The 56347-nt window shown below is 58.4% G+C and carries 55 protein-coding genes and 2 rRNA genes (1 of these 57 cut by a window edge); 20 read left to right on the top strand and 37 right to left on the bottom strand.

Annotated features, from left to right (window positions below; translation table 11 throughout):
• From hscA to trmJ, 7 genes are all read right to left on the bottom strand, one after another.
• A protein-coding gene (gene hscA, locus AC6CWS_RS00285; RefSeq protein WP_023290643.1) for a Fe-S protein assembly chaperone HscA crosses the window boundary here: on the bottom strand, nucleotides 1-915 show its start. The gene continues 936 nt to the left of window position 1, outside the view; only the first 915 of its 1851 coding nucleotides appear in the window; it begins with the start codon at nucleotides 913-915; its stop codon lies off the left edge, out of view.
• A 15-nt stretch (nucleotides 916-930) separates the two neighbouring features.
• Nucleotides 931-1446, bottom strand: coding sequence for a co-chaperone HscB (gene hscB / locus AC6CWS_RS00280; protein WP_080901523.1), 516 nt, complete (start codon nucleotides 1444-1446; stop codon nucleotides 931-933).
• A gap of 74 nt (nucleotides 1447-1520) precedes the next feature.
• Nucleotides 1521-1844 carry an iron-sulfur cluster assembly protein IscA gene (gene iscA / locus AC6CWS_RS00275; protein ID WP_002913979.1) on the bottom strand — a complete coding sequence of 108 codons (324 nt, stop codon included), beginning with the start codon at nucleotides 1842-1844 and terminating at the stop codon, nucleotides 1521-1523.
• A 17-nt stretch (nucleotides 1845-1861) separates the two neighbouring features.
• Nucleotides 1862-2248: a Fe-S cluster assembly scaffold IscU gene (gene iscU / locus AC6CWS_RS00270; RefSeq protein ID WP_002913991.1), complete on the bottom strand. Its 387-nt coding sequence runs from the start codon at nucleotides 2246-2248 to the stop codon at nucleotides 1862-1864.
• A 26-nt stretch (nucleotides 2249-2274) separates the two neighbouring features.
• A complete protein-coding gene (iscS, locus tag AC6CWS_RS00265) occupies nucleotides 2275-3489 on the bottom strand; it encodes a cysteine desulfurase (protein WP_017900428.1) in 1215 nt (404 codons plus the stop codon).
• Nucleotides 3490-3667: 178 nt separating this feature from the next.
• Complete coding sequence (gene iscR / locus AC6CWS_RS00260; RefSeq protein WP_002913993.1) at nucleotides 3668-4159, bottom strand: Fe-S cluster assembly transcriptional regulator IscR; 492 nt, start codon at nucleotides 4157-4159, stop codon at nucleotides 3668-3670.
• A gap of 256 nt (nucleotides 4160-4415) precedes the next feature.
• Complete coding sequence (trmJ, locus tag AC6CWS_RS00255) at nucleotides 4416-5150, bottom strand: tRNA (cytosine(32)/uridine(32)-2'-O)-methyltransferase TrmJ (RefSeq protein ID WP_023290645.1); 735 nt, start codon at nucleotides 5148-5150, stop codon at nucleotides 4416-4418.
• A gap of 120 nt (nucleotides 5151-5270) precedes the next feature.
• Here trmJ and suhB point away from each other — a divergent pair, with 120 nt between their 5' ends.
• Entirely contained in the window at nucleotides 5271-6074 is an 804-nt protein-coding gene (suhB, locus tag AC6CWS_RS00250) for an inositol-1-monophosphatase (protein WP_002913995.1), read from the top strand.
• Between the two features lie 47 nt (nucleotides 6075-6121).
• Here the strand turns inward: suhB and AC6CWS_RS00245 are convergent, their stop codons facing one another.
• Both AC6CWS_RS00245 and AC6CWS_RS00240 read right to left on the bottom strand, forming a co-directional pair.
• Nucleotides 6122-7102: a nickel/cobalt transporter gene (locus AC6CWS_RS00245; protein WP_060590176.1), complete on the bottom strand. Its 981-nt coding sequence runs from the start codon at nucleotides 7100-7102 to the stop codon at nucleotides 6122-6124.
• Nucleotides 7093-7731, bottom strand: coding sequence for a DUF1007 family protein (locus AC6CWS_RS00240; RefSeq protein WP_023290647.1), 639 nt, complete (start codon nucleotides 7729-7731; stop codon nucleotides 7093-7095). The genes AC6CWS_RS00245 and AC6CWS_RS00240 overlap by 10 nt, the downstream gene beginning before the upstream one ends.
• 124 nt (nucleotides 7732-7855) lie before the next feature.
• Here AC6CWS_RS00240 and csiE point away from each other — a divergent pair, with 124 nt between their 5' ends.
• On the top strand, nucleotides 7856-9133 hold the full coding sequence (csiE, locus tag AC6CWS_RS00235; RefSeq protein WP_023290648.1) for a stationary phase inducible protein CsiE: 1278 nt from the start codon (nucleotides 7856-7858) through the stop codon (nucleotides 9131-9133).
• Here the strand turns inward: csiE and AC6CWS_RS00230 are convergent.
• Nucleotides 9130-10266 (bottom strand): 3-phenylpropionate MFS transporter, encoded by a 1137-nt coding sequence (locus AC6CWS_RS00230; protein ID WP_048336304.1) that lies wholly within the window; start codon nucleotides 10264-10266, stop codon nucleotides 9130-9132. The two genes, csiE and AC6CWS_RS00230, sit on opposite strands and share 4 nt — an antisense overlap.
• Nucleotides 10267-10588: 322 nt before the next feature.
• Nucleotides 10589-11473, bottom strand: coding sequence for a DNA-binding transcriptional regulator HcaR (gene hcaR, locus AC6CWS_RS00225; RefSeq protein ID WP_080901522.1), 885 nt, complete (start codon nucleotides 11471-11473; stop codon nucleotides 10589-10591).
• A gap of 135 nt (nucleotides 11474-11608) precedes the next feature.
• Here hcaR and hcaE point away from each other — a divergent pair, with 135 nt between their 5' ends.
• The 6 genes from hcaE to AC6CWS_RS00195 all read left to right on the top strand — a co-directional run bounded on the left by hcaE (nucleotide 11609) and on the right by AC6CWS_RS00195 (nucleotide 16350).
• On the top strand, nucleotides 11609-12970 hold the full coding sequence (gene hcaE, locus AC6CWS_RS00220; protein WP_048336305.1) for a 3-phenylpropionate/cinnamic acid dioxygenase subunit alpha: 1362 nt from the start codon (nucleotides 11609-11611) through the stop codon (nucleotides 12968-12970).
• A complete protein-coding gene (gene hcaF / locus AC6CWS_RS00215) occupies nucleotides 12967-13485 on the top strand; it encodes a 3-phenylpropionate/cinnamic acid dioxygenase subunit beta (RefSeq protein WP_023290652.1) in 519 nt (172 codons plus the stop codon). The genes hcaE and hcaF overlap by 4 nt, the downstream gene beginning before the upstream one ends.
• Nucleotides 13485-13802, top strand: a complete 318-nt coding sequence (gene hcaC, locus AC6CWS_RS00210; protein WP_044524356.1) for a 3-phenylpropionate/cinnamic acid dioxygenase ferredoxin subunit — start codon at nucleotides 13485-13487, stop codon at nucleotides 13800-13802. Before hcaF ends, hcaC begins: the two co-directional genes overlap by 1 nt.
• Complete coding sequence (gene hcaB / locus AC6CWS_RS00205; protein ID WP_080901520.1) at nucleotides 13802-14614, top strand: 3-phenylpropionate-dihydrodiol/cinnamic acid-dihydrodiol dehydrogenase; 813 nt, start codon at nucleotides 13802-13804, stop codon at nucleotides 14612-14614. The genes hcaC and hcaB overlap by 1 nt, the downstream gene beginning before the upstream one ends.
• Before the next feature lie 9 nt (nucleotides 14615-14623).
• Nucleotides 14624-15826 carry a phenylpropionate dioxygenase ferredoxin reductase subunit gene (hcaD, locus tag AC6CWS_RS00200; RefSeq protein WP_080901519.1) on the top strand — a complete coding sequence of 401 codons (1203 nt, stop codon included), beginning with the start codon at nucleotides 14624-14626 and terminating at the stop codon, nucleotides 15824-15826.
• Between the two features lie 101 nt (nucleotides 15827-15927).
• Nucleotides 15928-16350: a DoxX family protein gene (locus tag AC6CWS_RS00195; protein ID WP_023290656.1), complete on the top strand. Its 423-nt coding sequence runs from the start codon at nucleotides 15928-15930 to the stop codon at nucleotides 16348-16350.
• Nucleotides 16351-16405: 55 nt separating this feature from the next.
• Here the strand turns inward: AC6CWS_RS00195 and glyA are convergent, their stop codons facing one another.
• Nucleotides 16406-17659 (bottom strand): serine hydroxymethyltransferase, encoded by a 1254-nt coding sequence (gene glyA, locus AC6CWS_RS00190; RefSeq protein WP_002914027.1) that lies wholly within the window; start codon nucleotides 17657-17659, stop codon nucleotides 16406-16408.
• A gap of 325 nt (nucleotides 17660-17984) precedes the next feature.
• On the opposite strand from glyA, the gene hmpA reads away from it, so the two are divergent.
• On the top strand, nucleotides 17985-19175 hold the full coding sequence (gene hmpA / locus AC6CWS_RS00185; protein WP_080901517.1) for an NO-inducible flavohemoprotein: 1191 nt from the start codon (nucleotides 17985-17987) through the stop codon (nucleotides 19173-19175).
• 74 nt (nucleotides 19176-19249) lie between these two features.
• On the opposite strand, the gene glnB is transcribed toward hmpA, so the two are convergent.
• The 5 genes from glnB to purL form a co-directional block, all read right to left on the bottom strand.
• A complete protein-coding gene (gene glnB / locus AC6CWS_RS00180; protein WP_002914032.1) occupies nucleotides 19250-19588 on the bottom strand; it encodes a nitrogen regulatory protein P-II in 339 nt (112 codons plus the stop codon).
• Nucleotides 19589-19653: 65 nt separating this feature from the next.
• The gene (gene glrR, locus AC6CWS_RS00175; RefSeq protein ID WP_023290658.1) at nucleotides 19654-20991 is read right to left on the bottom strand and encodes a two-component system response regulator GlrR; all 1338 of its coding nucleotides are present in this window, start codon (nucleotides 20989-20991) and stop codon (nucleotides 19654-19656) included.
• On the bottom strand, nucleotides 20978-21664 hold the full coding sequence (qseG, locus tag AC6CWS_RS00170; RefSeq protein ID WP_023290659.1) for a two-component system QseEF-associated lipoprotein QseG: 687 nt from the start codon (nucleotides 21662-21664) through the stop codon (nucleotides 20978-20980). The genes glrR and qseG overlap by 14 nt, the downstream gene beginning before the upstream one ends.
• A 29-nt stretch (nucleotides 21665-21693) precedes the next feature.
• Nucleotides 21694-23115: a sensor histidine kinase gene (locus tag AC6CWS_RS00165; protein ID WP_101994543.1), complete on the bottom strand. Its 1422-nt coding sequence runs from the start codon at nucleotides 23113-23115 to the stop codon at nucleotides 21694-21696.
• A gap of 591 nt (nucleotides 23116-23706) precedes the next feature.
• Complete coding sequence (purL, locus tag AC6CWS_RS00160) at nucleotides 23707-27594, bottom strand: phosphoribosylformylglycinamidine synthase (protein WP_032453744.1); 3888 nt, start codon at nucleotides 27592-27594, stop codon at nucleotides 23707-23709.
• 175 nt (nucleotides 27595-27769) lie between these two features.
• Here purL and mltF point away from each other — a divergent pair, with 175 nt between their 5' ends.
• A complete protein-coding gene (gene mltF / locus AC6CWS_RS00155; protein ID WP_032453733.1) occupies nucleotides 27770-29386 on the top strand; it encodes a membrane-bound lytic murein transglycosylase MltF in 1617 nt (538 codons plus the stop codon).
• On the opposite strand, the gene tadA is transcribed toward mltF, so the two are convergent.
• A complete protein-coding gene (gene tadA, locus AC6CWS_RS00150; RefSeq protein ID WP_023290663.1) occupies nucleotides 29383-29892 on the bottom strand; it encodes a tRNA adenosine(34) deaminase TadA in 510 nt (169 codons plus the stop codon). The genes mltF and tadA overlap by 4 nt on opposite strands.
• 62 nt (nucleotides 29893-29954) lie before the next feature.
• Entirely contained in the window at nucleotides 29955-30590 is a 636-nt protein-coding gene (yfhb, locus tag AC6CWS_RS00145) for a phosphatidylglycerophosphatase C (RefSeq protein WP_017900418.1), read from the bottom strand.
• A 211-nt stretch (nucleotides 30591-30801) separates the two neighbouring features.
• Here yfhb and AC6CWS_RS00140 point away from each other — a divergent pair, with 211 nt between their 5' ends.
• Together AC6CWS_RS00140 and AC6CWS_RS00135 are read left to right on the top strand one after the other, a co-directional pair.
• A complete protein-coding gene (locus tag AC6CWS_RS00140) occupies nucleotides 30802-31650 on the top strand; it encodes a MurR/RpiR family transcriptional regulator (protein ID WP_023290664.1) in 849 nt (282 codons plus the stop codon).
• 56 nt (nucleotides 31651-31706) lie between these two features.
• A complete protein-coding gene (locus tag AC6CWS_RS00135) occupies nucleotides 31707-31967 on the top strand; it encodes a YfhL family 4Fe-4S dicluster ferredoxin (protein WP_023290665.1) in 261 nt (86 codons plus the stop codon).
• Nucleotides 31968-31979: 12 nt separating this feature from the next.
• On the opposite strand, the gene acpS is transcribed toward AC6CWS_RS00135, so the two are convergent.
• From acpS to rseD, 12 genes are all read right to left on the bottom strand, one after another.
• The gene (gene acpS / locus AC6CWS_RS00130; protein WP_004201835.1) at nucleotides 31980-32360 is read right to left on the bottom strand and encodes a holo-ACP synthase; all 381 of its coding nucleotides are present in this window, start codon (nucleotides 32358-32360) and stop codon (nucleotides 31980-31982) included.
• A complete protein-coding gene (gene pdxJ / locus AC6CWS_RS00125; protein ID WP_004201834.1) occupies nucleotides 32360-33091 on the bottom strand; it encodes a pyridoxine 5'-phosphate synthase in 732 nt (243 codons plus the stop codon). The genes acpS and pdxJ overlap by 1 nt, the downstream gene beginning before the upstream one ends.
• An 11-nt stretch (nucleotides 33092-33102) precedes the next feature.
• A complete protein-coding gene (gene recO / locus AC6CWS_RS00120) occupies nucleotides 33103-33840 on the bottom strand; it encodes a DNA repair protein RecO (RefSeq protein ID WP_002914062.1) in 738 nt (245 codons plus the stop codon).
• Nucleotides 33841-33851: 11 nt separating this feature from the next.
• Nucleotides 33852-34757 (bottom strand): GTPase Era, encoded by a 906-nt coding sequence (era, locus tag AC6CWS_RS00115; RefSeq protein WP_023290667.1) that lies wholly within the window; start codon nucleotides 34755-34757, stop codon nucleotides 33852-33854.
• The gene (rnc, locus tag AC6CWS_RS00110) at nucleotides 34754-35434 is read right to left on the bottom strand and encodes a ribonuclease III (RefSeq protein ID WP_002914065.1); all 681 of its coding nucleotides are present in this window, start codon (nucleotides 35432-35434) and stop codon (nucleotides 34754-34756) included. Before rnc ends, era begins: the two co-directional genes overlap by 4 nt.
• A gap of 249 nt (nucleotides 35435-35683) precedes the next feature.
• On the bottom strand, nucleotides 35684-36658 hold the full coding sequence (lepB, locus tag AC6CWS_RS00105; RefSeq protein ID WP_004201827.1) for a signal peptidase I: 975 nt from the start codon (nucleotides 36656-36658) through the stop codon (nucleotides 35684-35686).
• Nucleotides 36659-36673: 15 nt separating this feature from the next.
• Complete coding sequence (gene lepA, locus AC6CWS_RS00100; RefSeq protein ID WP_023290668.1) at nucleotides 36674-38473, bottom strand: translation elongation factor 4; 1800 nt, start codon at nucleotides 38471-38473, stop codon at nucleotides 36674-36676.
• Nucleotides 38474-38658: 185 nt separating this feature from the next.
• The gene (rseC, locus tag AC6CWS_RS00095) at nucleotides 38659-39138 is read right to left on the bottom strand and encodes a SoxR-reducing system protein RseC (RefSeq protein ID WP_004201822.1); all 480 of its coding nucleotides are present in this window, start codon (nucleotides 39136-39138) and stop codon (nucleotides 38659-38661) included.
• The gene (rseB, locus tag AC6CWS_RS00090; protein WP_004201821.1) at nucleotides 39135-40091 is read right to left on the bottom strand and encodes a sigma-E factor regulatory protein RseB; all 957 of its coding nucleotides are present in this window, start codon (nucleotides 40089-40091) and stop codon (nucleotides 39135-39137) included. The genes rseC and rseB overlap by 4 nt, the downstream gene beginning before the upstream one ends.
• Nucleotides 40091-40741 (bottom strand): anti-sigma-E factor RseA, encoded by a 651-nt coding sequence (rseA, locus tag AC6CWS_RS00085; protein WP_023290669.1) that lies wholly within the window; start codon nucleotides 40739-40741, stop codon nucleotides 40091-40093. The genes rseB and rseA overlap by 1 nt, the downstream gene beginning before the upstream one ends.
• Nucleotides 40742-40773: 32 nt before the next feature.
• Entirely contained in the window at nucleotides 40774-41349 is a 576-nt protein-coding gene (gene rpoE, locus AC6CWS_RS00080) for an RNA polymerase sigma factor RpoE (RefSeq protein WP_002914074.1), read from the bottom strand.
• Entirely contained in the window at nucleotides 41346-41441 is a 96-nt protein-coding gene (gene rseD, locus AC6CWS_RS00075) for a rpoE leader peptide RseD (RefSeq protein WP_223822583.1), read from the bottom strand. The genes rpoE and rseD overlap by 4 nt, the downstream gene beginning before the upstream one ends.
• 328 nt (nucleotides 41442-41769) lie before the next feature.
• On the opposite strand from rseD, the gene nadB reads away from it, so the two are divergent.
• The gene (gene nadB / locus AC6CWS_RS00070) at nucleotides 41770-43389 is read left to right on the top strand and encodes an L-aspartate oxidase (RefSeq protein ID WP_023290670.1); all 1620 of its coding nucleotides are present in this window, start codon (nucleotides 41770-41772) and stop codon (nucleotides 43387-43389) included.
• Here nadB and trmN read toward each other — a convergent pair.
• A complete protein-coding gene (trmN, locus tag AC6CWS_RS00065; protein WP_080901515.1) occupies nucleotides 43374-44111 on the bottom strand; it encodes a tRNA(1)(Val) (adenine(37)-N(6))-methyltransferase TrmN in 738 nt (245 codons plus the stop codon). The genes nadB and trmN overlap by 16 nt on opposite strands.
• A gap of 132 nt (nucleotides 44112-44243) precedes the next feature.
• On the opposite strand from trmN, the gene srmB reads away from it, so the two are divergent.
• Complete coding sequence (gene srmB, locus AC6CWS_RS00060) at nucleotides 44244-45575, top strand: ATP-dependent RNA helicase SrmB (protein WP_032453738.1); 1332 nt, start codon at nucleotides 44244-44246, stop codon at nucleotides 45573-45575.
• Between the two features lie 45 nt (nucleotides 45576-45620).
• On the opposite strand, the gene grcA is transcribed toward srmB, so the two are convergent.
• Entirely contained in the window at nucleotides 45621-46004 is a 384-nt protein-coding gene (grcA, locus tag AC6CWS_RS00055) for an autonomous glycyl radical cofactor GrcA (RefSeq protein WP_080901514.1), read from the bottom strand.
• Nucleotides 46005-46315: 311 nt separating this feature from the next.
• On the opposite strand from grcA, the gene ung reads away from it, so the two are divergent.
• Nucleotides 46316-47005, top strand: coding sequence for a uracil-DNA glycosylase (gene ung / locus AC6CWS_RS00050; RefSeq protein ID WP_023290673.1), 690 nt, complete (start codon nucleotides 46316-46318; stop codon nucleotides 47003-47005).
• A gap of 55 nt (nucleotides 47006-47060) precedes the next feature.
• Here the strand turns inward: ung and AC6CWS_RS00045 are convergent, their stop codons facing one another.
• Nucleotides 47061-48146, bottom strand: coding sequence for a tRNA/rRNA methyltransferase (locus AC6CWS_RS00045; RefSeq protein WP_023290674.1), 1086 nt, complete (start codon nucleotides 48144-48146; stop codon nucleotides 47061-47063).
• Between the two features lie 203 nt (nucleotides 48147-48349).
• Between AC6CWS_RS00045 and trxC the strand changes: the two genes are divergently transcribed.
• The 5 genes from trxC to AC6CWS_RS00020 all read left to right on the top strand — a co-directional run bounded on the left by trxC (nucleotide 48350) and on the right by AC6CWS_RS00020 (nucleotide 54070).
• On the top strand, nucleotides 48350-48775 hold the full coding sequence (gene trxC, locus AC6CWS_RS00040; protein ID WP_002914091.1) for a thioredoxin TrxC: 426 nt from the start codon (nucleotides 48350-48352) through the stop codon (nucleotides 48773-48775).
• Between the two features lie 69 nt (nucleotides 48776-48844).
• Nucleotides 48845-49543 (top strand): tRNA-uridine aminocarboxypropyltransferase, encoded by a 699-nt coding sequence (gene tapT, locus AC6CWS_RS00035; RefSeq protein ID WP_032453740.1) that lies wholly within the window; start codon nucleotides 48845-48847, stop codon nucleotides 49541-49543.
• Nucleotides 49544-49577: 34 nt separating this feature from the next.
• Nucleotides 49578-52229, top strand: a complete 2652-nt coding sequence (locus tag AC6CWS_RS00030) for a bifunctional acetate--CoA ligase family protein/GNAT family N-acetyltransferase (RefSeq protein ID WP_049013875.1) — start codon at nucleotides 49578-49580, stop codon at nucleotides 52227-52229.
• A 120-nt stretch (nucleotides 52230-52349) separates the two neighbouring features.
• Nucleotides 52350-53705, top strand: coding sequence for a CDP-diacylglycerol--serine O-phosphatidyltransferase (pssA, locus tag AC6CWS_RS00025; protein WP_023290677.1), 1356 nt, complete (start codon nucleotides 52350-52352; stop codon nucleotides 53703-53705).
• Nucleotides 53706-53746: 41 nt separating this feature from the next.
• Nucleotides 53747-54070, top strand: coding sequence for a YfiM family lipoprotein (locus AC6CWS_RS00020; protein WP_004201811.1), 324 nt, complete (start codon nucleotides 53747-53749; stop codon nucleotides 54068-54070).
• Nucleotides 54071-54073: 3 nt separating this feature from the next.
• On the opposite strand, the gene AC6CWS_RS00015 is transcribed toward AC6CWS_RS00020, so the two are convergent.
• From AC6CWS_RS00015 to AC6CWS_RS00005, 3 genes are all read right to left on the bottom strand, one after another.
• The gene (locus tag AC6CWS_RS00015; RefSeq protein WP_023290679.1) at nucleotides 54074-55372 is read right to left on the bottom strand and encodes an MFS transporter; all 1299 of its coding nucleotides are present in this window, start codon (nucleotides 55370-55372) and stop codon (nucleotides 54074-54076) included.
• Nucleotides 55373-55814: 442 nt separating this feature from the next.
• Nucleotides 55815-55930 (bottom strand): 5S ribosomal RNA (gene rrf, locus AC6CWS_RS00010).
• A 198-nt stretch (nucleotides 55931-56128) separates the two neighbouring features.
• Nucleotides 56129-56347, bottom strand: a 23S ribosomal RNA gene (locus AC6CWS_RS00005); the annotation flags it as partial.

Raw genomic sequence — 56347 nt, 5'->3', positions numbered from 1 at the left:
GGCGATGAGATCGTTAAACTGGCTGCGAGTGATATCGCCCTGCCAGCCGCCGACCTCAACGTGCGCCACCTCGGCATCGCTAAGGGCGATTTTCGCCGCGATGGCGGCATCCAGCAGCTCACGCTGCAGGCGGTTGTCGCTACGGTCGCTGAAGCCCGCCTGCTCGCGCAGGTAGTCCGCCAGCAGATGATCGAAATCATCGCCGCCGAGGGCCGAGTCGCCGCCGGTGGCCAGCACTTCAAACACCCCGCGGCTTAAGCGCAGAATAGAAATATCAAAGGTGCCGCCGCCGAGATCGTAGACCGCAATCACCCCTTCCTGGCCGGAATCAAGGCCATAGGCGATAGCCGCCGCGGTCGGTTCATTAAGCAGGCGCAGCACGTGCAGACCCGCCAGGCGCGCCGCGTCTTTGGTCCCCTGACGCTGGGCGTCATCAAAGTAAGCGGGGACGGTGATGACCACGCCGTCGAGCTCGCCGGCCAGCGCTTCAGTGGCCCGGGCGGCCAGCGCTTTCAGGATATCGGCGGAGACGCGAATCGGGTTCAGCAGGCCGCCGGCGGTCTGGATCATCGGCAGGCCGTTTTCACTGGCCTGCAGCTGATACGGCAGATGCGGATAGCGATGTTGGATATCGGCGAGGGAGCGCCCCATCATCCGTTTCACGGAGCTGATGGTATTGGCGGGATCCTGGGCGGCGTTCAGCCGGGCGTCATAGCCGACGGTCAGCCCCGATGCGTGGTAATTCACCACCGACGGCAGCAGATAGCGGCCTTGATGATCGGGCAGAGTCTCGGCCTGGCCGCTACGCACGGTAGCCACCAGAGAATTGGTGGTGCCCAGGTCGATACCGGCCGCCAGACGACGCTGGTGCGGCGCGGCGCTCAGGCCGGGCTCACTAATTTGTAATAAGGCCATAATTGCTTCCGAAAATTAAAAATCGAGCAGTTTTTCTTCGAGTTCTTCAGCACTGCTGCGCAGTTTATCGAGGAAACGGAGCTTACGAACCGTGTCCGCCGCCGCCTCCCAGCTCTCATTATGCAATTGGTCAACCATCAGCTGATGGCGGGTATCAAACAGCGCTTTCACTCGTTTGATAAAGCCTTCCAGCCGCGCTTCGTCTTTCGCCTGGCCGATCTCATCCAGCTCTTCGCGCAGTTCCAGCTGTTCCATCAGGAACGCGGTATCGCGAACGGTATGCTGCTCGCTGGCCAGATCGAAGCCATGCAGCGAGAGGATGTATTCTGCGCGGGTCAGGGGATGGCGCAGCGTCTGCCAGGCCTGGTTAATGGTGGCGGAATACTGAACCGCCGCAAGCTGTTCCGCAGCGGGCGCGCTGGCAAATTTATCCGGATGGTACTGGCGCTGCAGATCCTGATACCGGACAGCCAGTTGTTCAAGCGAGAGGGTATAGCTGGCTGGTAACCCGAAGAGGGTGAAATAGTCCATAGTAACCTCAGGGTCATGCATCTAAACGAAAACCCCACGCGCGGCGTGACCGCGGTGGGGTTGGGGAGTACCGATTATACGTTAAAGCTTTCGCCGCAGCCGCACTCATCTTTGACGTTAGGGTTAGTGAACTTGAACCCTTCGTTAAGGCCTTCTTTGACGAAGTCCAGCTGCGTGCCGTCGAGGAATTGCAGACTTTTGCCGTCGATCACGACCTTCACGCCTTTGTCTTCAAACACGGTGTCTTCAGCCGCCGGCTCGTCAACAAACTCCAGTACATAGGCCATACCTGAGCAGCCGGAGGTTCTCACGCCCAGGCGCAGGCCAAACCCTTTTCCGCGGTTTGCCAGGAAGGCATTGACTCGCGCTGCTGCACTGTCGCTAAGAGTAATCGACATAACAAAACCTCAACTAATTATTTTGCTTCACGTTTGCTTTTGTAATCCGCAATCGCGGCTTTAATCGCGTCTTCCGCCAGAATAGAGCAGTGAATTTTCACCGGCGGCAGCTCCAGTTCATCGGCGATATCGGTGTTCTTGATCGCCTGCGCTTCGTCCAGGGATTTGCCCTTCACCCACTCGGTAACCAGAGAGCTGGAAGCGATAGCGGAACCGCAGCCGTAGGTCTTGAAGCGCGCGTCTTCAATGATACCTTCATTGTTGACTTTAATCTGCAACTTCATCACGTCGCCGCAGGCCGGCGCGCCGACCATGCCGCTGCCGACGTTCTCGTCGCTGTTGTCAAAAGAGCCGACGTTGCGCGGGTTCTCGTAATGATCGATAACTTTTTCGCTGTAAGCCATGATGAATTCTCCTTATTGGTGCCGAATTAGTGATGTGACCATTCAATACTGTTCAGATCCACGCCCTGTTTGAACATTTCCCACAGTGGAGAAAGCTCGCGCAGACGGCCAATGGATTTACGAATCAGGTTGATGGCGTAGTCAATCTCTTCTTCGGTAGTGAAACGACCTAAAGAGAAACGAATAGAACTGTGCGCCAGTTCATCAGTCATGCCTAACGCGCGCAGCACGTAGGATGGCTCAAGGCTCGCGGAAGTACAGGCTGAACCGGAGGAAACCGCCAGGTCTTTCAGCGCCATAATCAGCGACTCGCCTTCAACATAGTTGAAGCTGACGTTAAGAATGTTCGGCGCGCCCTGCTCGAGGTCGCCGTTGAGGTACACTTCTTCCATATCCTTCACGCCGTTCCACAGACGGTTGCGCAGCGTGCGCAGACGCGCCATCTCGCTTTCCATCTCTTCTTTGGCGATACGGTAAGCTTCACCCATGCCGACGATCTGGTGAACAGGCAGAGTACCGGAACGCATACCGCGCTCGTGGCCGCCGCCGTGGATTTGCGCTTCGATACGAATACGCGGCTTACGACGCACGTACAGCGCGCCGATGCCTTTCGGACCGTAGATTTTGTGGCCGGAGAAGGACATCAGGTCAACTTTCAGCTGGCTCAGATCGATAGGCAGCTTGCCCACGCTCTGGGTGGCGTCTACGTGGTAAATGATACCGCGGGCGCGACACATCTCGCCGATGGTAGCGATATCCTGCACCACGCCGATTTCGTTATTCACATGCATGATGGAAACCAGGATGGTGTCGTCACGCATCGCCGCTTCCAGCTCTTTCAGATCGATAATCCCATTGCTCTGCGGCGCCAGGTAGGTCACTTCGAAGCCTTCGCGCTCCAGCTGACGGCAGGTATCCAGAACCGCTTTATGCTCGGTTTTGCTGGTGATGATGTGCTTGCCTTTTTTCTGATAAAAGTTGGCTGCACCCTTGATCGCCAGGTTGTCGGATTCAGTCGCACCAGAGGTAAAGACGATTTCGCGCGGGTCGGCACCGACCAGCTCGGCAATCTGATTGCGGGCGATATCAACCGCCTCTTCAGCCTGCCAGCCAAAACGGTGGGAACGGGAGGCCGGGTTACCAAAGGTCCCGTCCATGGTCAGGAACTGCATCATTTTCTCGGCAACACGCGGGTCCACCGGCGTGGTTGCGGAGTAATCGAGGTAAATCGGTAATTTCATTGCTCTTAAACTCCGTACATCACTCAATGCAAGGAATCAGGCAACCGGCTTGATGTACGACCGAGTACACGGAATGTCGGAGCATCCCGGCCTGATTCTGAAAGCTCTTTATAATCGTTGTCCCGCCGTTTCGCGCTGCCTCGCCCTGTCAGCCGCAGCCCGAAACGGGACGGGTCACTCAGGCGCGCAGTTTAACGTCGATCGCGTCCTGGGTGCGCGCATTGCGCTGGGTTTCGTGCTGATGCTGACGACCGGAAACATCGAGGATCTCCTGGTTATTCACCAGTTCCCCGAGGGTGATATTGTTCAGGAAGCCGGTCAGGCGTTCGCTCAGATCGCGCCACAGCGCGTGAGTCAGGCATTTATCGCCGCCCTGACAGCCGCCCTTGCCCTGGCAACGGGTGGCGTCAACGGATTCGTCCACGGCGCTAATGACTTCGCCGACGGCGATACTGCCGGCATCTTTACCTAACAGATAACCGCCGCCTGGGCCACGAACGCTGGAAACCAGGCCATTTTTACGCAGGCGAGAGAACAGCTGTTCCAGATAGGAAAGCGAAATTCCCTGACGCTCTGAAATATCTGCCAACGGCACCGGGCCCGTTTCAGAGTTGAGCGCAACGTCAAGCATCGCGGTCACGGCATAACGCCCTTTAGATGTCAGTCTCATGTCTTACTTAACCTCAAACTCGCCCCTGGCCGGGCTTTTTATTAATATGGGTATTGCATAGCAGGGCCAAGTCTGACATTCCCGAGTAATTTGGTCAACTATTTACTTGACTGTTTTAGTCAGGTATTTGGCTTTCCGTGCCGTTTTCCTTCCGCGTTGCCGGGCGCCCTCACCCCGGCTCTCTCCCACCAGGAGATAGCAAGGGCCGCGTGATTTGCATGCCGGATAAGCGCAGCGCCATCCGGCATCAACGCGGTTACTTGCCTTTATTCTGCTGGTCAATCGAGGCCAGCATGCCGCGCAGGATGTTCAGCTCCTGGCTTTCCGGGCGCGCACGAGTGAACAGACGACGCAGTTTGTTCATCACCTGCCCCGGATGATTCGGGCGAATAAAGCCCGTCGCCAGCAGCGTCTGCTCAAGATGACCGTAGAAACGCTCCAGGTCATCTACCAGCGGGTACGGCGCTTCTTCGTGCTCAACCGCCGGCTGCGCTTGCTCCTGCGCCGCCAGCCAGGCCATCCGCACTTCGTAGGCGATAACCTGCACCGCCATCGCCAGGTTCAGCGAGCTGTACTCCGGGTTGGCGGCGATGGCCACATGGTAGTGACACTTCTGCAGTTCGTCGTTGGTCAGGCCAACGCGCTCGCGGCCAAACACCAACGCCACCGGCGCATGCTGGCCTTCGGCGATGCTTTTCAGGCCGCATTCGCGGGGATCGAGCATCGGCCACGGCAGCGTGCGGGAGCGCGCGCTGGTGCCAACCACCAGGCTACAGCCCGCCAGCGCTTCATCAAGGGTATCGACGATCTGCGCGTTGCCAATGACGTCGCTGGCGCCCGCGGCCAGCGCAATGGCCTGGGAATCAGGTTTCACCAGCGGATTGACCAGCCACAGGTTGGTTAAGCCCATGGTTTTCATCGCGCGGGCAACGGAGCCCATATTGCCGGTGTGGGAGGTTTCTACCAGTACGATTCGAATATTTTGCAGCATTATGGTTCTTCGGCTAAAGATTATTCGGGCATGCTACCATAAAACGGAGACATAAGCAGAATTCGCTGTTATTATATGCGCCGTTTTTTCCCGTTCTTTAACATCCAGTGAGAGAGACCGATGCATCCGATGCTGAACATCGCCGTGCGCGCCGCGCGCAAGGCGGGTAATTTAATTGCCAAACACTACGAAACGCCAGACACCGTAGAAACCAGCCAGAAAGGCAGCAATGATTTTGTGACCAACGTCGATAAAGCCGCCGAAGCGATTATTATCGAAACCATTCGCAAATCTTACCCGCAGCACACCATTATCACCGAAGAAAGCGGTGAACACGCTGGTGAAGAGCAGGATGTTCAATGGGTTATCGATCCACTGGATGGCACCACCAACTTCGTTAAACGTCTGCCGCACTTCTCTGTTTCCATCGCCGTACGCATCAAAGGCCGTACTGAAGTCGCGGTGGTTTACGATCCGATGCGTAACGAACTGTTCACCGCGACCCGCGGCCAGGGCGCGCAACTGAACGGCTACCGTCTGCGCGGCAGCAACGCTCGCGACCTCGACGGCACCATCATCGCGACCGGTTTCCCGTTCAAGGCGAAGCAGCACGCCACCACTTACATGAATATTCTCGGCAACATGTTCACCGAATGCGCCGATTTCCGCCGCACCGGCTCCGCCGCGCTGGATCTGGCCTACGTTGCCGCCGGCCGCGTTGACGGTTACTTTGAAATTGCCCTGAAACCATGGGATTTCGCCGCAGGCGAGCTGATCGCCCGTGAAGCAGGCGCTATCGTTTGCGACTTCACCGGCGGTCATAACTATATGCTGACGGGCAACATCGTTGCCGGTAACCCGCGTGTGGTGAAAGCGATGCTGGCGAATATGCGCGAGCAGCTGAGCGACGCGCTGAAGCGTTAATCTCTTGCAGATGTAAAAAGGAAGCCGCGGCTTCCTTTTTTTATGTTCTAAAACGGCCGCAAACCGCCGCCTGGCGCGATCGCGCTACTCCACATCACGACAGCGGCCACCAGCAGCGCCACGCCGCCGGCCAGCGCCAGCGTCAGCCAGCCCACCTGGCGCCACAGCGGCGGCGCCTGATGCCGACCCAGCTTCACCGCCAGCTGGCGAAAACTGTGCACCAGCAGCGCCAGCGCCGTGATAGTCAATGAGGTCCCTGCCGCCATCGCCAGCGCCGCCGCCATCCCCCAGTTGAACACCCCGATCACCTTGCTGAACAGCAGGACCATGATCGCCCCCGAGCAGGGACGCATGCCCATCGACAGGACAATCACGGACCGAGCCCGCCAGTCGTCGCCGGCCTGCAGCTGCTCCGGGGCCGGGAGATGCTGATGCCCGCAGCCGCAATGTTCGTTATGAACATGATGCGGGGTAAACGCGGTAAACGTTGGCCGGCTCAGCAGCAGACGCAGCTTTTTCAGCGCCCGCCAGCAGAGCAGCAGACCTAACGCGCCCACCAGCAAATAGCTCCCCTTCTCGAGCCAGAAACTACTGAGATGCAGCTGGCGCGCCGGCAGCTGCAGCAGCGCCAGCACCACTACCACCAGCGCGATAGCCACCAGCCCCTGCAATAAAGAGGCGGCCAGCGTCAGGTTAATACTCGATTTCAACTTCGAAGGATGGGTGGCAAGCCAGGTGGTAATGACAATTTTGCCGTGGCCGGGCCCTAAGGCATGGAGCACCCCGTAAACGAAGCTGAACCCAAGCAGCGACAGCCCCGCCGCCGCCGGATTCTCCGCCACCGCCTGCAGCAGGCGGCTGAGCTCCAGATTGAGCGCGCGCTGCCAGACCGCGCTCTGCATCAGCACCTGCGGCCAGGCCTGCCACAGCCAGAAGCCGCCCGTGACGCTCACGGCCAGCAGTAGCGCCAACGGCCACAGCGCTTTCCAGCGCGACGCGCGCGTGCGCGGGGTAAAAATTACTGACATGTCAGGGTCACCTTCTGGGCAAAATAGCTGCCCAGCGCCATATCCTCCGGCGGCGCATCCGCTTTATCCAGCGACTGGGCGTATGAGAGCATTTTGTCATTCGGTTTTGGCGTCATTACCGTTGCCTTACAGTCGGCCTGCAGCCCTGCGGGCAGGGAAAAATCGCTATCTTTGTCATAAAACATGTCGACATAGTAGGTTGGGTCGAAAGTGGAAAAGGTAAATGTCTGTCCGGCAACGGGTTGCGGCGTCGCCAGCGGCAGGGTGAAGGTCAGTACCGCCTGCAGGCCGTCGCGCTCAAGACCGTAGCCGTCGGGGCGATTTTCAAATTTCACCCGCTGGCCGTTGTGCCACAGCTCGCTGAAATAGTGCTGGCCGAGCACGTTGGCCATCACCTCCGCCGCCAGTTTTTTCCATACTTCGCTGCCCGGTTTCGCGTTTCCGGCGTCGTAGAGCAGATCCGATGAGGTAATTTCATCCATCGTCCAGCGCATTTTAAACCCGCTCAGCAGGCCGTCTTTGACCACCGGCTCGCTCTGCAAACTGATGAAGCTATGCGGATGCGCGGCGGCTGTCCATGATAAAACCATGAAAAACGCCGCGCTGGTGCATTGTTTCACTCTGTTCATCTGTTCCTCACGTGAAAAATTCTGTGAACTTCGCCAGCAATCCTGAGCTAAAGCGGGCGCACTTCCCTGCCCCCGCCGCTGTCATTGTCTATTCTTAGCGGAAACCCTAACTGGAACTTACCAGATGATGACCGTCATTGAACCACCATCTGCGCTTTCCAGTCCACAGCGCCGTAGCCAGGTGCTCCTGATGTTTTATCTGCCCGGACAGTCGGTAACGACTGAACGGCTTGGCAGAATCAACCTCGTTGATGAGACCACGGCCCGGCAGGATATTGAGGAGACCGGACGCGAAATTCAGCGTTACCACCGCCTGACCCTTCGGTCACAGGTGGACGGCAGCTATCGGATTGAAGGCGCCGCGCTCGACCAACGTTTATGCCTGCTGCATGCGCTGCGGCGGGGCCTGCGCCTGTGCCCGCAGTTCGTTAACCATCATTTTACCCCGGCGCTGAAAACGCAGCTTAAACAGGAAGGCATCGCCCGTACTCTGTACGATGATACTAACCTGCAGGCGCTGGTGAACCGCTGCGCGCGAGCGCTCAATCGCCAGTTCGACTGCCGGGACGTTCAGTTTCTGCGCCTGTACCTGCAGTACTGTCTGCTTGAGCATCACCGGGGATATTCACCCGACTTCAATGATGAACAGCAACGCTGGGCGCAGACCGCCGCCGAGTTCACGCTGGCGCAGGAGATTGTCCGCCACTGGCAGCGTCGGGTCGGCGCGACGCCGCATGTCGGAGAGCCTTTTTTCCTCTCGCTGCTGTTTATGATGCTCAAAACCCCCGATCCGCTTCGCGATGGTCACCCGCAGGATCGACGCCTGCGGCTGGCTATTTCCGGCCTGATCCACCGCTTCCAGATGCTCGCCGGCAGGTCGTTCAGTGACGAGCAGGGGCTGAGCGATCAGCTTTATATTCACTTGTCGCAGGCGTTGATCCGCAGCGTGTTTGCTATCGGCATCGATAACACGCTCACAGAGGAAGTGAGTCGGCTCTATCCTCGCTTACTGCGTACCACCCAGGCGGCATTGAGCGAATTCGAAGAGGCCTGGCACGTCCGTTTTAATGAGGAAGAGACCGGCTTAATTGCGGTGATCTTTGGCGCCTGGCTGATGCAGAAAAGCGACCTGCATGAGAAGCAGGTCCTGCTGCTGACCGATGATAATCCGGATATGGAGGCGGCCCTGGAGCAGCAGTTGCGCGAACTGACGCTGCTGCCGCTGAACATCAAATACCAGAGCGTAGAGCGCTTTCAGAAAGAGGGGGCGCCCAAAGGGGTGACGCTTATCGTCACCCCCTATGCGACGGCGCTGCCGCTGTTTTCACCGCCGCTGATCCACGCGGAGAACTGCTTCACTGAACGCCAGCAGCAGCATATCTGCGCGATGCTCGAAGACTAGGCCGCCACCGTTTTTGGCCGGATAGCCAGAGCCGGGATGGTCAGCAGCGCCATCACCCAGAACACGCCCTGGTGCAGGTGCTGGTAGAGGAAGCCGGCGAAGACGGTCATGATGGCAATACTGCCGCCCATCGCCACCGCGGAGTAGACGGCCTGCAGGCGGATCACTTCGCTGCCCTGGCGGGCGGCGATATAGCGCATCGCCGCCAGATGACACACCGTAAAGGTGCCGCAGTGAAGGATCTGCGCGAGGATAAGCCCCGGCAGCGCCGTGGTCCAGCCCATCAGCGTCCAGCGGACCAGCCCGCACAGGGCAGAGAGCAGCAGCAGATCCCGCGCGCTGAAGCGGCGGAACACCTTTTTACTCAGCGCGAAGATCACCACTTCCGCCACCACGCCTAGCGACCACAAATAGCCCACCGCCGAGGCCGAATAGCCTGCCTGCTGCCAGTAAATGGCGCTAAAGCCGTAGTAGGCGGCGTGCGCCCCCTGCAGCAGGCAAACGCAGGCGAGAAAGCGCCAGCTCTGGCGCACCAGCGTCAGCCAGGCCGCCAGCCCGGCCCCCTGCTGCTGGCGCGACGCCCCCTCGGGCATCACCGACGGTTTCAGCAGCATGCCGAGCAGCATCGAGGCGACGCCCAGGCTGAGCATCAGCAGGATCGCCCGGTAATCAAACAGGCTCACCAGCTTGCCGGTCAGCGCCGAACCAATCACAAAGGCGATGGAGCCCCATAGCCGCACCCGGCCATAGTCCATGGTGATTTGCTTTTGCCAGGTATTGGCCAGGGCATCCGTCAGCGGCACCAGCGGCGAAAAGAACAGATTGAAGCCCACAATGATCGCCAGCAGCCATGCGACATGGCTGCCGGCCCAGAAGGCCAGCGCGAAGAGCAAGGTTAACAGCGCCAGCACGCGCAGCGCGGCGATCAGCCGGGAGGGGTCGCTCACCCGCGGGGCGATCAGCAGGCTGCCGAGAAAACGGGCTACCAGACCGGCGCCGAGCAAGATGCCGATGGTTTCCGGGGTCAGTCCGTTACCGGCCAGCCAGACGCTCCAGAAGGGCAGAAAAATACCGTAGCTAAAAAAGTAGGTGAAGTAACTGAGCGCCAGCCAGCGCGTGGAGTGCAAGACCATGATTTCCTCCCGAATGGTGGCGACAGTCTGGCGATAAACCCCGGCGGACGCAAGTCAGGCAGAAAGCGGAAAAAGGCGGTTTATTCACCACGGTGCCTCGTTCTCCGGGCGATGCCCCTGGCGGAAAAAATGGCATTCCGGCGGATACCGCGGCTGAAACGCAGTGCCCGAGGCGTTGGAGTTAGCCATGGCGTAGGATGACAGGCCAGACAGGCTGACAGACATAACCCTGAAAGTTTGCGTTAAAATCGTGAAGTTCATCACAGCTCACGACCGACGTTCAGGCGCCGCCGCCCGTCAGCGGTCCGCTACAGACAGGAGATTATCCCGCAGCCGCATGCTCTCTGGCCGTGGCGATAAAATCGGCCAGCGCCGGCTTGATGGTGCCTTTTTTCCATGCCATCAGCAGCGCAATGGTCGGGGCATTGCCGGCGATAGGACGAAAAACCACCCGGCCAGTATTAAAATGATTCATATAACCGGGTATCAAAGTCACCCCGAGCCCCATCCCCACCAGATTCATGGTCACCAGAATATTGGTCGCCACCTGGACAATACGCGGCTGGCTTTTTTGCTGTTCGAACCACGCCTGGACGATCGGCGCCAGCGCCCCAGAGTACGCCGGGTCAGTGCTGACAAAATCAACGCCGTCCAGCTGGCTGGCGCTCACCTTCTCTGCTTTCGCCAGCGGATGATCTACCGGCAGCACCACCACCAGCGGTTCGTGGAGCAACTCAAGATAGTCAATTTCCGGACTGTAGATCGGTTGGCGCATCAGTCCGATATCCAGTTCACCGCTGCGAATTTTATCTTCCTGCTCGGTGGTGATAAGACTGACCAGCTCAACCCGGGTATTCGGTTGTTTGCGGCGAAACAAGGGCAGAACGTCGGGCAGCAAATTGACTTCGGCCGACGGAACAAAACCAATCGCCAGGTGGTTATCGTGCTGGACGATTTTTCGCGCGCGCATTTTGGCACTCTCTGCCTGGTCGAGTATCGCCTTCGCATCCTGCAGAAAACACTCCCCCGCCGCCGTCAGCGTCACCTTGCGTTTGTCGCGCTCAAGCAACGACACGCCGACGCACTGTTCCAGATCGCGAATTTGACTGCTCAGCGAAGGCTGCGAGGTATGCAGTTTTTCTGCCGCGCGGGTGAAGTTTAGTTCCTGCGCCACCGCGACGAAATAGCGCAGGTGCCTCAATTCCATCAACCCCTCCTTGTTATCGATAAAACATCTCAGCTGGTAGAAATTAACTATTTCACACATTGATAACCCACAAGCAACATAAGGATGACACAAAAAAGAGAAGGTCAATACCTCTTACCCCACAGGATGAAAAAAATGACCATCAAAATGAAAACCGATGTCTACCAACTGGTCGACCCGCAAAACGGTCGCGTCACCCCACGGATCTATACCGACCCTGAGATCTATCAGCTTGAGCTGGAGCGGATCTTTGGCCGCTGCTGGCTGTTTCTGGCCCATGAAAGCCAGATCCCGCGGGCAGGGGATTTCTTTAACACGTACATGGGTGAAGATGCCGTGGTGGTGGTCCGCCAAAAGGACGGCAGCATTAAAGCCTTTTTAAATCAATGTCGTCACCGCGCGATGCGCGTGAGCTACGCCGACTGCGGCAATACCCGAGCCTTCACCTGCCCCTATCACGGCTGGTCTTATGGCATCGACGGCGAGCTGATCGACGTCCCGCTCGAGCCGCGCGCCTACCCGCAGGGGCTGTGCAAGTCCCACTGGGGGCTCAATGAAGTCCCGTGTGTGGAAAGTTACAAAGGCCTTATTTTCGCCAACTGGGATCCTACAGCCCCCACGCTGCGTGACTATCTGGGCGATATGGCCTGGTATCTTGACGGCGTCCTCGACCGTCGTGAAGGCGGGACCGAGATCGTTGGCGGCGTACAGAAGTGGACCATCGACTGCAACTGGAAATTCCCCGCCGAGCAGTTCGCCAGCGACCAGTATCACGCGCTGTTCAGCCACGCCTCGGCGGTGCAGGTGCTGGGCGCGAAAGATGATGGCAGTGAAAAGCGCCTGGGCGAAGGACAGACCGCCCGTCCGGTGTGGGAGACTGCCAAAGACGCGCTGCAGTTTGGTCAGGAGGGGCACGGCAGCGGCTTTTTCTTCACCGAACAGCCGGACGCTAACGTCTGGGTCGACGGCGAGGTCTCCCGCTATTACCGCGATACCTTTGCCGAAGCCGAGCAGCGGCTGGGCACCGTCCGCGCCCTGCGCCTCGCAGGTCACAATAACATCTTCCCGACCCTCTCGTGGCTAAACGGTACCGCCACGCTGCGCGTCTGGCACCCGCGAGGACCGGATCGGGTTGAGGTCTGGGCATTCTGTCTCACCGATAAAGCCGCCTCCGATGAGGTCAAAGCGGCGTTCGAAAACAGCGCCACGCGCGCCTTTGGTCCGGCTGGTTTCCTCGAGCAGGATGACTCGGAAAACTGGTGTGAAATTCAAAAACTGCTGAAAGGACACCGGGCGCGTCACACCAGCCTGTGCCTGGAGATGGGATTAGGCGAGGAAAAACGCCGCACAGACGGCATTCCCGGGATAACCAACTATATCTTTTCCGAAACTGCCGCCCGCGGTATGTACCAGCGCTGGGCCGATCTGTTAAGCAGCGAAACGTGGCAGGAAGTGCAGGAAAAAACCGCCGCTTACCAGCAGGAGGTGATGAAATGAGCGCCTTAGTCTCTGCTGAACTGCACTACCGCATCAGCCAGTTCCTCTACGAGGAGGCGCGTCTGCTGGACGACTGGCAGTTTCGCGACTGGCTGACGCAGCTGGACGACGAGATCCGCTACACCATGCGCACGACCGTCAACGCCCAGACCCGTGACCGTCGCAAAGGGGTCCAGCCACCGACCACCTGGATCTTTAATGACAACAAAGACCAGCTTGAGCGCCGGATTGCTCGCCTGGAGACCGGCATGGCATGGGCAGAGGAGCCGCCATCCCGCACCCGCCATCTGATTAACAACCTGCAGATCAGCGAAACCGGACAACCGGATCGCTTCGCCGTGCGCCTTAACTATCTGCTATATCGCGCGCAAAAGGAGCGTGACGAGACCTGCTACGTCGGCACGCGGAGGGACACCGTCCGCCGTCTGCCTGGCGGCGAGTGGCGCCTGACGGCACGAGAGATCGTGCTCGATCAGGCAGTGATCGCGTCCCACAACCTGAGCGTACTCTTCTGATGAATCGAATATTCGCCTGCTCCACCGTGGAGCTGCCGGAGGGGGAAGCCCTCCGCCTGGAGACCTCTCCCGTTATTGCCCTGTTCCATATTGGCGGAGCGTTTTATGCCGTTAACGATCGCTGCAGCCATGGCAACGCGTCGATGTCCGAAGGCTACCTGGAAGACGACGCGACGGTGGAATGTCCACTACACGCCGCCAGTTTCTGCCTGAAAACCGGCAAAGCGCTGTGTCTGCCCGCCACCGAGCCGCTGACCACCTATACGGTGCACGTGGAAGGCGGTGAGGTGTTTATTGATATTCCTGAGGAGGCCTGATGAGCGATTTACGCGATAACATGGTGTTGATTACCGGCGGCGGTTCCGGCCTGGGTCTGGCGCTGGTTGAGCGCTTTATTGACGAGGGGGCGAAGGTCGCGACCCTCGAACTGTCCGGCGCGAAAGTCGCCAGCCTGCGCCAGCGCTTTGGCGATCGGGTGCTGGCGGTGGAAGGTAGCGTAACCCGCTACGGTGATTATCAGCGCGCAGTGGATCAGATCCTCACCACCTATGGCCGTCTGGACTGTTTTATCGGCAACGCCGGCATCTGGGATCATAACGCCTCCCTGATGGACACCCCGGCGGAGGCGCTGGAGAATGGCTTCCATGAGCTGTTCAACGTCAACGTGCTGGGCTATCTGCTCGGCGCCAAGGCCTGCGCCCCGGCATTAATCGCCAGCGAAGGCAGCATTATTCTGACCCTCTCCAACGCGGCCTGGTATCCGGGCGGCGGCGGCCCGCTCTACACCGCCAGCAAACATGCGGCGACCGGCTTAATTCGCCAGCTGGCCTACGAGCTGGCGCCGAAGGTGCGGGTCAACGGCGTTGGCCCCTGCGGGATGGCGACCGATCTGCGCGGCCCGCAGGCGCTGGGGCAAAGCGACACCACGATAATGCACTCCCTGACGGCGGAGAAGATCGCCGCCATCCTGCCACTGCAGTTTTTCCCCGAACCGGTCGATTTCACCGGCCCGTACGTCATGCTGGCTTCCCGACGTAATAATCGGACGCTGAGCGGGGTTATGATCAATGCCGATGGCGGGCTGGGGATCCGCGGGATCCGCCATGTCGCCGCCGGACTAAACCTGTAAGGAGTGATGATGAGCGAACCGATGATTGCCATTATCGGCGGTGGACAGGCCGGGGCGATGGCCGCCGCGGCCCTCCGCCAGCAGGGTTACCAGGGTCCCCTGCACCTGTTTTCTGATGAACCCCATTTACCCTATGAGCGCCCGCCGCTGTCGAAAGCGATGCTGCTGGATGCAGATCCACAGCGACAGCCGGTGCTCCCCGCCAGCTGGTGGCAGGACAACAACGTCCAGCTGCATCTCGGTGTGACGCTGCGCGATATCGATCGTCAGGCGCAGAGCCTGACGCTGGCAGACAATCGCGTCTTTCACTGGCGACAACTGCTGCTGGCGACCGGAGCCGCCGCCAGGCCGCTGCCGCTGCTCGACGCGCTGGGGGAACGTTGCCTGACCCTGCGACACGCCGGCGATGCTGCGCGTCTGCGCGCGGCGCTGCAGCCAGGGAGTGAGGTGGTTATCGTCGGCGCAGGCACCATCGGCCTGGAGTTGGCCGCCAGCGCTATTCAGCGCGGCTGTCGCGTCACGGTGGTGGAGCAGGCATCGACGGTGATGGGTCGCAACGCCCCGCCGCCGGTCCGCGATTACCTGCTGGCCCGCCATCGCCAGGCCGGGGTACGGGTGCTGTTGAACAGCGCCATCGAACAGGCGGAACAGGGAACTCACCTCACCCTCACTTTACAGAGTGGCGAAACCCTGCGCGCCGGGACGGTCGTATATGGCATTGGCATCGTGGCTAACGATGCTCTCGCGCGCCGCGCCGGGCTGGAGACCGACAATGGCATCGTCGTGGATGCCGACGGCAGGACCTCGGACCCGGCTATTTTTGCCGCCGGCGACGTCACGCTGACGCGGCAATCAGATGGTTCGCTGTCGCGTGTCGAGAGCTGGGAAAATGCTAATATCCAGGCGCAGATTGCCGCTGCGGCCATGCTTGGCAAACCACGCCCCGCCAGGGCGCCAGGCTGGTTCTGGACCGATCAGTACGAAGATAACCTGCAGTTTATTGGCGATATGCAGGGCGAAAAGTGGTGGTGTCGGGGAGCGCCCGCCGATCGCAAAGCGATCTGGTTCCAGCTGCGCGACGGCGTGTTAACCGGCGCGGTCACCCTCAATCACGGTCGCGAGATCCGCACGCTACGCAAGCTCATCCAGAGTGGTAAAGCGGTGAATGCCGAAACGCTATGCGATGAAAACGTCCCGTTAAAAATGCGGTAATTTCGTTGTTCAGCGGACCGGGGATGTTGCCAGGACTAACGTGGCGGGAAGCAAAAACGTGTATTACGTTTAAAGGACACTTCTCTCATAACGAGCTGATTATGAACACACTCCGCTATTTTGATTTTGGCGCATCCCGCTCTCTGCTACTGCTTATCGCCCGCATCGCCGTGGTAGTTCTGTTTATTCTTTTTGGCTACCCCAAACTGCTGGGCTTTGACGGTACGGTGCAGTACATGGCCGCCTCCGGCGCGCCGATGCCGACCCTGGCGGCGATTATCGCCGTCATTATGGAAGTGCCTGCCGCCATTTTAATTGTGCTGGGCTTTTTCACCCGCCCGCTGGCGGTCATCTTTATCTTCTACACCCTGGGCACCGCGGTGATTGGCCATCACTACTGGGATATGACTGGCGATGCGGTATTGCCGAACATGATTAACTTCTGGAAAAACGTCAGCATCGCCGGCGCTTTCCTGCTGCTGGCGGTAACCGGCCCCGGAGCGATTTCGCTCGACCGCCGCTAATCTCCAGACGCAAAAAAGGCCGCAAACGCGGCCTTTTTGATGTCAACGCTAACGCTTACGCATAAACCGGGAAGCGGGCGCAGATATCCAGGACTTTGCCTTTCACGCGCTCAATGACCGCGTCGTCATTGATATTGTCCAGCACATCACACATCCAGCCAGCCAGCTCTTTGACTTCCGCTTCTTTAAAGCCACGGCGAGTCACCGCCGGAGAACCGATACGGATACCGGAGGTTACGAACGGGCTCTTCGGATCGTTCGGCACGCTGTTTTTGTTGACGGTGATGTTGGCGCGGCCCAGGGCAGCGTCAGCTTCTTTACCGGTCAGGTTTTTATCCACCAGGTCCAGCAGGAACAGATGGTTCTCAGTACCGCCAGACACCACTTTGTAGCCGCGGTTCAGGAACACTTCCACCATTGCTTTGGCGTTTTTCGCAACCTGCTGCTGGTAAACTTTAAACTCTGGCTCCATCGCTTCTTTCAGCGCCACCGCTTTCGCTGCGATAACGTGCATCAGCGGGCCGCCCTGCGCGCTTGGGAATACCGCAGAGTTCAGTTTCTTGTACAGCTCTTCGCTACCGCCTTTCGCCAGGATCAGGCCGCCGCGCGGACCCGCCAGGGTTTTGTGGGTGGTGGTGGTCACGACGTGAGCATGCGGAACCGGGTTCGGATACACGCCAGCGGCGATCAGGCCTGCCACGTGCGCCATATCGACAAACAGGTATGCGCCGATGCTGTCAGCGATTTCACGCATTTTTGCCCAGTCAACGATACCGGAGTAAGCGGAGAAACCACCGATGATCATCTTCGGTTTATGTTCCTGAGCCTGCTTCGCCATGTCGTCATAGTCAATTTTGCCGGACTCATCAATACCGTAAGGGATGATGTTGTACAGTTTGCCGGAGAAGTTAACCGGAGAGCCGTGAGTCAGGTGGCCGCCCTGCGCCAGGTTCATCCCCAGCACGGTATCGCCCGGCTGCAGCAGCGCGGTGTAAACGGCAAAGTTAGCCTGGGAGCCGGAGTGCGGCTGGACGTTAGCATAGTCAGCGCCGAACAGCTCTTTCGCGCGGTCGATAGCCAGCTGCTCAACCACGTCGACATATTCGCAGCCGCCGTAGTAACGCTTGCCCGGATATCCTTCAGCATATTTGTTGGTCAGCTGAGAGCCCTGCGCTTGCATCACGCGCGGACTGGTGTAGTTTTCGGAGGCGATCAGTTCGATGTGCTCTTCCTGACGTACTTTTTCCTGCTCCATAGCCTGCCACAGTTCGGCATCATAATCGGCAATGTTCATTTCACGCTTTAACATCCGCATCTCCTGACTCAGCTAACAATAAAATTTCGGCCTAAAAAGGCGGTCCGATTGGACAACGGCCCACAGTATAACCGAATCATTCTGTGATAACAGGTCTTGACAAAGGATTTTACGCAAACGTTTGGCTCCGCATGACACAAGGCTTTGAGCAATAACGCCTCTCTCAGTATCAACGGATTTCTTTTCAGGATTGTGATGCAAATTCTTCATGTTGTAACTGCAACGGCGGAAAGTGTTAAAGAACCATTTACAACGCAGGGTTATTTCCTTAAGATGTATTTAAAATACATCATTAAAGTAACACACAAGGAAGCACGCTATGCTCGACGCTCAAACCATCGCTACGGTCAAAGCCACCATCCCCCTGCTGGTAGAGACTGGACCAAAATTAACCGCCCATTTCTACGATCGTATGTTTGCGCATAACCCGGAGCTCAAAGAGATCTTCAATATGAGCAACCAGCGCAACGGCGACCAGCGAGAAGCGTTGTTCAACGCCATTGCCGCCTACGCCAGCAATATCGATAACCTGCCCGCCCTGCTGCCGGCGGTGGAAAAAATCGCCCAGAAACACACCAGTTTCCAGATCAAACCGGAGCAGTACAACATCGTGGGCAGCCATCTGCTGGCGACCCTCGATGAAATGTTCAGCCCGGGTCAGGAAGTCCTTGATGCCTGGGGGAAAGCTTACGGCGTGCTGGCGAACGTCTTTATCGGCCGCGAAGCCGAGATCTATCAGCAAAACGCCAGTAAAACCGGCGGCTGGGAAGGGACCCGCGCGTTCCGCATCGTGAAGAAAACCCCGCGCAGCCAGCTTATCACCAGCTTTGAGCTCGAGCCGGTCGACGGCCAGCCGGTCGCCGATTACCAGCCTGGCCAGTATCTGGCCATCTGGCTGAAGCCGGAAGATTTCGAATATCAGGAAATTCGCCAGTACTCCCTGACCCGCAAAGCGGACGGCAAGGGCTACCGCATCGCGGTTAAACGCGAAGAAGGCGGCCAGGTTTCCAGCTGGCTGCATAACCATGCCAGCGAAGGCGATGTGGTCTATCTGGCGGCGCCGGCCGGGGACTTCTTCCTTAACGTTGAGCCGCAGACGCCGGTCACTCTGCTCTCCGGCGGTGTCGGGCAAACGCCGATGCTGGCGATGCTGGATGCGCTGGCGAAGAGCCGCCATCAGGGTCAGGTGAACTGGTTCCATGCGGCAGAGAACGGCGACGTGCACGCCTTCGCGGACGAAGTTAAAACACTGGGTGAAACTCTGCCGAAGTTTACATCTCACGTCTGGTACCGCAGCCCGAGCGAAGCGGACCGTGAATCCGACGCGTTTGATAGCGAAGGTTTGATGGATTTAACGGCCCTGGCCGGCAAGATCGGCGACCCGCAAATGCAGTTCTATCTCTGCGGCCCGGTGGCGTTTATGCAGTTTGCCGCGAAGCAGCTGGTAGATCTGGGCGTGAGCAGCGACAACATTCATTACGAATGCTTCGGGCCGCATAAAGTGCTGTAAGCCCCGACGACGCGGGGATTTGTAGGCCGGGTAAGCGCAGCGCCACCCGGCAATACTGCAGCGAGCGGCGAGCGTTAAATCGCCGCGTCGTCTTCTTCGCCGGTACGGATACGAATCACGCGCGCGACATCAAAGACAAAGATTTTACCGTCACCGATTTTGCCGGTCTGCGCGGTACGGATGATGGTATCCACACAGGTATCGACGATATCGTCGGTCACCACGATTTCAATTTTCACTTTCGGCAGAAAATCGACCATATACTCCGCGCCGCGGTAGAGTTCGGTGTGCCCTTTCTGGCGGCCAAAGCCTTTCACTTCCGTTACCGTCATCCCGGTGATGCCGACTTCGGCCAGCGCTTCACGCACGTCATCCAGTTTGAAAGGTTTAATAATCGCATCAATCTTTTTCATGGTGTTCCTGTCTTAGTCGCGTAACCGGTTGCTTACCGTATCATAACTTGCGCTATGTTGCGGAGCTACTCTTTAAAGTCGTTGGCGTCGAGCTCATGGCGCGACAGCAGCTTATAGAATTCAGTGCGGTTGCGTCCAGCCATCCGCGCGGCGTGGGTAACGTTGCCCCTGGTAATCTGCAGCAGCTTGCGCAGGTAGTTCAGCTCAAACTGATTGCGCGCCTCCACGAAGGTCGGCAGGGCGGTGTTCTCGCCCTCCAGCGCCTGCTCCACCAGCGCATCGCCGATCACCGGCGACGAGGTCAGGGCCACGCACTGCTCAATCACGTTCACCAGCTGGCGCACATTGCCCGGCCAGTTGGCGGCCATCAGCCGCTTCATCGCATCGCTGGAAAACGCCCGCACGAACGGCTTATGGCGATCGGCGGACTGACGCAGCAGATGATTGGCCAACAGCGGAATATCTTCCGTGCGTTCGGAGAGCGGCGGGATCTTCAGGTTAACCACATTGAGGCGATAGAACAGATCTTCGCGAAACTCGCCGCGAGCCATCGCCTTCGGCAGGTCGCGGTGGGTGGCGGAGATGATCCGCACGTTGATCTCGATATCGCGGTTGCTGCCGAGCGGGCGTACCTTACGCTCCTGCAGGACGCGCAGCAGCTTCACCTGCAGGGCGACCGGCATATCGCCAATCTCATCGAGAAACAGCGTACCGCCTTCGGCGGCCTGGAATAACCCTTCTCGGTTGCTGACCGCGCCGGTAAAGGCGCCCCGCGCATGGCCGAACAGTTCGGACTCGAGCAGCTGTTCCGGCAACGCGCCGCAGTTAATCGCCACGAACGGCTTGTCATGACGCGGGCTGGCGTTGTGGATCGCCTGGGCGACTATCTCCTTCCCGGTCCCGCTCTGGCCGTTAATCAGCACGCTAACGTCGGATTGCGCCACCATCCCGGCCTGCTCGAGCAGGCGCAGCATCAGCGGGCTGCGGGTGACAATGGCCTGACGCCAGGCTTCGTCGGTGGCTGGCGAGCGCTGCTCCAGCGCCTCATCAATGGCTTGATACAAGGCGTCTTTATCAACCGGCTTAGTCAGGAAGCTGAAGACGCCCTGCTGGGTGGCCGCCACCGCGTCGGGGATCGAGCCATGGGCGGTGAGAATGATCACCGGCATGCCGGGCTGCCCCTTCTGGATCTCACTGAACAGCTGCAGACCGTCCATTTCATCCATCCGCAGATCGCTAATCACCAGATCCACCTTCTCACGCCCCAGCACGCGCAGCGCTTCCGGGCCGCTCTCGGCGGTGACCACGCTATAGCCTTCGCTGACCAGGCGCATGCCCAGCAGCTTCAGCAGCCCCGGATCGTCATCCACCAGCAGCAAACGCGCCGGTTTACGGATCGTCATGGATCACCTCCGGCACTTTTTCGCTGCCGAAATTGCCGCCCGGCTTGCGGCTGGAGAGCTGGCGTTCAATATCCGTCAGATTCTCCAGCTTACGGGTGGTCAGCTCCAGCTGTTCGCGCAGCGACTGCTCCTGCTGGCGCAACGTCTCCAGCTCGCTATCGCTGGACTGCTGAAGCTTCGCGTAGCGGGCTCGCTCCTCCACCAGCTGCAGCTGACGGGCCTGCCCGTCGCGCCAGAGCTGATACAGCGGGCGGACCTGAACGGCGATTTGCGGGCTGAAGGTGTCGAGACGCGCCACCAGCTCGCGGCGCTCGTCAGGGGTAATTTTGGCATCGGCAAGCAGAATGCCGCGGCGGAACGCGTCCTGCCAGCTGTCGTCGGTATGGCGTTTCGCCTCCGCTCGCGCCTGCGCCGGCGCGAGACGATCGGCGCAGTCAATGCCCCGCAGCCAGTAGAGGGGGTTTTTATCGCTGGCATCGCTGCTGTGCGCCCAGATATCGGCGCAGTCCACCGCGACAAAATCGGCCACCTGATGCTGCGCCTGCCCGGGGGCGGCGGCACCTTCCGCACTATGCGGCGAGAAGCCGGCGGAACACCCCGCCAGCGTCAGACAAGCAATGCCTGAGAGCAGCCATCCGCTAAGGGAACGGCGCCAGGCCAGGAATTGGGACATAGTTCCCCGATATCGATTCATTAGTTGGATTATTCCGGCGCTAAGGGAAGCGTAATGCGAAAACAGACCTGCCCGGCGGGGGCGTCAACCAGACTGAGCTCCCCTTGCATCTGACGGACGCAGTCGCGGGCGATGCTTAACCCCAGCCCACTGCCTTTCACGGCCCCTTTACGCTGGTGACTCCCCTGGTAAAAGGGCTCAAAAATCATATTCTTTTCCGCGGCCGGGATCGGTTCGCCGCTATTGGCGACATCAATACGCACCTGCTCTCCGTGCCGGTAGCTATGGATACGAATGTTACCGGATTCAGCGCCATAGTGCACCGCATTGGAGTAGAGATTATCCATTACGCTTATCAATAGCGCAGGCTCTGCCAGACAATGCCGCGCCCGCAGCGCCAGCTCGGTATGCATCAGTTTAGCCCGCGCGGGCAAACTGTGCGCCGCCACGACGTTTTCCACCAGCTCCACCAGGTCCACTTCTTCCCGGGCTACCGGGCCGTCGGCCTGTTTGCGGTTGTAGTCCAGCAGCTGTTCAATCAGCTTTTGCAGGTTGCGGCTGCTGCTGTCGAGGATCTCGACGATCTCCTGCTGCTCCGGCGTCAGCGGCCCGGCGACACGGTCGGCCAACAGCTCGGTGCCTTCACGCATACTGGCCAGCGGGGTTTTCAGCTCATGCGACAGATGGCGAAGAAACTGATGCCGCTGCGACTCCAGCCATGCCAGGCGCTCGCTGAGCCAGATAATGCGCTTGCCCACCGAGCGCAGCTCGCGCGGGCCGGTAAACAATGCCGCGTCGTCCGGCGACTTCCCTGCCCCCAGCTGGTTGATCATTCTTTCGATGCCTTTCACCGGGCCGATGATCATGCGGGTAAAAAGCAGCACCAGCGCCAGGCTCAGCAGAAACAGCACCAGCGCCTGCCAGCCGAAAAACTGGCCGCGCTCGGCAATCTCCTGCTGCAGCTGCTGGCCGCGGGAATAGACCACCGCCCGGGTCGCCTGGACCATGTCGCTGTTATTACTGGCGAACACTTCCAGTCTGGCGGCGGCCTGGGCGTCGGGACCGCTGTTGTTACACTGCAGCTGCGCCAGATCGCTGACATCCTGGCGCAGCGCCTGCCAGAGCTTCTCGTCCGGCAGCACGCCGGCGTGCGCGTCCAGCATCTGGCTGTAGCGCTGCCGCTGGTTTTGATAGACGCGCGCCAGCGTCGGATCGTCCAGCACGCAGTACTGGCGATAGCTGCGCTCCATCTCCAGCGCGGCATTGATCATCGCCTCGCTGCGGCGGGCATCGACCAGCGTAGTGCGGTTGATATGCGCCGCCTGGGCGCTGAGGGCATTGAGGCTCTGCCAGGCCTGCCAGGCCAGCACCAGCAACGGCAGCAGGATCAGCACAAAGGAGAGCGTCACCAGCTGACGCAGCGAACGGGGAAAAAGAGAGAGTCGCTTCAAGGGTGTGGTCTCAATCATTAGCTCTGGTCGATGCTAACTGAGGAGCGCGGCGGAGAAAAGCGATACCCGTCGCCACGGCGCAGCAGAAACAACAAAGCCAGGCGCAAGGCCTGGCTTTGTTGAGAAATGAGGCGGTGCCTTACTCGACGTTTCGCCCGATGTCTGATAAAGCCAGGCTGTTATCAGGAGTTGGACGGCAGGCACCTGTTTGTGCGTCATTCGAAGTTTATGTAGCGCGTCCCGAAGGGGCTGACATAAGAAGGTGAATGAGCCACTGGTTAATATTATGCATGAACTATGCCATCTTTCAAAACATTTTATTAACACGTTGATATATATGACTTTCACCATAAAACCCAACCATTCCAGCGCTGTATACTTTTCATCCATGATGTCGCCGATTAACGACACTAAATATGCCCCAGGTTACTTATCATTTAAATCAATAACTTAAGTGTCGCCTTTTGGCGACACCGCAATATGCCAGTTGTCGGTGATTCCCGACATCCTGGCGTGCCGGCCGTCACAGATAAAAAAAGCCCCCTGCCTGAGCAGGGGGCCGATACGTTCGCGAGACACGCTTCGGGAAGATTAACCCAGCTGTTTACGCGCGTTGCGGAAGATACGCATCCACGGGCTGTCTTCGCCCCAGTTTTCCGGGTGCCAGGAGTTGCTTACGGTGCGGAAGACGCGTTCCGGGTGCGGCATCATGATGGTCGCGCGCCCGCTTTCGCTGGTCACCGCGGTGATACCGTTCGGGGAACCGTTCGGGTTCGCCGGATAGGTTTCGGTCACTTTGCCGAAGTTGTCCACGAAGCGCAGCGCTACCAGACCTTTGCTCTCCAGCTGGGCCAGATGCGCGCTGTCGCGCACTTCCACCTGCCCTTCGCCGTGGGAGACCGCAATCGGCATCTGTGAGCCAACCATGCCTTCCAGCAGCAGAGACGGGCTTTGCGTCACTTCCACCAGGCTGAAGCGCGCTTCAAAGCGGTCAGACTGGTTGCGCACAAAGCGCGGCCACAGGTCGCTGCCCGGGATCAGCTCGCGCAGGTTGGACATCATCTGACAGCCGTTGCACACGCCGAGCGCCAGGGTCTGCGGACGATGGAAGAAGGTCGCGAACTCATCGCGCACGCGCTCGTTGAACAGAATCGACTTCGCCCAGCCTTCGCCTGCCCCCAGCACGTCGCCGTAGGAGAAGCCGCCGCAGGCCACCAGGGCATGGAAATCGCCCAGACCGGTGCGGCCCGCCAGCAGGTCGCTCATATGCACGTCGATGGCGTCAAAGCCGGCGCGATGGAAGGCTGCCGCCATTTCAACGTGAGAGTTCACCCCCTGCTCGCGCAGGACGGCCACTTTCGGACGCGCGCCGGTGGCAATGTAAGGCGCGGCGACGTCGTCATTAATATCAAACGAGAGCTTCACATTAAGGCCCGGATCGGCGTCGTTGGCTTTCGCCTCGTGCTCCTGATCGGCGCAGGCCGGGTTGTCGCGCAGACGCTGCATCTGCCAGGTGGTTTCCGCCCACCACATGCGCAGGGTGGTGCGGCTTTCGCTAAACACCGTCTGACCGCTGGCGGTCAGCACGAAGCGATCGCCCTCGACCGCTTTACCGAGGTAATGCACGCAGTCCGCCAGGCCGTTAACCGCCAGAATGGCTTCCACTGCCTCACGGTCTGCGGCGCGGACCTGAATCACCGCCCCCAGCTCTTCGTTGAACAGCGCCGCCAGACGGTCGTCGCCCAGCGCGGCGATATCCGCTTCCAGTCCACAGTGGCCGGTAAAGGCCATTTCCGCCAGGGTGACCAACAGGCCGCCGTCGGAGCGGTCGTGGTAGGCCAGCAGTTTACGCTGCGCCACCAGGGCCTGCATCGCCTCCCAGAAGCCTTTCAGCTGCGCGACATCGCGCACGTCAGCCGGCTTGTCGCCGAGCTGGCGATAGACCTGCGCCAGCGCCGTCGCGCCCAGCGCGTTGTGCCCTTTACCGAGGTCGATCAGCAGCAGGGCGTTATCTTCCGTCGAGAGCTGCGGCGTGACGGTATGACGAACATCTTCGACACGAGCGAAGGCGGAGATCACCAGCGACAGCGGAGAGGTCATCTCACGCTGCTCGCTGCCTTCCTGCCAGCGGGTTTTCATCGACATTGAGTCTTTGCCGACCGGAATGGTCAGGCCCAGCGCCGGGCACAGCTCTTCGCCCACCGCTTTCACCGCCTCATACAGACCCGCGTCTTCGCCCGGGTGGCCGGCGGCGGCCATCCAGTTAGCCGACAGCTTCACGCGGTTCAGCTCGCCAATCTGCGTGGCGGCGATATTGGTCAGCGCTTCGCCAACCGCCAGACGGCCGGAGGCGGCGAAGTCCAGCAGAGCAACCGGGGCGCGCTCGCCCATCGCCATCGCTTCGCCGTAGTAGCTGTCGAGGCTGGCGGTGGTGACCGCGCAGTTGGCCACCGGGATCTGCCACGGGCCGACCATCTGGTCGCGGGCGACCATGCCGGTCACGGTGCGGTCGCCGATGGTCACGAGGAAGGTTTTCTCGGCCACCGTCGGCAGGTGCAGCACGCGATTAACCGCATCGGCGATGGTAATCGGTTGGCGATCCAGCGCGCTGCCCTGGGCTTTCAGGGTCTGCACGTCGCGGGTCATTTTCGGCGTTTTGCCAAGCAGGACGTCCAGCGGCAGATCGATCGGCTGATCGTTAAAGTGGCTGTCGCTCAGGCTCAGGTGCTGCTCGGCGGTGGCTTCGCCGATAACCGCATAAGGCGCGCGCTCGCGGCGGCACAGCTCGTCGAACAGCGGCAGTTGCTCCGGGGCGACCGCCAGGACATAACGTTCCTGCGATTCGTTACACCAGATCTCCAGCGGGCTCATGCCTGGCTCATCGCTCAGGATATCGCGCAGCTGGAATTTACCGCCGCGGCCGCCGTCGCTGACCAGCTCCGGCATGGCGTTGGAGAGACCGCCGGCGCCGACGTCGTGGATAAACAGGATCGGGTTGGCGTCGCCCAGCTGCCAGCAGCGGTCGATCACTTCCTGACAGCGACGCTCCATTTCCGGGTTGTCACGCTGGACGGAGGCGAAATCGAGGTCGGCATCGGACTGGCCGGAGGCCATGGAAGACGCCGCGCCGCCGCCGAGGCCGATGTTCATCGCCGGACCGCCCAGCACGATCAGCTTCGCGCCGACGGTAATCTCGCCCTTCTGCACGTGCTCGCCGCGGATGTTGCCGATACCGCCGGCCAGCATGATTGGTTTGTGGTAGCCGCGCAGCTCTTCACCGTTATGGCTGGTAACTTTCTCTTCATAGGTGCGGAAGTAGCCGTTCAGCGCCGGGCGACCAAATTCGTTGTTAAACGCCGCGCCGCCCAGCGGGCCTTCGGTCATGATGTCCAGGGCGGTGACGATGCGATCCGGCTTGCCGAAATCTTCTTCCCACGGCTGTTCGAAGCCCGGGATGCGCAGGTTGGAAACCGAGAAGCCCACCAGGCCCGCTTTCGGCTTCGCGCCGCGGCCGGTGGCGCCTTCATCGCGGATTTCGCCGCCGGAGCCGGTTGCCGCGCCCGGCCATGGGGAGATGGCCGTCGGGTGGTTATGGGTTTCCACCTTCATCAGAATGTGCGCCGGCTCCTGATGGAAGTCATAGCGTCCGGTCTGGTGGTCGGCAAAATAGCGCCCCACTTCAGACCCTTCCATCACCGCGGCGTTGTCTTTATAGGCCGACAGGACGTAGTCCGGCGTTTTTTCGAAGGTGTTTTTGATCATTTTGAACAGCGACTTCGGCTGCTGTTCGCCGTCGATGATCCAGTCGGCGTTGAAAATTTTGTGACGACAGTGCTCTGAGTTCGCCTGGGCGAACATATACAGCTCGATATCGTTCGGATTGCGTCCCAGACGGGTAAAGGCGTCCTGCAGGTAGTCAATTTCGTCATCTGCCAGCGCCAGCCCCAAACGGAGGTTGGCGTCAATCAGCGCCTGACGCCCTTCGCCCAACAGGTCAACGCTGGTCACCGGCGTCGGCTGATGGTGAGCGAACAGCTTTTCGCCCGCTTCCAGCGCGTCGAAGACGCTCTCCATCATGCGGTCGTGCAGTTCCGCCGCCACCGCGGCCCACTGCGCTTCGGTCAGGGTCGAGGCTTCAACATAATACGCTACGCCGCGCTCCAGACGCACAACCTGAGCCAGGCCGCAGTTATGGGCGATATCGGTAGCTTTAGAAGACCAGGGAGAGATGGTGCCAGGGCGAGGGGTCACGAGCAGTAATTTACCGGTCGGGGTATGGCTGTTTAAGCTCGGGCCATACTTAAGCAGTCGCGCCAGGCGCTCGCGATCGTCAGCGCTCAGCGGGGCGTTCAGATCGGCAAAATGAATATACTCGGCATATATGGCGCTTACCGGAAGGTTGGCCGCCTGAAATCGTGCCAGCAGTTTATTAATACGGAATGCCGACAGTGCAGGTGAACCACGCAAAATTTCCATCATAAGTCTCTCGTCTTCGAAGCTTTCAGGGTGAGCCAGGGGGGGAAACGGGCGTCATTATAGTGAATCCTGCGCCCCGACGAAACCGTTTGCGTAGAAATAAAATCATTGATGCTGTTTATCAATAAATGTGACGTCCATCGCGAATAAGTTGCCAACTGGCGCATTCTTAAGCAGAATGCCGCTCATTCGACGACAACCTTGCGTTTTTTCCGGACATCGCCTGCTGAGGAACCTGAAGCTGCAGAAGATTAACGCGCTGAAAAAATTAAAGATTAATTATCTGCTCATCGGCATTGTCACCCTTTTGCTGGCGGCTGCCCTGTGGCCGTCGATCCCCTGGTCCGGTAAACCGGAGAACCGGGTGGCGGGCATTATCGCTCGCGGCGAGCTACGCATCAGCACCATCAACTCGCCGATGACCTTCGCCACCATGAACAATAAAACCTTCGGCCTGGACTACGAACTGGCGAAGCAGTTTGCCGACTACCTCGGCGTGACGCTTAAGATAACCGTCCGTCAGAACATCAGCCAGCTGTTTGACGACCTCGACGACGGTCAGGCCGATATGCTGGCCGCCGGGCTGGTCTATAACCAGGAGCGGGTGAAAAACTACCAGGCCGGCCCTGGCTACTACTCCGTTTCCCAACAGCTGGTCTATCGCGTCGGCAATACCCGGCCGCGCAGCCTCGCGGCGCTGACCGCCGAGCAGCTCGCCATCGCCCCGGGTCACGTGGCGATCAACGACCTGCAGGTACTGAAAGCGGAGAAATACCCGGATCTTGCCTGGCGCGTGGACGAAAAGCGCGGCACCACCGCGCTGATGCAGGCGGTGATTGACGGCAAACTCGATTACACCATCGCCGACTCGGTGGCCGTCAGCCTGTTCCAGCGCGTCCATCCGGAGCTGGCGGTAGCCCTCGATATCACCGACGAACAGCCGGTCACCTGGTTCAGCGCCCGGGACGACGATAATTCGCTGTCGGCGGCGATGCTTGATTTCTTCAACAATATTAATGAAGACGGCACCCTGGCACGCCTGGAAGAGAAGTACCTCGGCCACGGCAACGATTTCGATTATGTCGATACCCGCACCTTCCTGCGCGCGGTGGAAAACATTCTTCCGGAGGTGCAGCCGCTGTTTGAAAAGTACGCCCGCGAGATCGACTGGCGCCTGCTGGCCGCCATCGCCTGGCAGGAATCCCACTGGGATCCGCAGGCCACCTCGCCTACCGGCGTGCGCGGCATGATGATGCTTACGCGTAATACGGCGCAGAGTCTGGGGCTGACTGACCGGACCGATGCGGCGCAGAGTATCGACGGCGGTATGCGCTATCTCCAGGATATGATGGATAAAGTGCCGGATTCGATCCCGAAAGATGAACGCATCTGGTTTGCGCTGGCCGCTTACAATATGGGCTATGCCCATATGCTGGACGCCATGGCGCTCACCCGCAAACAGAAAGGCAATCCCAACAGCTGGGCAGACGTTAAGCTGCGTTTACCCCTGCTGAGCCAGAAACCCTATTACAGCAAACTTAAATACGGCTATGCCCGCGGCCATGAGGCCTACGCCTATGTGGAAAACATCCGCAAATATCAGATAAGCCTTGTCGGCTATTTGTCAGAAAAGGAGCGCCAGCAGCAGCAAACGCTGGCCCTGGCGGAGGATTACCCGGCGGTGCTCCCCAATGAGCTCGAACAGCCGCAGGAGACCACCCTGCCCTTTTTCAAGTTTCGCGCCGATAAACAGATGGATAATGCCCGGATGAAACTCCCCGGCCACCTGTATTAACTTTCCCCGTTCTGCTCCCGGGCTTTCTTCAGCGCTTTTTTCTCTTCCCGCCGCCAGCGGAAGAAGTCGCTCAGCATGGCAGAGCAGGATCCCGCCAGCACGCCTTCGCTAATCTCAACCCGATGGTTCATTCCCGGGTGGTGCAGAACATCCATCAGCGAGCCGGCGGCGCCGGTCTTGGCATCCCTGGCGCCAAACACCAGGCGGGCGATACGGCTGTGCACCATCGCGCCCGCGCACATCACGCAGGGCTCGAGGGTCACGTACAGCGTGGCGTCGATCAGGCGATAGTTTTGCAGCACCAGCCCGCCCTGGCGTAAGGCCATAATTTCCGCATGGGCGGTGGGGTCGTGACGGCCTATCGGCCGGTTCCAGCCCTCGCCAATGACCTGATTGTTATGCACCAGCACCGCGCCCACCGGCACCTCGCCCTCTTCCCAGGCGCGCTTCGCCAGCGTCAGGGCATGACGCATCCAGTATTCATCATTGAGTTCGAGGTCAGACACAGCGGCCACTCCAGCAGAAAAAGCGGGGCGCATTATACATGGGAGCTATCAATTACACACTATTACTCCAGTTGCTGCAGCTCTCCCTGCGGGGTGACCCGCCAGCGATGCTGGCAAAAGCCGAGCAATGGGTTATCTTGCTCGCTATCGCTATAGCCGCTATACAGCTGCAGCGGAGCGCCAATCTTTTTCTCCAGCTGCACCACCTTTTCATGGCCCAGGCAGCGCAGGGTCAATACCCAGCCGCCCCAGCGGCGCGCGGTGCGGCTGGCTATCAGATTCACCCGCGGCAGCCAGAGGGTATCGCGATAGACCTGTTCCACCAGCGACTGCGGCGAGCCGGTGATCAACCAGACGTCGGCATCGGTACTGGTCAGGTAGGCCGTCAGCCGCGCATGAACCACCGGAAACGCCGTCACATGATGACGAAACCAGCCGACAAACTCCGCTTCCAGCCGCTTCAGTACCGCCTCGCGGCGGCCAAAGGTTGACGCCCACAGCAGCAGGCTCATCGGCCAGCGCGCCGCCCGCCCGCACACCGCCAGCCCGGCAAGGATCGCCGGCCCCATCGCCACCACCAGCAGCAGGTTCAGCGGCAGGTGGCGCAGCAGGTAGCGCAGAAAACTGCCGAACATATCCTGTTGATGCAAGGTTCCGTCCAGATCGAAAAACACCACTCTCCGTTCACTGTGCTGCAAACTGCCTCCTTCTATCAGGATTCGCTTCTCGTTAGGGTAAGCTTAACAGTCTTATGCCATGAAGAGGGAAAACATCCCTGCCGTTAAGGAAGAATTAAATTAGCAGGCGAAGGAAAAATTGTGGCTTATGAATTTTTAATTCGTGGTATACCCCTTATAATCGAATAAAAATTCTGTCAGTCACGAGCCGGACGGCTCCAGCGGAGCTCCAATGAACTGTTTAACGCGTATTCGTCAGCGCTATCCCACCCTGGCGGCGAGCGACAAAAAGTTGGCCGATTTTATTCTGAGCCAACCCGATGACACCCGGCACCTCAGCTCGCAGCAGCTGGCGGTGGAAGCCGGTGTGAGTCAGTCCAGCGTGGTTAAATTTGCCCAGAAACTGGGGTTCAAAGGCTTTCCGGCGCTGAAGCTGGCACTGAGTGAAGCCCTGGCCAGCAGCCCGGATCCGCACTCCGTTCCGGTACATAACCACATTCGCGGTGACGACCCGCTGCGTCTGGTGGGCGAGAAACTCATTAAAGACAATGTCGCCGCTATGCATGCCTCGCTGGACGTCAACACTGAAGAGACGCTACGGGAAGCCGTCACGCTGCTGCGCAACGCCCGGCGGGTGATCGTCACCGGGATTGGCGCGTCCGGCCTGGTGGCGCGTAACTTTAGCTGGAAACTGATGAAGATCGGCGTCAACGCTGTTTCGGAGCAGGATATGCACGCCCTGCTGGCGACGGTGCAGGCCATGTCCAGCGACGATCTGCTGCTGGCGATCTCTTACTCCGGCGAGCGTCGGGAGATCAATATGGCGGCCGGTGAAGCGCTGCGCGTGGGCTCCAGGATCCTGGCGATCACCGGCTTTAGCCCTAACGCCCTGCAGCAGCAGGCGACCCACTGCCTGTACACCATCGCCGAAGAGCAGGCGACGCGCAGCGCGGCCATCTCTTCCACCAGCGCGCAAATGATGCTCACCGACCTGCTGTTTATGGGGCTGGTGCAGCAGGATCTGGAGCGGGCGCCGGAGCGCATTCGCCATAGCGAAGCGCTGGTGAAAAAGCTGGTCTGAGCAGAAAATGGGCGTATAATGCCCGCCCTGTTTGTGTTGTTTCTGAGATTTTCCTGATGGCGCTGTTAATTACCAAAAAATGCATCAACTGCGATATGTGCGAGCCGGAGTGCCCTAATGAGGCCATTTCGATGGGTGACAGCATTTATGAAATTAACAGCGACCGCTGCACCGAATGCGTGGGCCATTACGACACGCCCACCTGCCAGAAGGTGTGCCCGATCCCAAATACCATTCTGAAAGATCCGGCACACGTCGAGAATGAAGAGCAGCTGTGGGATAAATTCGTCCTGATGCACCACGCGGATAAAATTTAACCGCTTCCCGGCTTAGCTTTCGACAATCACCGTGGCGCAGGCGTAATGGCGCTCATCGGCGAGCGTGACATGAATATGGCTCACCCCCAGTCGTTCCGCCAGCCGTTGCGCCTCACCCCATAGCCGCAGCTTCGGCTTGCCCAGCTCATCGTTGTAAACTTCGAACTGATTAAAGGCCAACCCGTTGCGGATCCCGGTCCCCAGCGCTTTCGCCGCTGCTTCCTTGACCGCAAAGCGTTTCGCCAGAAAACGCACCGGCTGCTGGTGCTGCTCCCAGATGCTCCATTCATGGTCGCTCAGCACCCGGCGGGCAAGGCGATCGCCGCTGCGGGCGATCACCGCCTCGATGCGGGCGATCTCGACGATGTCGGTACCCAGCCCGAGGATGGCCATTAGCCGCGCGCTTCCAGCATCAGACGTTTCATTTCCGCCACCGCCTCTTTCAGGCCGCTCATTACCGCCCGGCCAATAATCGCGTGGCCGATATTCAGCTCATGCATTTCCGGCAGCGCAGCAATCGCTTTCACGTTGTGATAGGTCAGACCGTGACCCGCATTGACCTTCAGGCCGAGGCTGGCGGCGTAGGTGGCCGCTTTGGCAATACGTTCCAGCTCCTTCGCCTGCTCAGCGTCGGTTTTAGCATCGGCATAGCAGCCGGTGTGGATTTCGATATAGGGCGCGCCAACGTCCGCTGCCGCTTTGATCTGCGCTTCATCCGCATCGATAAACAGGGAGACCAGGATGCCGGCATCCGCCAGGCGTTGACAGGCATCACGCATCTTGTCGCGCTGGCCGGCCACGTCCAGTCCGCCTTCGGTGGTCACTTCCTGACGCTTCTCCGGCACCAGGCAGCAGAAATGCGGTTTGGTTTCGCAGGCGATCGTCAGCATCTCTTCGGTGACCGCCATTTCAAGATTCATGCGGGTGTGCAGCGTCTGGCGCAGGATACGCACATCGCGATCGGTGATATGGCGGCGGTCTTCGCGCAGATGCACGGTTATGCCGTCGGCGCCGGCCTGTTCGGCAATGAAAGCCGCCTGAACCGGATCCGGGTAAGCGGTGCCGCGGGCGTTACGCAAGGTCGCGATATGGTCAATATTGACCCCTAACAGTAATTCAGCCATGACAATCCTCGTTAATCATTATTCGTATTATCCGCTCGCGCCTTTCGCGCGGGCATAAACTGGCGAAACAATTCCCGGCTCTTGAGCGGTTTGCCGCCGAGATAGGGCTTCAGGGCGATACGGGTAAAGCGCTTCGCGGCGCGCAACGTATCAACATCAGGAAACTCGCGACTCGCCAACGCTTTCAAATGGTGCCCGGTAAACGTGTTGTTATCAATCACCAGGCTGGCAATAAAGCCTTTTTCTTCGCGATAGCGGTAGGTCATGGTGTCGTCCACCGGCTCGCCGCTCCCGGCACAGTGGAGAAAATCCACGCCATAGCCCAGATGCCCGAGCAGCGCCAGCTCAAAGCGCCGCAGCGCAGGCTCCGGCGAGCCGCTGGCCCCGGCGAGCGCCTGAATGCAGTGCAGGTAGTCAAAAAAGAGTTCGGAGAAGCGCGTTTCGTGCTCAAGCACGCGGGAGATAAGCTCGTTAACGTAAAGACCGCTGTAGAGGGTGATGCCGCTGAGTGGCAGCGCCAGCGAGACAGCTTCCGCGCTGCGCAGGGTTTTGACTTCCCCGCGGCCGCCGAAGCGAACCAGCAAGGGGGTAAAGGGCTGTAAAGCGCCTTTAAGATTCGAGCGTTTGGAGCGTGCGCCCTTGGCAACCAGGCGCACGCGACCGGATTCTTCCGTGAAGACGTCCAGCATCAGGCTGGTTTCGCTCCACGGTCGGCTATGCAGGACAAAGGCGCGCTGCCATCCATCCACGTTGCGTTAACTCAGAGGTCGTCAACATAACCGAGACTGCGCAGGGCGCGCTCGTCATCGGCCCAGCCGGATTTCACTTTGACCCACAGCTCGAGGTGCACCGGCGCTTCAAACATCTCCTGCATGTCCTTACGCGCTTCGATGCCGATGGTTTTGATTTTGGCGCCTTTGTTGCCAATCACCATCTTCTTCTGCCCTTCACGCTCGACAAGGATCAGGCCGTTGATGTCGTAACCGCCACGCTCGTTGGTCACGAAACGTTCGATTTCCACGGTGACGGAGTACGGTAGCTCAGCGCCGAGGAAACGCATCAGTTTTTCACGGATGATTTCGGAGGCCATAAAGCGCTGGGAACGGTCGGTAATATAATCTTCCGGGAAGTGGTGGATCGCTTCCGGCAGATGCTTACGCACGATCGACGCAATGGTGTCGACGTTGGTCCCCGTTTCCGCCGACATCGGCACGATATCAAGGAAGTTCATCTGGCTGGCGAGGAACTGCAGATGCGGTAACAGATCCGCTTTTTCCTGCACGTTATCCACTTTGTTGACCGCGAGGATCACCGGCGCTTTGGCGTCGCGCAGCTTGTTGAGCACCATCTCGTCGTCCTGAGTCCAGCGGGTGCCTTCCACCACGAAGATGACCAGCTCAACATCGCCAATAGAGCTGCTGGCCGCTTTGTTCATTAAGCGGTTAATGGCGCGCTTTTCTTCCATATGCAGGCCCGGGGTATCGACGTAAATCGCCTGATACGGCCCTTCGGTATGGATGCCGACGATGCGGTGACGGGTGGTCTGCGCTTTACGGGAGGTGATCGAGATCTTCTGCCCAAGCAGCTTATTCAACAGCGTGGATTTGCCAACGTTTGGACGACCCACGATGGCGACAAACCCACAATAACTTTTTTCTTCGCTCATTCCAGCTCCAGCTTTTTCAGCGCCTGTTCGGCGGCAGCCTGCTCCGCCTTACGACGGCTGGAACCTGTGCCAACCACCGGTTCACTCAGGCCACTGACCTGGCAGTGGATAGTAAATTCCTGATCGTGCGCTTCGCCGCGCACCTGGACTACCAGGTAGGACGGCAGCGGCAGATGACGACCCTGCAGATACTCCTGCAGACGCGTCTTCGGATCCTTTTGCTTATCGCCCGGGCTGATTTCGTCCAGACGAGTCTGGTACCAGGAGAGGATTAAGCGTTCAACGTTCTGAATATCACTGTCGAGGAAAACCCCGCCAATTAACGCTTCAACGGTGTCCGCGAGAATCGATTCGCGACGGAAACCGCCGCTTTTCAGTTCACCCGGCCCGAGGCGCAAGCATTCGCCCAGTTCAAACTCGCGGGCGATTTCCGCCAGCGTGTTGCCGCGCACCAGCGTCGCGCGCATACGGCTCATGTCGCCTTCATCCACGCGAGGAAAGCGATGATACAGCGCATTAGCGATCACGAAACTTAAAATGGAGTCGCCTAAAAATTCCAGGCGCTCATTATGTTTGCTGCTGGCACTGCGGTGAGTTAATGCCTGTTGCAACAGCTCCTGATGATGAAAAGTGTAGCCCAGCTTTCGTTGAAGCCGATTAATTACGATGGGGTTCATGCGTTACCAATAAATGAATGCGTCAAAGATGCAGCACACGAAACCGACCTGAGCATACGCTTCAAACAGTAAGTTGAAACAGACCAATACGCTTTCGTGTGCAGTGTCACCCGGCAGAGCGACAACCAAAAACTTCGGGGGGATATTCTATACGCAACGACACGGGATGTCGTTAGTTTGAATGGATTTAAATACTAAATAATTCGCGCCGCTGCGATAACAGCAGCGGCGTGAATTCAGCAGATGAAATTAATGAATTCCACCAATGCGCGATAACCGCACGCCGGTCGGCCATTCACCTTCCTGCTTTTCAAAACTCATCCAGATAGCGGTGGCCTTCCCGACCAGGTTTGCTTCCGGCACAAAGCCCCAGTAACGGCTGTCGGCGCTGTTATCCCGGTTGTCGCCCATCATGAAGTACTGACCCGGCGGCACAATCCAGGTGGCCAGCGGCAGACCGCTCTGATGGTAATACATGCCAGCCTGATCCTGAGCAATCGGCACCATCAGAATACGATGCGTGACGTCGCCCAGCGTCTCCTGACGCTCGGTGAGGCGAATGCCGTCGGCTTTGGTTTCACCCTTCGGCAGCTGCCAGAAACCGCTGCTCGCTTCGCCGCCGTTGCTGCGGGAGAAGGTCTGAACGAAATCGCTCGGCTCCACGTTGGAGTAAGTCACCGGCAGCGCGTTGCCGCAGGCCTGTCCGGAGCTGCAGCCCGGCTGAATAGTGACCTGCTTGGCAATCGGATCGTAGGTGACTTTATCCCCCGGGAGCCCCACCGCGCGCTTGATGTAGTCCAGGCGCGGGTCTTCCGGATATTTAAACACCACGATGTCGCCGCGCTTCGGATGACCCGTCTCGATCAGCGTTTTCTGGTAGATAGGATCTTTAATGCCGTAGGCAAATTTCTCCACCAGGATGAAATCGCCAATCAGCAGAGTCGGCATCATCGAACCTGACGGGATCTGGAACGGCTCATAAATGAATGAACGTACCACCAGAACGATCGCCAGCACCGGGAAAACCGATGCGCCGGTTTCCAGCCAGCCCGGTTTCGGGCCGACTTTCTTCAACGTCTTTTTGTCCAGCTGCTCGCCGGTCGCTGCCTGAGCAGCGGCCTGACGCTCACGACGTTTCGGTGCAAAAATGAACTTGTCCAGGCACCATAAAACGCCCGTCACCAGGGTTGCAATCACCAGGATCAGGGCAAACATGTTCGCCATGCCAACTCCTTAGGGTTATTTGCCGTCTTTACCAACGTGCAGAATGGCGAGGAACGCTTCCTGCGGCAGTTCAACGTTACCGACCTGCTTCATACGCTTCTTACCTTCTTTCTGCTTCTGCAGCAGCTTTTTCTTACGGCTGACGTCACCGCCGTAGCATTTCGCCAGCACGTTTTTACGCAGCTGTTTCACGGTAGAGCGCGCGATGATGTGGTTGCCGATGGCCGCCTGAATCGCGATGTCGAACTGCTGACGCGGAATAAGATCTTTCATCTTTTCCACCAGCTCGCGGCCGCGATACGGCGCGTTATCGTTGTGGGTGATCAGCGCCAGCGCATCGACGCGCTCGCCGTTGATCAGCACATCGACGCGTACCATGTTCGACGCCTGGAAGCGTTTGAAGTTGTAGTCCAGCGACGCATAGCCGCGGGAGGTAGACTTCAGACGGTCGAAGAAGTCGAGCACCACTTCCGCCATCGGGATTTCGTAGGTCAGCGCCACCTGTTTACCGTGGTAAACCATGTTGGTCTGCACGCCACGCTTCTCCACGCACAGGGTGATCACGTTGCCGAGGAACTCCTGCGGCAGCAGCATGTGACACTCGGCGATCGGCTCACGCAGCTCCTGAATATTATTCAGCGGCGGCAGCTTGGACGGGCTGTCGACGTAAATAACTTCTTTGGAGGTGGTCTCCACTTCGTAAACTACCGTCGGCGCGGTGGTGATCAGGTCAAGATCGTATTCACGCTCCAGACGCTCCTGAATGATCTCCATGTGCAGCAGGCCGAGGAAGCCGCAGCGGAAGCCGAAGCCCAGCGCGGTAGAACTTTCCGGCTCGTAGAACAGAGAGGCGTCGTTGAGGCTCAGTTTGCCCAGCGCGTCGCGGAAAGCTTCATAATCATCGGAGCTCACCGGGAACAGGCCGGCATACACCTGCGGTTTCACCTTCTTAAAGCCAGGCAGCGCTTTGTCTGCCGGGTTGCGGGCGGCGGTCAGGGTATCGCCCACCGGCGCGCCAAGGATGTCTTTGATCGCGCAGACCAGCCAGCCTACCTCGCCGCATTTCAGCTCGGTACGGTCAACCTGTTTCGGGGTGAAGATGCCCAGACGGTCGGCGTTATAGACCTGGCCGGTACTCATGACCTTGATCTTGTCGCCCTTGCGCATGGTGCCGTTTTTAATTCGTACCAGCGACACTACGCCGAGGTAGTTATCGAACCAGGAGTCGATAATCAGCGCCTGCAGCGGCGCGTCCGGATCGCCTTCCGGCGGCGGAATATCGCGCACCAGACGCTCCAGCACCTCGGTCACGCCGACGCCGGTTTTCGCCGAGCAGCGCACCGCGTCGTGGGCGTCGATCCCGACGATATCTTCAATCTCGTCCGCTACGCGCTCAGGGTCGGCCGCAGGCAGGTCGATCTTGTTGAGTACCGGAACGACCTCCAGGTCCATCTCCATCGCGGTGTAGCAGTTGGCCAGGGTCTGGGCTTCTACGCCCTGCCCGGCGTCAACCACCAGCAGCGCGCCTTCGCACGCGGCGAGGGAACGGGAAACTTCATAAGAGAAGTCCACGTGGCCCGGGGTGTCGATAAAGTTCAGTTGATAGGTCTCACCGTCGTTGGCCTTATAGTCCAGGGTGACGCTCTGCGCCTTGATGGTGATCCCGCGTTCGCGCTCAAGATCCATGGAGTCCAGAACCTGGGCTTCCATTTCACGATCAGAAAGGCCACCGCAAATCTGGATGATACGGTCAGACAGCGTCGACTTACCGTGGTCGATGTGAGCGATGATCGAAAAGTTACGTATATTCTTCATATTTAGAGTTAATTATGCCTTACGAGTATCATGAGGCCGCTGTACTGTGCCTGACGTTTTTTAATCCGAAAACGCCGCATTCTACACTACATCCTTGAAACCAGGAAATGCTGTTAGATCCAGCATAACCGCAGAAATTGTGGCGTTGTAACAGGAAGGGTAAATAAAGATAAGGGCCAGTGAAATCACTGACCCATGTCGGAGGAAGGCGTTTCGATACGCACCAGATCCGGCGGCAACGCGACGCTCAGAATCACCGGCTGCCACGACTGGCGCGCTGCCAGCTGCGGCGACAGACCGCGCGCCACCAGAAACCCGCCGACGCCGCCCAGCAGCGCGCCGCACAGCGAAGCGATATCGCTGGCAAACAGCACCTGGAAAATCGACGCCATCACAAACAGACCCACCAGCGGCGCCATGTAGACCAACAGCGCCGAACCCAGCAGACTGCTCTCGGCGATCCCCAGCTCCACTTTTTGCCCCGCCGTCAACGGCTGCTCGCAGGGCACGCTGATGGTATGGCTGGTCTGCGGCCCCAGCTTGTTTAATACCCGGCTGCCGCAGCCGGCGCGGGAGGCGCAACTGCTGCAGGAGGCTTTAACGTCGCAGTGCACCTGCGCCACGCCGTTATGCCAGGAAACCACGGTGGCCCACTCTTTGATCATTGTACTGCCTTGAATTTAATGCTGTCTGAGATACGCTTCGCCGTCTGCGGCGGCAGTTCGCCCACCACGGTGATCTCCGCGTTATCGCGTACCGTCGTGCTGACGGTGCGTCGGCCGGTGCGCAACAGCTGGTCGCTGCTGGCCGCGGTGGCGCGGTTGATATTGATCGAGAAGCTGAACAAGCCGTCGGAATAGAGACGTGATTCTACCGGACCATCAAAGGTGGGCAGACGACGCTGGCTGCTGGAGACCTCAGTCATGCCCTGCGGGAGCCACGTTGGCGCCCAGTTGAAGTTGGCTTTGTCGCCCCCTTCAGGCACCGACAGCTGCGGCGGCAAATTCGCTTTCGCCAGCGTCTCCATGCTGGCGCTGACGTTATCGCCAACGTTGAAAGAGACGACCCGGAACTGCTCCAGCGTTTCACCGTCGCGGTCGAGCAAATCGACGCGCAGCGGCAGCTTGGTCTCAGCGTCCAGCCAGGCGATAAAGCTATAGCGCGTGCCGTCGCGAGCCACGACGCGGATCACGTCGCAGAGGCGGTCGGCGATACGGGTACGGCCCACGGAGATAAAATCATAGGCTGCGCTGAGACGTTTGAAATCGCTGTAAACCAACGACGGCAGTGAATCGACGATATAGTCGCCGTTCAGGGTGAACGGATCGAGGCCGGGTTCAAAATAGCTGATTTCCGTACCGCGCAGGACCACTTCCCGGCGCGGACCGTCCAGCTGCAGAAGCTGCGCCAGCGGTTGATTGTTCAGTCGCGCGTGACGATAGCGCAGCGACTCAACGCCTTGTTTGCTGATGCTGACGAAAGACAGCTCATAATTGAGGGACTGGCTGGCCAGGTTCATCTGCTGCAACAACGCCCCGGACGATGTATCAGCCGAGGCGTTGACAGAGAACAACAGACTGCCTGCCATGAGCGACATGGCACACCAAAGTTGCTTCATTACTGCGATTGCGTTCCTAAAGTTTGATAACCCGGCACCTGGACTGCGGCCTGCTGAGTCTGGGCCTGGCCAAACTGAAGCTGCTCAGCGTGCAGGCGGCGCTGCAGTTCGTAGTCCTGCAGCATGGCGTTAATCCGCCGACGCTGTTCCTGGACCTGAGCCTGCTGGCCGCTACCTGCTGATACGTCAGCCGGTACGCCAAGGCTTACCGGGCTCGCTTTACCCATCATCGGCAGCGTATTGAACACCGGCGCCTCTGGCTGCTGAGCGACATCAGACTGCCCATTATAGTGCTGGACGCCGACGATAACCGCAAGCGATACGCAGGCGGCAACGCCCATCTGGGTCAGTGAGCTGGCCCACGGACGCACTTTGTTCCAGAACGGCATCTGCCGCCACTGGTGCGGTGCGGGCTGAGATTCAGGAATAAGCGGCGCCGTCTGACGAACGGGCTCATTTTCAATGGCGGCCATCACCCGGGCGGAGATATCAAATTGCAGCACCTCTGCGGTATCGCCACGCAGCGTATCGCGGATAAGGTGATAACTCTCCCAGGTTTTTTGCATCTCAGAAGAACGACTCAGCTCGTTGAGCAGTTCGTTATCCAGCGTTTCACCATCCATTAAAGCCGAAAGTTTTTCTTTCTGCATGCCTGATACCCTTTTCCAGTATTCCGCTATCGTCAACGCCTGATAAGCGGTTGAACTTTATTATCAATAGCTTCTCGCGCCCGGAAGATACGCGAACGCACCGTCCCAACCGGACAATCCATGATAGCGGCTATCTCTTCATAGCTTAGGCCATCCAGCTCCCGTAACGTAATTGCCATGCGTAAATCTTCCGGAAGCGATTCAATGGTACGAAAAACTATTTGTCTCAGTTCTTCTGACAACATTAAGTTCTCAGGGTTCGAAATTTCTTTCAACGCCCCGCCGCTTTCGAAGTTTTCCGCCTCGTTAGCGTCAACATCGCTGGACGGCGGACGGCGTCCCTGAGCAACCAGATAATTCTTCGCCGTATTGACGGCGATACGGTATAACCAGGTGTAAAAAGCGCTATCTCCCCGGAAAGAGTCCAGCGCACGCCATGCCTTAACGAACGATTCCTGAACGACGTCAGCGATATCGCCCGGCGGTACATAGCGGGAAACCAGGCTCGCGACCTTATGCTGATAGCGCACTACCAGCAAATTAAACGCTTTCTGATCTCCTTTCTGGACCCGTTCAACAAGGACCTGATCCGTTAACTGCTCGCTCATCCGAGGTAATGTCTCCCCAAACCCAATTCCCATGCGTCTTCAAAACACCACCCAAAATCTGCATTATGAGCAAGCTGACTCTTGGAGTGTATGAAAACAATAAAGTTCCGTTACGCTTTTGTTTTTTGTCTGGCAACGGCGGCAGATCGTTATCAATCATTATATGCCCAGGTTGCTAAACGATAGGTTAGTCAATAAGAAAAAGCGCAGGCCCGTCTGAAGGGTATCGTAACACGGCGTTTATTTCACTATAAAATCCAATGCTATCAACCTGCCACGCGTCTCATTTTCGCCGTGCTCCAGACCGTTTCCGCTCGCCTGCTGTTTAGCCGTCACAACGCCAGTTAAAAAAAATTGTACGATTCCTCACGAGCTGGTGCTATTGTGAGCTAAATGTGTTTAGTAAATTAAACAAAGACGATGAATACCACTCCTGACTTCTCTTGTGATGTGTTGATTATCGGCAGCGGCGCTGCCGGCCTCTCTCTTGCGCTGCGCCTGGCAGAGCACAGTTCGGTGACGGTGTTGAGCAAAGGGCCGATCAGCGAAGGTTCGACGTTCTATGCGCAGGGCGGGATTGCCGCCGTCTTCGACGAGACCGACAGTATTGAATCCCATGTCGAAGATACCCTGATCGCCGGCGCAGGGTTATGCGATCGCCATGCGGTCACCTTCGTCGCCAGCAACGCCAGGCCATGCGTCCAGTGGCTTATCGATCAGGGCGTATTGTTTGACACCCAGGTCCAGGCCAATGGCGAAGAGAGCTATCATCTCACGCGCGAAGGAGGCCACAGCCATCGGCGCATTCTTCACGCCGCCGACGCTACCGGCAAAGCGGTGGAGACGACGCTGGTCGATAAAGCCCTCGCCCATCCCAATATCCGCATCCTTGAGCGCAGCAATGCCGTCGACTTGATCGTATCGGATAAGATTGGCCTGCCGGGCACGCGCCGGGTGGTCGGGGCATGGATCTGGAACCGCAATAAAGAGCGCGTGGAAACCTGCAGCGCGAAGGCGGTGGTGCTCGCCACCGGCGGAGCCGCCAAGGTTTATCAATACACCACTAACCCCGACGTCTCTTCCGGAGACGGTATCGCGATGGCCTGGCGGGCGGGCTGCCGGGTGGCGAATCTGGAATTCAACCAGTTTCACCCCACCGCGCTGTATCATCCGCAGGCGCGCAATTTCCTGCTGACCGAAGCGCTGCGCGGCGAAGGCGCCCACCTTAAACGCCCGGACGGCACCCGCTTTATGCCGGACTTTGACGAACGCGGCGAGTTGGCCCCACGCGATATCGTCGCCCGCGCCATCGATCATGAGATGAAGCGCCTTGGCGTTGACTGTATGTTCCTTGATATCAGTCATAAACCCGAGGCGTTTGTTCGCCAGCACTTCCCGATGATTTACGAAAAGCTGCTCGGTCTGGGAATTGATTTAACCAAAGATCCGGTGCCGGTCGTCCCTGCCGCGCATTACACCTGCGGCGGCGTGATGGTGGATGATAATGGCCGCACCGACGTCGATGGGTTATACGCCATCGGCGAAGTCAGCTATACCGGGCTGCACGGCGCGAACCGTATGGCCTCGAACTCGCTGCTGGAGTGTCTGGTTTACGGCTGGTCCGCCGCAGAAGATATTGCCCGTCGCCTGCCGCTGGCCCAGAAGGTCAGCACCCTGCCGGCGTGGGATGAAAGTCAGGTGGAGATCCCGGATGAACTGGTGGTTATCCAGCATAACTGGCACGAGCTGCGCCTGCTGATGTGGGACTACGTGGGGATTGTGCGCACCACCCGCAGGCTGGAGCGCGCCCTGCGGCGCATTACCATGCTGCAGCAGGAGCTGGATGAGTATTACGCCCGCTTCCGCGTCTCGAATAATCTGCTGGAGCTGCGCAATCTGGTGCAGGTGGCGGAACTTATCGTACGCTGCGCGATGTTGCGCAAAGAGAGCCGGGGACTGCATTACACCCTCGACTATCCGCAGCCGCTGCCGAACAGCGGTCCGTCGATATTGTCGCCCCTGGCTCACATAAAGAGATAAAAATCCTCGGTCAGAGCGGTAAAGCCTTCTGAATACTGCTGCTCTGGCCCGCGGATCGCCAGCCTGTCGCTGAAACACTCCCCCGCCGTCGGGGAGAAAGCCAGCAGCACCCGATGCGGCGGCCGCATCTCGGTCTCCGCCACGTCAGTGCGCAGTCGCAGGTGCCAGCCCATCGCGGTTGCCCGTTCGATAAACGCATTACCGATATCGACCGGCAGCACCACGCAAAAAAAGCCTTCTTCGGTGATATGCTCAGCGGCACAGGTCAGCAGAGAAGCGTGATCGAGCGTCGTGGTATACCGCGCCTGCTCCCGCTGCGAGGTGGCGCAAGGCACCCCTTCCGCAAAAAAGGGCGGGTTACTGATTATCAGTTGATAGCGTCGGGTCTGCGGCGGCTGCCACTGATGGATATCGGCCTGAGAGACCTCAACCCGCGAAGCCCATGGCGACGCAAGGGCATTTTCCTGCGCCTGGGCGGCGGCCTCCTCATCCAGTTCGACCGCATCGACACGCACATCATCGCCGGTACGCTGCGCGAGCATTAGCGCCAGCAGGCCGCTGCCGGCGCCAATATCCAGCACATGTTTCACCCCGGCAATCGGCGCCCAGGCGCCGAGCAAAATGCCGTCGGTACCCACCTTCATCGCGCAACGATCGTGGGCGACAAAAAACTGTTTGAAGGTAAAACCATTGCGCGGCAGCGCAAACTTCGACTGAGACATCCTCAATAACCTTGCCGACAAAAAACTCCTGAACGTAAGGCTATGCACAATACCGGAGAACAGATAGCCTTACAAACAGATGAACATTACGTCAGTAACGTCTATAATCGGCGGCCCACTCAGAGGTAGAACATGACTGTAACGACTTTTTCCGAACTTGAACTCGATGAAAACCTGCTGGAAGCCCTCCAGGATAAAGGTTTCACTCGCCCGACAGCCATTCAGGCCGCCGCTATTCCGCCTGCGCTCGATGGCCGTGACATTCTCGGTTCAGCGCCGACCGGCACCGGTAAAACGGCGGCGTATCTGCTGCCAGCGTTGCAGCACCTGCTCGATTTCCCGCGTAAGAAATCCGGCCCGCCGCGTATTCTTATCCTGACGCCGACCCGTGAGCTGGCGATGCAGGTGGCTGACCACGCCCGCGAGCTGGCGAAGCATACCCATCTGGATATCGCCACCATTACCGGCGGCGTAGCCTACATGAACCACGCGGAAGTGTTCAGCGAAAACCAGGACATCGTGGTCGCCACCACTGGTCGCCTGCTGCAGTATATAAAAGAAGAGAACTTCGACTGCCGCGCCGTCGAGACCCTGATCCTCGATGAAGCCGACCGCATGCTGGACATGGGCTTTGCGCAGGATATCGAAACCATCGCCGGTGAAACCCGCTGGCGCAAGCAGACCATGCTGTTCTCCGCGACGCTGGAAGGCGATGCGATCAAAGACTTCGCTGAGCGCCTGCTGGAAGAGCCGGTTGAAGTTTCCGCTACCCCGTCGACTCGCGAGCGTAAGAAAATCCATCAATGGTACTATCGCGCGGACGATATCGAACATAAGACCAGGCTGCTGGTGAATCTGCTGCAACAGCCGGAAGCTACCCGCGCTATCGTCTTTGTGCGCAAGCGCGAGCGCGTGCATGAGCTGGCCAACTGGCTGCGTGAAGCGGGGATTAACACCTGCTGGCTGGAGGGCGAGATGGTGCAGGCCAAGCGTAACGAAGCCATTAAGCGTCTGACCGACGGCCGCGTAAACGTGCTGATCGCCACCGACGTCGCCGCCCGCGGTATCGATATTCCGGACGTCAGCCACGTCTTTAACTTCGATATGCCGCGCACCGCCGACATCTATCTGCACCGTATCGGTCGTACCGGCCGTGCAGGTAAGAAAGGCACCGCGATTTCGCTGGTTGAAGCGCACGATCACCTGCTGCTGGGCAAGATCGGCCGCTACGTTGAAGAACCGCTGAAAGCTCGCGTGATTGATGAATTGCGACCAAAAACCCGCGCGCCAAGCGAGAAGTTGACCGGTAAGCCATCGAAGAAAGTGCTGGCGAAACGCGCCGAGAAAAAAGAGAAAGAAAAAGAGAAGCCGCGGGTGAAGAAGCGCCACCGCGATACGAAAAATATCGGTAAGCGCCGGAAGCCAAGCGCGACCGGGACGCCATCAGCGTCGAGCGAAGAGTAAAAAAAACGCCGGGATATCCCGGCGTTTTCACATCTGGCGTTAGCCTTACAGGCTTTCGGTAAAGGTACGAGCGATAACGTCGCGCTGCTGTTCCGGGGTCAGGGAGTTGAAGCGTACCGCGTAGCCGGAAACACGAATGGTCAGCTGCGGGTATTTTTCCGGATGCTCAACCGCGTCCAGCAGGGTTTCGCGACGCAGCACGTTAACGTTCAGGTGCTGACCGCCTTCCACGCGAACTTCTGGTTTCACGTCTACCGGGATTTCACGGTATTCGATTTCACCCAGTTTGCTGACTTCCACCACGTCATCTTCCGCAAAACCACCTTTGGCGCACAGGCAACGCGCTTCGCCTTTTTCGCTATCCAGCAGCCAGAAAGAGTTCAGCAGGTCGTCGTTTGCCGCTTTAGTAATTTGGATACCAGTAATCATTTGATGCCTCCCAGGCAGTGTTTATTCGATTTTGGCCTCTTCGCGGCCAATTGGTAAAACCATTGTTGTATGAGTGTATATATATCAGCCGCACCCTCGGCATTCTTTGATATAAATCAACAAAAACCACTCACTCTAAGTGGGTATGCAAGGATTTTATTGTTTTACATCAAGTTACGCCATAAGCCGCTATAAATAATTTTGTAAATTTTCAATTTTTTTTGCATAAAGGCCCGCGTCAAGCCGTGCCGATTTTGTTCTGTAGAAAGAAGCCGTTAAGCTATAGCGATGACCCTTTGCAGGAGAGCAAGATGACCACCCCTTTAACCTGGCATGACGTGCTGGCGGATGAAAAGCAACAACCCTATTTTCTCAATACTCTGAAGACCGTCGCCGAAGAGCGCCAGTCCGGGATCACCATCTATCCACCGCAAAAAGATGTCTTTAATGCGTTTCGCTTTACCGAACTGGGCGATGTCAAAGTCGTCATTCTCGGTCAGGACCCCTATCACGGCCCGGGGCAAGCCCACGGTCTGGCGTTCTCGGTTCGCCCGGGCGTCGCAATCCCGCCCTCGCTGCTGAATATGTACAAAGAGCTGGAGGCCACTATCCCTGGCTTTACCCGCCCTACCCATGGTTACCTGGAAAGCTGGGCGCGCCAGGGGGTGCTCCTGCTTAATACGGTCCTGACCGTCCGCGCCGGGCAGGCGCACTCGCACGCCAGCCTCGGCTGGGAGACGTTTACCGATAAGGTAATCGCGTTAATCAATGAGCACTGCGAGGGGGTGGTCTTTCTGCTGTGGGGCTCCCATGCGCAGAAGAAAGGCGCGATTATCGATCGCCAGCGCCACTGCGTACTGAAGGCGCCGCACCCTTCACCGCTCTCCGCGCATCGCGGCTTCTTTGGCAGCAACCATTTTGTGCAAACCAATCAGTGGCTGGCCGATCGCGGCGAAGCGCCGATTGACTGGATGCCGGTCCTTCCCGCCGAAAGCGAGTGATCGACAGCCATAAAAAAAGCCAGCATCAGCTGGCTTTTGTATTCAGGGACAGGTATTACGCCTTGTTCTGACGCCACCATTCCGCCAGCAGGACGCCGGTCGCCACAGAGACGTTCAGGCTTTCGACATTGCCGGTACCATCGATGGCGACGCTGAGGTCCGCGCTGGAGATGGCTGCATCCGACAGGCCATCGCGCTCCTGGCCTAACACCAGCACCATTTTCTTCGGCAGCTCGGCTTTAAACAGCGGGGTACCATTATGGCTGGAGGTCGAGACAATCGCATAGCCCGCCTGACGGAACTGATCCAGAGTATCGATGAAGCTGTCGCCGGTGATCGGTTCAACATGTTCCGCACCGCCTTCCGCCGTACGGATCGCCGCGCCGGACTCCAGCACGCCGGCATCCTGAACCACAACACCCTTCACGCCGAAGTGCGCGCAGCTGCGCATGATCGCCCCGAGGTTGTGCGGGTTACCCACGTCCTCCAGCGCCAGGACGCAATCTTCTTCTGCGGCCTTCGCGACCCACTGGGCAACAGAGGTACCGTGGCGTTTTTTGATCAGGAAGCAGACGCCGCCGTGGTGATCGGTCCCGGAGGCTTTCGCCAGCTCGGCTTCATCAACCACATGATAGGCTTTACGGTTAGCCGCCATCCAGCGCAGCGCCTCTTTAAAGCGCGGCGTCACGCTCTGGATAAACCAGGCGCGGACAATGGCTTCCGGGCGGCTCTGGAACAGGGCCTGACAGGCGTTTTCACCATACACGCGGGTCTCTTCCGCACGCTGGCGACGCAGTACTTCCGGATCGATAAAGCTCTTCCCGCTGATCCCGCCGTGATCCTCTTTTACCGGCGTCTCATCGCCAGGAGCGCGAGAAACGGTACGCCACGGGGACGCATCGTCACGATTAAAATCATCGCGCTTGCGCTCATCACGCTTGCGGTCATCGCGTTTACGATCGTCACCGCGGCTGTTTCGTTCGTCACGCGCAGGGCGGCTGCGGCCGTCAACACGAGATTTTCCTGGACGACCTCCCCCTTTCCCGGTACGTGGGTTATGGGTGCGTTTGTCAGAATCATCATCACTGCGGACATACATCACTTTGACCTTGCCGCTTTTATTTTTCAGTTCGTCGCTCATCAATTTTCTCCACCTGCGCTGCGCGAAGCGCGCAGATTACCCGATGTGTCATCGCTTCGCCATGATTTCGTTTAAAAGACGGCCTCTATTGCACTCATCGAACAAAACGCATTGTCCTTAAATAACACTTAATCGATAATATGTAACATCACAGAAACATATTGGCCACGTGCCACGTTGCAACCCATCACCAGAGGTTAGTTATGAATACCGTTTGTGCCAGTTGTCAGGCTCTGAACCGCCTCCCGGACGATCGTAGCGCGGATGGCGCAAAGTGCGGACGCTGCGGTCACGATCTTTTTGATGGCGACGTCATCAACGCGACCGGGGCAACGCTGGATAAACTCTTAAAGGACGATCTGCCGGTCGTTGTCGATTTCTGGGCGCCATGGTGCGGTCCCTGCCGCAGCTTCGCGCCGATCTTTGAAGACGTCGCGGAAGAGCGTAGCGGGAAGATGCGTTTTGTGAAAGTTAACACCGAAGCGGAACGTGAGCTTAGCGCACGGTTTCGTATCCGCAGCATCCCGACCATTATGATGTTCAAAAATGGCGAAGTGATCGACATGCTCAATGGCGCGGTGCCAAAAGCGCCATTTGATAGCTGGCTGAACGAAGCCGGACAGCAGTAATCCTTCCGGGGCACCGCTTGTGCCCCGTTTTCGCCTCTGCGACAATAGCGTTTTTCACTAGCGACTCCCATGACTGATAACGCTGTCCTTCGCCTGCGCGCCGAACGTCTCGCGCGAGCCACCCGCCCTTTCCTTGCTCGCGGCAACCGCATCCGCCGCTGCCAGCGCTGTCTGCTGCCGCTCAAGCAGTGCCTGTGCGCCACGTTAACGCCGGCGCAGGCCACCAGCCGTTTCTGCCTGGTGATGTTTGATACGGAGCCGATGAAGCCCAGCAACACCGGCCGGCTCATCGCCGATATTCTGCCGAATACCGAGGCTTATCAATGGTCGAGAACCGAGCCGCCGCAGGGGCTGCTCGATCTGGTCGCCCATCCCGATTACCAGCCGATGGTGGTGTTTCCCGCCTCCTACGCCGCACCGGAGCGCCAGGTCCTGAGCGCGCCGCCGTCCGGCAAACCGCCGCTGTTTATCATGCTCGACGGCACCTGGACCGAAGCGCGTAAAATGTTCCGTAAGAGCCCTTATCTGGACGCGCTGCCGATCATCTCCGTCGATCTGTCGCGCATCTCAGCCTACCATCTGCGCGAGGCGCACGCCGACGGACAATATTGTACCGCGGAAGTGGCTATCGCCCTGCTGGATCTGGCGGGCGATGCGCCGGCCGCCGCCGCGCTTGGCGAACACTTCACCCGCTTTCGGACCCGCTACCTGGCGGGAAAAACCCAGCATAAGGGCAGTATCACAGCGGGCCAGGTGGAAAACGTTTAAAATCATTCGGTCACTGGGATGAAAGGAGACCGGTATGAGCCAACGAGGCCTGGAAGCGCTGCTGCGACCAAAATCCATCGCCGTTATTGGCGCATCAATGAAGCCGCAGCGCGCTGGCTATCTCATGATGCGCAACCTGCTAGCCGGCGGCTTCAATGGCCCGGTACTGCCGGTGACCCCCGCCTGGAAGGCGGTGCTTGGGGTGCTGGCGTGGCCCACCATCGAGAAGCTGCCGTTTACGCCGGATCTGGCGGTGCTTTGTACCAACGCGCGACGTAATCTCGAGTTGCTCGAAGCCCTGGGGCAGAAAGGCTGCAAGACCTGCATCATTCTCTCTTCGCAGCCGGAACAGTATCCGGCGCTGCTCGAATGCGCTGCGCGCTACCAGATGCGCCTGCTCGGCCCAAACAGCCTGGGACTGCTGGCGCCGTGGCAAGGCCTGAACGCCAGCTTTTCGCCGGTCGCGATCCACCGCGGTAAACTGGCCTTTATCTCGCAGTCGGCCGCCGTCTCCAACACCATCCTTGACTGGGCGCAACAGCGCGAGATGGGGTTTTCCTACTTCATCGCGCTGGGCGATAGCCTGGATATAGATGTCGATGACCTGTTGGACTTTCTGGCCCGCGACAGCAAAACCAGCGCCATTTTGCTTTACCTTGAGCACCTCAGCGACGCGCGCCGGTTTGTCTCCGCCGCGCGCAGCGCCTCGCGAAACAAGCCAATCCTGGTGATCAAAAGCGGCCGTAGTCCCGCGGCGCAGAAACTATTGCACGTCAATTCAGGGATGGATCCGGCATGGGACGCGGCCATCCAGCGTGCTGGTCTGCTGCGAGTCCAGGATACCCATGAGCTGTTCTCCGCCGTAGAAACCCTGAGCCATATGCGCCCGCTGCGCGGTGAAAAACTGATGATCGTCAGCAACGGCGCGGCGCCGGCGGCGCTGGCGCTGGATGAGCTTTGGTTGCGTAACGGTAAGCTGGCGACCCTCAGCGAGGAGACGCGCGACGCCCTGCGCCAGGCGCTGCCGGGCGGCGTTGAGATCGCCAACCCACTGGATCTACGCGATGACGCCAGCAGCGAACACTATCAGCGGGCGGTGAACATTCTGCTTAACAGTCAGGACTACGACGCGCTGCTGGTGATCCACTCGCCCAGCGCCGCCGCGCCGGGCACCGAGAGCGCCCTGGCGCTGATAGACGCCCTGAAGCACCATCCGCGTGGCAAATATGTCACCGTGCTGACCAACTGGTGCGGCGAATTCTCTTCCCAGGAGGCGCGACGGCTGTTCAGCGATGCCGGCCTTCCCACCTACCGTACGCCGGAGGGCACCATCACCGCCTTTATGCATATGGTTGAGTACCGCCGTAACCAGAAACAGCTGCGCGAGACTCCAGTGCTGCCGGACTCGTTAACCGCCAATACCAGCGAAGCGCATGCTCTGCTCCAGCAAGCGATAGATGACGGCGCCACCACGCTGGATACCCACGAGGTCAGCCCGGTGCTCCGGGCCTACGGTATCCACACACTGCCAACCTGGATCGCCGCTGACAGCGCGGAAGCGGTGCATATCGCTGAGCAGATAGGCTATCCGGTTGCGTTGAAGCTGCGTTCCCCGGATATTCCGCACAAATCAGAAGTACAGGGGGTCATGTTGTATCTGCGTACCGCGGCAGAAGTACAGCAGGCAGCGGATGCGATGATCGATCGCGTCAGGCTGGCCTGGCCCCAGGCGCGCATTCATGGCCTGCTGGTGCAGAGTATGGCCAATCGCGCCGGCGCCCAGGAGCTGAGAGTGGTGGTTGAGCACGATCCCCTCTTCGGCCCGTTGATTATGCTGGGCGAAGGCGGCGTGGAGTGGCGGGCCGAGGACCAGGCCGCTGTGGCACTGCCGCCGCTGAATATGAACCTGGCGCGTTATCTGGTGATCCAGGCGATCAAAAATAAGAAGATCCGCGGCCGCAGCGCATTGCGACCGCTGGATATCGCAGGCTTAAGCCAGCTGCTGGTTCAGGTCTCGAACCTGATCGTCGACTGCCCTGAGATCCAGCGGCTGGATATTCATCCCCTGCTCGCCTCCGGCAACGAGTTTACGGCGCTGGACGTTACCCTGGGGCTTGCTCCCTTTAGCGGCGACAGTGAAAGCCGTCTCGCTATTCGTCCCTATCCGCACCAGCTGGAAGAGTGGGTGGTGATGAAAAATGGCGATCGCTGTCTGTTCCGGCCGATCCTTCCGGAAGATGAACCGCAGTTGCTCGCGTTTATCGCTCAGGTCACCAAAGAAGATCTCTATTATCGCTATTTTAGTGAGATCAACGAATTTACCCATGACGACTTAGCCAATATGACCCAGATCGACTACGATCGAGAAATGGCGTTCGTCGCCGTCAGGACCACCGCGGAACAGAGCGAGATCCTCGGCGTGACGCGGGCGATCTCCGACCCTGACAATATTGATGCCGAGTTTGCTGTGCTGGTCCGTTCAGATTTGAAAGGGTTAGGCCTGGGGCGAAGGCTGCTGGAAAAGCTGATCGCCTATACGCAAAGCCATGGCCTGCAACGGCTGAATGGGATTACGATGCCGAATAACCGAGGCATGATCGGCCTCGCCAGAAAGCTGGGATTCACCGTTGATATTCAGCTGGAAGATGGGATTGTCAGTCTGTCGCTGCCCCTGAATCAGGGATAATCGCGCGACGCTGACCGCAATTGTTGACCACATTAGCGGGTAGTAATGGTATTATTGCCCGCTTACGTCGTCTGCATGGTACAGAAGACCCTTCAATAAACAGAGAAGAAACGCACTGTGATGTTGTCAAAATTTAAGCGTAATAAACATCAACAACACCTTGCCCAACTCCCTAAGCTTTCTCAGTCAGTTGATGATGTAGAGTTCTTTTACGCCCCTGCAGATTTCAGGGAAGCGTTACTGACCCGGATTGCCAACGCCACTCAGCGTATATGCATTATTGCGCTCTACCTGGAGCAAGATGATGGCGGAAAAGGAATTTTGCAGGCCCTTTATGACGCCAAACGTCAGCGTCCGCAACTGGATGTTCGCGTCCTCGTTGACTGGCACCGCGCTCAACGTGGCCGTATCGGCGCCGCCGCCTCCAACACCAATGCTGACTGGTATTGTCGGATGGCCAATGAAAATCCGGGCGTAGAGATCCCCGTTTACGGCGTGCCGATTAACACCCGGGAGGCGCTCGGCGTTCTCCATTTCAAAGGCTTTATTATCGATGACTGCGTCCTCTACAGCGGCGCCAGCCTGAACGATGTTTATCTGCATCAGCATGATAAGTACCGCTATGACCGCTATCAGTGCATCCGTAACGGCAAAATGGCGGACGTCATGTTCGACTGGGTCGACAATAATCTGGTTCAGGGACGCGGCGTGAATCGTCTCGACAGACCGGATCGGCCAAAAAGTCCGGAAATCAAAAACGATATTCGCCAGTACCGTCAGGAGCTGCGCGACCGCAGCTACCATTTTGTCGGCACCGCCGGTGACGAAGAACTCTCCGTCACCCCGCTGGTAGGCCTGGGGAAATCCAGCCTGCTGAACAAAACTATCTTTCACCTGATGCCCTGTGCCGAGCACAAGTTAACGATCTGCACCCCTTACTTCAACCTTCCTGCCGTGCTGGTAAGAAATATCATCCAGCTGCTGCGCGACGGTAAACAGGTGGAGATTATTGTCGGCGATAAAACCGCTAACGATTTCTATATTCCGGAAGATCAGCCGTTTAAAATCATCGGCGCGCTTCCTTATCTGTATGAGATCAACCTGCGGCGTTTCCTCAGCCGGCTGCAGTATTATGTGAATACCGATCAGCTGATCGTCCGCCTGTGGAAGGATGACGATAACAGCTACCACCTGAAGGGCATGTGGGTTGACGACGAGTGGATGCTGCTCACCGGCAACAACCTTAACCCGCGCGCCTGGCGACTCGATCTGGAAAATGCCATTCTGATCCACGATCCAAAGCAGCAGCTGGGAGCCATGCGGGAGAAAGAGCTGAAGCTCATCCGCACCCACACCACGGTGGTGAAACATTATCGGGATCTGCAAAGTATTGCCGACTATCCGGTGAAAGTGCGTAAACTGATCCGCCGACTGCGGCGGATCCGCATTGACCGGCTGATCAGCCGTATTCTCTGACAATCAGCCCCGCCTCGACGGGGCTTTTTTCTGGAAGCGCTATGCGTACGATAATCGTGATTGCTTCGCTGATGTTAACGGGCTGCAGCCACATGGCAAATGATGCATGGTCCGGTCAGGACAAAGCCCAGCATTTTCTGGCCTCGGCGATGCTGTCTGCCGCCGGCAATGAATATGCGCAACATCAGGGTTACAGCCGGGACCGCAGCGCTGCTATCGGCCTGATGTTTTCCGTCAGCCTCGGCGCCTCAAAAGAGCTTTGGGACAGCCGCCCGGCAGGCAGCGGCTGGAGCTGGAAGGATTTCGCCTGGGATGTAGCCGGCGCGACCACCGGCTACGCTGTTTGGCAACTGGCGCACCAGTAACGGCTAAAGACGCAGGCCTTTGCCTTTGCGATGCAGCATCAGGGAGACCAGGAAGGCGATGGCCGCCATCACCGTCACGTACCAGTAGAACGCGTGCTCTATCCCCGCCGATTTCAGCGACAGCGCGACATATTCCGCCGAGCCGCCAAACAGGGCATTCGCGACGGCATAGGACAGCCCTACCCCAAGCGCGCGAACCTGCGCCGGGAACATCTCGGCCTTCAGGATGCCGCTGATCGAGGTATAGAAACTGACAATCAGCAAGGCGCAGATCACCAGGCCGAAGGCAGCATAGGGTGAGCTCACTTTTTGCAAGGCGCTCAGGATTGGCACGGTAAATAATGTCGCCAGCACGCCAAAGCACAGCATGGAGGTACGGCGGCCAACTTTATCCGAAAAGGCGCCGAACAGCGGTTGAACCAGCATATAAACGAACAGCGCCGCGGTCATGATCACGCTGGCGGTGCTGGCCGTCATGCCCGCCGTGTTGACCAGATACTTTTGCATATAGGTAGTAAAGGTATAGAAGGTCAGCGATCCGGCGGCAGTAAAGCCCAACACCATCACGAAAGCCCGGCGATTACGCCACAACCCTTTAAATGAGCCAGCCTCTTTCAGCGCCCGGGTCTCCTGCTTCGAGGTTTCGTCCAGCTGGCGACGCAGCCACAGCGCGACGATAGCCAGTACTGCCCCGAGAGCAAAAGGAATACGCCATCCCCAGGCATGCAAATCTTCGTCGCTCAGCACCTGCTGGAGCGCCACGACCACTAATACCGCCAGCAGTTGACCGCCAATTAACGTGACGTACTGGAAAGAGGCATAGAAGCCTTTCTTTCCTTCAATCGCCACTTCACTCATATAGGTCGCGCTGGTGCCATATTCTCCACCGACCGACAGCCCCTGAAACAGACGGGCCAACAGCAGCAGCGCCGGAGCCCAGGTGCCGATGACCGCGTAGCCCGGCAGGCAGGCAATCACCAGTGAACCAAAGCACATCATACAGACCGAAATAAGCATGGAAGCCTTACGTCCGCGGCGGTCGGCGATCCGACCAAACAGCCACCCACCGATAGGACGCATCAGAAATCCGGCGGCGAATACGCCTGCCGTTTGTAAAAGTTGAGTAGTGGTATTTCCGGATGGAAAGAAGATATGGGCAAAATAGAGCGAGCAGAATGAGTAGACGTAAAAATCAAACCACTCAACCAGATTTCCCGAGGAAGCGCCAACAATTGCCCAAATACGACGACGGGTATCGGCCTGCTCCGGCGCGGCCCGTTCGGTAATGCTACTCTCTGTCATTGTTATATTGCTCCAGCAAAGACTGCAGTCTGTCTTGTCGGGCGTACCACGTCACGCAGACAAATTAGTTAGTAAACTAAATGTTATATAATTGTTATATCTTTATATGTGATTGCATTCACATTTTTTTTCGCAAGCGCGGTTTTCGCGATCAACGCCAGCGCAGAGGCAAGGAAAAAGTGGATTATGGCGAAGGGTTTGCCATGACGGGGTTTTATGTTGCTTTGAATGAAGATAATGGTGCGGGTATGGCGGGATTTTCCCCGGAGGCGGTGCTGCGCACCTTGTCCGGGCTACGGATCAGTAGCCCCGGTAAGCGCAGCGCCACCGGGGGAGGCATACACCACACAGCAAAAAACCCCGCACCTTTCGGGACGGGGTTCTTTTTAAACGCAAAAACAAAAAGCTCAGTCTTTCGACTGAGCTTTCTGCTTTATTTGATGCCTGGCAGTTCCCTACTCTCACATGGGGAGACCCCACACTACCATCGGCGCTACGGCGTTTCACTTCTGAGTTCGGCATGGGGTCAGGTGGGACCACCGCGCTAGTGCCGCCAGGCAAATTCTTTGTGCTCAGTACGCAATATTTTATCGCATCAGCTGCGTTGCCTGCACTCGCAAAGTCAGTCACATACTTCAGTATGCTCCTTCCTTTCCTTCGCTTGTCGCCTTGCTGCTGCGCAAATTATTGCGTACTCAACTCTGAATCTAAGCTGAAAATCTTCTCTCAAATCCGCCAAAACATCTTCGGCGTTGTAAGGTTAAGCCTCACGGTTCATTAGTACCGGTTAGCTCAACGCATCGCTGCGCTTACACACCCGGCCTATCAACGTCGTCGTCTTCAACGTTCCTTCAGGAGACTTAAAGTCTCAGGGAGAACTCATCTCGGGGCAAGTTTCGTGCTTAGATGCTTTCAGCACTTATCTCTTCCGCATTTAGCTACCGGGCAGTGCCATTGGCATGACAACCCGAACAC

The organism is Klebsiella sp. M041 (assembly GCF_059759695.1).
The sequence above is the reverse complement of the archived record's forward strand: the minus strand, read 5'-3'. Positions and strand labels throughout refer to the sequence as shown.

Excerpts from the sequence above, each read along its gene's own strand:
- hcaR (WP_080901522.1), bottom strand. The coding sequence starts at position 11,473 with ATGGAATTGAGGCACCTGCGCTATTTCGTCGCGGTGGCGCAGGAACTA.
- era (WP_023290667.1), bottom strand. The coding sequence starts at position 34,757 with ATGAGCGAAGAAAAAAGTTATTGTGGGTTTGTCGCCATCGTGGGTCGT.
- acpS (WP_004201835.1), bottom strand. The coding sequence starts at position 32,360 with ATGGCCATCCTCGGGCTGGGTACCGACATCGTCGAGATCGCCCGCATC.
- glrR (WP_023290658.1), bottom strand. The coding sequence starts at position 20,991 with ATGACGATCCGTAAACCGGCGCGTTTGCTGCTGGTGGATGACGATCCG.
- rpoE (WP_002914074.1), bottom strand. The coding sequence starts at position 41,349 with ATGAGCGAGCAGTTAACGGATCAGGTCCTTGTTGAACGGGTCCAGAAA.
- rnc (WP_002914065.1), bottom strand. The coding sequence starts at position 35,434 with ATGAACCCCATCGTAATTAATCGGCTTCAACGAAAGCTGGGCTACACT.
- grcA (WP_080901514.1), bottom strand. The coding sequence starts at position 46,004 with ATGATTACTGGTATCCAAATTACTAAAGCGGCAAACGACGACCTGCTG.
- hmpA (WP_080901517.1), top strand. The coding sequence starts at position 17,985 with ATGCTCGACGCTCAAACCATCGCTACGGTCAAAGCCACCATCCCCCTG.
- lepB (WP_004201827.1), bottom strand. The coding sequence starts at position 36,658 with ATGGCGAACATGTTTGCCCTGATCCTGGTGATTGCAACCCTGGTGACG.
- trmJ (WP_023290645.1), bottom strand. The coding sequence starts at position 5,150 with ATGCTGCAAAATATTCGAATCGTACTGGTAGAAACCTCCCACACCGGC.
- trxC (WP_002914091.1), top strand. The coding sequence starts at position 48,350 with ATGAATACCGTTTGTGCCAGTTGTCAGGCTCTGAACCGCCTCCCGGAC.
- AC6CWS_RS00140 (WP_023290664.1), top strand. The coding sequence starts at position 30,802 with ATGAACTGTTTAACGCGTATTCGTCAGCGCTATCCCACCCTGGCGGCG.
- rseA (WP_023290669.1), bottom strand. The coding sequence starts at position 40,741 with ATGCAGAAAGAAAAACTTTCGGCTTTAATGGATGGTGAAACGCTGGAT.
- trmN (WP_080901515.1), bottom strand. The coding sequence starts at position 44,111 with ATGTCTCAGTCGAAGTTTGCGCTGCCGCGCAATGGTTTTACCTTCAAA.
- hcaB (WP_080901520.1), top strand. The coding sequence starts at position 13,802 with ATGAGCGATTTACGCGATAACATGGTGTTGATTACCGGCGGCGGTTCC.
- glyA (WP_002914027.1), bottom strand. The coding sequence starts at position 17,659 with ATGTTAAAGCGTGAAATGAACATTGCCGATTATGATGCCGAACTGTGG.
- AC6CWS_RS00245 (WP_060590176.1), bottom strand. The coding sequence starts at position 7,102 with ATGTCAGTAATTTTTACCCCGCGCACGCGCGCGTCGCGCTGGAAAGCG.
- AC6CWS_RS00015 (WP_023290679.1), bottom strand. The coding sequence starts at position 55,372 with ATGACAGAGAGTAGCATTACCGAACGGGCCGCGCCGGAGCAGGCCGAT.
- hcaF (WP_023290652.1), top strand. The coding sequence starts at position 12,967 with ATGAGCGCCTTAGTCTCTGCTGAACTGCACTACCGCATCAGCCAGTTC.
- srmB (WP_032453738.1), top strand. The coding sequence starts at position 44,244 with ATGACTGTAACGACTTTTTCCGAACTTGAACTCGATGAAAACCTGCTG.
- hscB (WP_080901523.1), bottom strand. The coding sequence starts at position 1,446 with ATGGACTATTTCACCCTCTTCGGGTTACCAGCCAGCTATACCCTCTCG.
- AC6CWS_RS00045 (WP_023290674.1), bottom strand. The coding sequence starts at position 48,146 with ATGAGCGACGAACTGAAAAATAAAAGCGGCAAGGTCAAAGTGATGTAT.
- suhB (WP_002913995.1), top strand. The coding sequence starts at position 5,271 with ATGCATCCGATGCTGAACATCGCCGTGCGCGCCGCGCGCAAGGCGGGT.
- AC6CWS_RS00020 (WP_004201811.1), top strand. The coding sequence starts at position 53,747 with ATGCGTACGATAATCGTGATTGCTTCGCTGATGTTAACGGGCTGCAGC.
- lepA (WP_023290668.1), bottom strand. The coding sequence starts at position 38,473 with ATGAAGAATATACGTAACTTTTCGATCATCGCTCACATCGACCACGGT.
- pssA (WP_023290677.1), top strand. The coding sequence starts at position 52,350 with ATGTTGTCAAAATTTAAGCGTAATAAACATCAACAACACCTTGCCCAA.
- iscR (WP_002913993.1), bottom strand. The coding sequence starts at position 4,159 with ATGAGACTGACATCTAAAGGGCGTTATGCCGTGACCGCGATGCTTGAC.
- glnB (WP_002914032.1), bottom strand. The coding sequence starts at position 19,588 with ATGAAAAAGATTGATGCGATTATTAAACCTTTCAAACTGGATGACGTG.
- AC6CWS_RS00030 (WP_049013875.1), top strand. The coding sequence starts at position 49,578 with ATGAGCCAACGAGGCCTGGAAGCGCTGCTGCGACCAAAATCCATCGCC.
- iscU (WP_002913991.1), bottom strand. The coding sequence starts at position 2,248 with ATGGCTTACAGCGAAAAAGTTATCGATCATTACGAGAACCCGCGCAAC.
- rseB (WP_004201821.1), bottom strand. The coding sequence starts at position 40,091 with ATGAAGCAACTTTGGTGTGCCATGTCGCTCATGGCAGGCAGTCTGTTG.
- AC6CWS_RS00230 (WP_048336304.1), bottom strand. The coding sequence starts at position 10,266 with ATGGTCTTGCACTCCACGCGCTGGCTGGCGCTCAGTTACTTCACCTAC.
- pdxJ (WP_004201834.1), bottom strand. The coding sequence starts at position 33,091 with ATGGCTGAATTACTGTTAGGGGTCAATATTGACCATATCGCGACCTTG.
- hcaD (WP_080901519.1), top strand. The coding sequence starts at position 14,624 with ATGAGCGAACCGATGATTGCCATTATCGGCGGTGGACAGGCCGGGGCG.
- qseG (WP_023290659.1), bottom strand. The coding sequence starts at position 21,664 with ATGTCCCAATTCCTGGCCTGGCGCCGTTCCCTTAGCGGATGGCTGCTC.
- mltF (WP_032453733.1), top strand. The coding sequence starts at position 27,770 with ATGCCGCTCATTCGACGACAACCTTGCGTTTTTTCCGGACATCGCCTG.
- hcaE (WP_048336305.1), top strand. The coding sequence starts at position 11,609 with ATGACCATCAAAATGAAAACCGATGTCTACCAACTGGTCGACCCGCAA.
- nadB (WP_023290670.1), top strand. The coding sequence starts at position 41,770 with ATGAATACCACTCCTGACTTCTCTTGTGATGTGTTGATTATCGGCAGC.
- AC6CWS_RS00195 (WP_023290656.1), top strand. The coding sequence starts at position 15,928 with ATGAACACACTCCGCTATTTTGATTTTGGCGCATCCCGCTCTCTGCTA.
- rseC (WP_004201822.1), bottom strand. The coding sequence starts at position 39,138 with ATGATCAAAGAGTGGGCCACCGTGGTTTCCTGGCATAACGGCGTGGCG.
- iscA (WP_002913979.1), bottom strand. The coding sequence starts at position 1,844 with ATGTCGATTACTCTTAGCGACAGTGCAGCAGCGCGAGTCAATGCCTTC.
- ung (WP_023290673.1), top strand. The coding sequence starts at position 46,316 with ATGACCACCCCTTTAACCTGGCATGACGTGCTGGCGGATGAAAAGCAA.
- AC6CWS_RS00240 (WP_023290647.1), bottom strand. The coding sequence starts at position 7,731 with ATGAACAGAGTGAAACAATGCACCAGCGCGGCGTTTTTCATGGTTTTA.
- tapT (WP_032453740.1), top strand. The coding sequence starts at position 48,845 with ATGACTGATAACGCTGTCCTTCGCCTGCGCGCCGAACGTCTCGCGCGA.
- hcaC (WP_044524356.1), top strand. The coding sequence starts at position 13,485 with ATGAATCGAATATTCGCCTGCTCCACCGTGGAGCTGCCGGAGGGGGAA.
- AC6CWS_RS00135 (WP_023290665.1), top strand. The coding sequence starts at position 31,707 with ATGGCGCTGTTAATTACCAAAAAATGCATCAACTGCGATATGTGCGAG.
- csiE (WP_023290648.1), top strand. The coding sequence starts at position 7,856 with ATGATGACCGTCATTGAACCACCATCTGCGCTTTCCAGTCCACAGCGC.
- iscS (WP_017900428.1), bottom strand. The coding sequence starts at position 3,489 with ATGAAATTACCGATTTACCTCGATTACTCCGCAACCACGCCGGTGGAC.
- purL (WP_032453744.1), bottom strand. The coding sequence starts at position 27,594 with ATGATGGAAATTTTGCGTGGTTCACCTGCACTGTCGGCATTCCGTATT.